The sequence below is a fragment of the Microbacterium lacusdiani genome (genome assembly GCF_054779895.1).
Map to the genome: position 1 here is coordinate 226,532 of NZ_BAAGXJ010000003.1, position 56,542 is coordinate 283,073.

Sequence of the window (56,542 nt, forward strand, 5' to 3'; positions counted from 1 at the left end):
TGACCGAGACCACGTTCGAGTGGATGGGCCTGGGCTACCAGCTGAGCGAGTACCTGAAGGCGCGCGACTTCGTCGCGGTGCAGGGGATCGTCGCCCTGCTCGCGGTGATCGTGGCGCTGACCAACTTCATCGTCGACATCATCGCGGCGTTCATCGACCCGAGGGTGAGGTACTGACATGGCACGCGCTTCGCTCTGGAAGAAGCTGCCGATCGTGCACCAGTACCGCCAGTCGGTCGGGCTGCAGCGCGGCATGCTGACCGCGGGTCTCGCGATCTGCGCGCTGTTCCTGCTGACGGCCGTGTTCGCCCCGCTGATCGCGCCGTACGAGTTCAACCAGCTCCGGGACGCCGCGGGCGACACGTTCACGCCGCGCCAGGCCCCCAGCGCCGAGCACATCTGGGGCACCACGATCGCGGGCTACGACGTGTTCTCGCGCGTGCTGTGGGGCGCCCGCACGGCGTTCCTGGTGATCGTCGTGTCGGTCGTGATGTCGATGTTCCTGGGCATCCTGCTGGGCCTGGTGTCCGGCTACATCGGCGGCTGGATCGACCGCGTGCTCGTGGTGATCTGCGACGCGGTCTACGCGTTCCCGTCCCTGCTGCTCGCGATCGTGAGCGCGATCATCATCTCGGGCGGCCAGTCGAGCATGTGGGGCGGCATCCTGGCCACCTCGATCTCGATCACGGTCGTGTTCATCCCGCAGTACTTCCGGGTGATCCGCGCCGAGACCGTGCGCGTCAAGTCCGAGGCCTTCGTGGAGGCGGCGCTCGTGATGGGCGCCTCGACGTGGCGCGTGATGTTCCGCCACGTGCTGCGCAACGCCACGCGCACGCTGCCGCTGATCTTCACGCTCAACGCCTCGGAGGCCATCCTGACGCTCGCGGGCCTGGGCTTCCTCGGCTTCGGCATCGAGCCGAGCGCCGCCGCGGAGTGGGGCTACGACCTCAACCGCGCGATCGAGGACGTCACGGCCGGCCGCTGGTGGACGGCGGTCTTCCCCGGCGTGGCCATCGTGCTCGTCGTGATGGGCATGACGCTCGTCGGCGAGAGCCTGAACGACCTCGCCGACCCGCGCCTGCGCACCCGCCGGCGCGCCGCGGACACCCCGGCCGACGCGGCCGCGGCGTCCACCCCCGTCGCCCGCACCGAGCTCGGAGAGGTCGAATGAGCACCGCAGCAGACCACGCGGTCAAGATCCGCGACCTGACCATCACGTTCGCGACGGACGGCGGCGACGTGCAGGCCGTGCGCGGCATCACGCTGGACGTCCTGCCGGGCGAGGTGCTCGCGATCGTGGGCGAGTCGGGATCCGGCAAGACCGTCACGGCCCGGACCATCCTGGGCCTGCTGCCCGAGACCGCCCGCCTGGGCGGCGCGGTCGTGCTGAACGGCACGGACGTCGTCGGGCTGTCGCACGACCGCATCCGGGCCCTGCGCGGGCCCGATGCGGCGATGATCTTCCAGGAGCCCATGACGGCGCTCAACCCCGTCTTCACGGTGGGCTGGCAGATCGCGGAGGGACTGCGCGCGCACGGGGAGGTGTCCGCCAAGGAGGCCCGCAGGCGCGCGATCGACATCCTCGGCAAGGTCGGGATCCCGGATCCCGAGGTGCGCGTGGACCACTACCCGCACCAGTTCTCGGGCGGCCAGAAGCAGCGCATCGTGATCGCGCAGGCGCTCGCGCTGAACCCGTCGGTGATCATCGCGGACGAGCCCACGACGGCGCTGGACGTCACGGTGCAGGCCGAGATCCTCGACCTGCTGCGGCGCGCCCGCAGCGAGTTCGGCACCGCGATCGTCCTGATCACGCACAACATGGGCGTGGTCGCCGACCTGGCCGACCGCGTCGCCGTGATGTACCAGGGCGAGATCGTGGAGACCGCCCCGGTGCGGGAGCTGTTCGCGCATCCGCGCCACGAGTACACGCAGCGACTGCTCGCCGCCGTGCCGCGGCTCGAGGTCGCCGACCGGCAGTACGGCGGGGATCCCGACGCGAGTCCGGTGGTCGAGGCCCGAGGCCTCGAGATCGAGTACCCCGGCCGGTTCGGCCGCAAGCCGTTCCGCGCCGTGAACGGCGTCGACCTCTCGATCCGGCCCGGCGAGATCCTCGGCCTGGTGGGCGAGTCGGGCTCGGGCAAGACCACGATCGGCCGCGCCATGGCCGGCCTCGCGCCCGTCACGGGCGGGTCGCTGCGCGTGCTCGGCACCGAGATGAACGGCATGCGGGAGCGCGACTTCCGCGCCTCCCGCCGCCGGCTCGGCTTCGTCTTCCAGGACCCGGCGTCGAGCTTCAACCCGCTGCTGACGATCGCCGAGTGCGTCGCCGAGCCGCTCATCGTGCATGGCGAGGCGTCGAGCCCCGCGGACGCGCGCGACCGCGTGGACGAGCTGCTGGATGCGGTGCAGCTGCCGGGGCACTTCGGCGACCGCTACCCGCATGAGCTCTCGGGCGGTCAGCGCCAGCGCGCCAGCCTCGCGCGGGCCCTGGCCCTGAACCCGGAGCTGCTGATCGCCGACGAGCCCACCAGCGCGCTGGACGTGTCGGTGCAGGCGCGCGTGCTGGAGCTGTTCGTCGAGCTGCAGGAGCGGTTCGGGTTCGCGGCGCTGTTCATCACGCACGACCTCGCGGTCGTGGACCTGCTCGCGCACCGCGTCGCCGTGCTCCACCGCGGCGAGATCGCCGAGCAGGGCCCGACGGCGCAGGTGCTCGGAGACCCCCAGGACGACTACACCCGTCGCCTGCTGGCCTCCCTGCCCGTGCCCGACCCGGTCGAGCAGGCCGCGCGCCGCGCCGCGCGCGGCTGAGCGGCGACCGCCGGATCGACGGGCGTGCGGGGCGATGCCTCGCCCGCCCGTCACCCGTGGGGCAGGATCGTGTCATGTCCTCGGATCCGCTCGTCGACGTCGCGTGGGAGCTCTACGACCTCCCGCCGTCGGAGTTCACGGCGGCCCGCAACGCCCGGGCGAAGGAGCTGAGGTCCGACGCGCCGGACGTCGCCAAGCGCGTGGCGGAGCTGCGGCGGGCCGCGCCCGCGGCGTGGATCGTCGGCCAGCTGGTGCGGCACCGGGCGGACCGTCTGGCCCAGGTGCTGGAGCTCGGCGCCGAGCTGCGCGAGGCGCAGCAGGACCTGGACGCGTCGGCGCTCTCCCAGCTGACGCGCGACCGGCGGGCGCTGACCGCCGCCCTGGCGAAGGAGGGCGCGGCGCTCGCGGCCGCCCACGGCGTGAACGCCCCCGCCGCGACGCTCGACGAGGTGTCGCAGACGCTGCAGGCCGCCATGGCCGACGCGGCGGCGGCGGATGCCGTGACCTCGGGGCGCCTGATCCGCGCGCTCGAGGTGGTGGGCTTCGATCCCGTCGACCTGGACGGCGCGGTGGCCGGTCCTGCTCCGGACGGATCCGCGCCCGCCCGCGCCTCCCCGCCGGACGAGCTCGCGGCGCGGCGTGCCCGCCGGGCGGCGGAGAAGGCCGCACGCGAGGCCGAGGAGGCCCTGGAGCGCTCCCGCCGCACGCTCGCGGACGCCCGCGCCGCCGTCGCGGAGAACACCCGCCGCGCCTCGGAGCTGACGCGCCGCCGCGACGAGCTGCGCGCCGAACTCGGGCGGGTGGAACGCGATCTGGAGCGGGCCACGGCCGAGTCCGCCGACCTCGAGGAGCGCGCCGCGGCGGCGGATCGACAGCACGTCGACGCCGAGCGCGCCCTGGCCGAGGCGCGGTCCGCGCTCGACACCTGAGCGACCGCGCCCGCGGACATGTGACGACGCGGATGTGACGCCGCGCGCGCGATCCGGGAGGATGGGCCTCATGACCACCCCCGCCTTCGGCCTGCTGCTCGACGTCGACGGACCGCTCGCGAGCACCGTCACGCGCTCCCTGCGCATCCCGTCCATCGCCGACGACCTGGTCGCGATCGCGAACGCAGGATGCCCCGTCGTGTTCAACACGGGACGGTCCGACGGGTTCCTCGCCGACCAGGTCATCCCGCCGCTCGTGGCCGCCGGTCTCGCCGCCGACGCGCCGGTCTGGGGCATCGGCGAGAAGGGCGCCACCTGGTTCGCCGTGGCGGACGGGCGCATCGGCGAGCTCCACACCGACGAGCGGCTCTCGGTCTCGGCCGAGCTGGCCGCGGCGTGCCGGGAGATCGCCGGCCGCCACGCCGACCTGATGTTCTGGGACGACACGAAGCGCACCATGGTGTCCCTCGAGCAGAACCTCGACGTCGACAACGCGACCTACCTGGCGCGCCAGCCGGAGGTGACGGCCGAGCTCGACCGCGCCATCGCCGACACGGGGGCGGCGGACCGCTTCCACACGGTGCCGACGATCATCTCGATCGACCTGGAGCACCGCGAGGCCGGCAAGGCGCTCGGCGCCGAGCGCGCCGTCGCCCTGGTCGGCGAGCGGACGACCGTGCCGCGCCGTTGGTTCACGGCCGGGGACTCGAACGGCGACTACGACATGGCCACGTGGCTGCACGACAACGGCTTCGAGGCCACCCACCTGGACGTGCGCCCGTCGGGAACGGCGTTCGAGACCGCGTACCGCGTGCTCCGGGAGATCCCGACCTTCGCGGAGGGCCACGCGGAGGACGACATCACGGCGGGCTACCTCTCCGCCTGGCGGGCCGAGCTGGCGGTCTGACGAAGGCGGCCGCGTGACCCCGCGCTTCAGGTTCTCCCTCCCCCGGTCGCTGCGCGGCCCCGGGGATCCGGAGCGCCTGGCGCTCGCGGCGCGCACGGCGGTCGCGGCGGCGGTCGCGTGGTGGCTCGCGCCCTACGTGCCGCTCGCCAACGCCGAGTACTCGTACTACGCGCCGCTCGGCGTCCTGGTCAGCATGTACCCGACCCTCGCGCGCTCGGCGAAGTCGGGCGCGCAGACCATCGCGGGTCTGGGGCTCGGCATCGCCCTCGGCTTCGCGGGCGTGGGGCTCGTGCTCCTGCTCGAGGTGCCGGGCGCGCTGATCGTCGCGCTCGTCGTCGGAGTCGGGGTCGTGCTGGGTGGGATCCGGGCGCTGGGCGTGGGGGCCGACTGGGTCGCGATGGCGGGGCTGTTCGTGCTCCTGCTCGGCGGCGCCTCGCCCGAGGAGTTCTCGATCTCGTACCTCGTGACCACCGCGTTCGGCGTGCTCGTCGGCCTGGTCGCGAACCTCGTGCTGTTCCCTCCCCTGTACCTGCGCAAGGCGGGGTCGCGGCTCACGGCCCTGCGCGACGCGGTCGCGGGGCACCTGCACGACATGGCCGATGCGGTCGCGTCGGGCGACGTCTCCCCCGATGACCTGGACCGCGCGGCGCGGGAGCTGAGCGAGACGTCGCGCGAGGTCTCCGAGGCGGTGCACGATGCCGACGAGAGCATGCGGGCGAACCCGCGCGCGCTGCGCCACCGCGAGGATGCGGAGCTCAACCGACGCCGGCTGCGCGCCCTGGAGCGCACGGTCTTCTCGACGCGCGACCTGGGCGATGTGCTCGCACGCGGGCAGGAGGAGCGCGACGAACGGCCCACGGAGGGCCCGCCCGATCTGCTCGCCGAGGCGATCCATCGCGTCGCGGACCTCGTCGCGCAGCCGCCGGTCGAGGCCGACGCGCAGGACGAGCTCGAGGCGGCCGTGGCGGCGCTCGACCGCTACATCGCGGCGGTCGACGAATCAACCGCGCCGGCTCCGTCGCACGTCGCGCCGGCTCTGACGGCGGCGGTGTGCCTGCGCCGCATCGTCGACGCGGCGCGCCCGTTCGTCTGAGCAGGCTCAGCCGGCGGCCGGCACCGGCACGATCACGCGCTCCGCTCCCGCGTACACGTTCATGTGGTCGCCCCGCAGGAAGCCCACGAGCGTCAGGCCCTGCTCGGTCGCGAGCTCGACGGCGAGCGACGACGGCGCGGACACCGCGGCGAGCACAGGGATCCCCGCCATCACCGCCTTCTGCGCGAGCTCGAAGCTGGCCCGTCCCGAGACCATGAGGACGTGCCGCCGCAGCGGCAGGCGGTCGTTCATGACCGCCCACCCCACGACCTTGTCGACGGCGTTGTGCCGGCCGACGTCCTCGCGCAGCACGACGAGCTCCCCCGTCTCGGCGTCGAACAGGCCGGCGGCGTGCAGTCCGCCGGTCTTGTCGAAGACGTCCTGGTGCGCGCGCAGCGCATCCGGCAGGCTCGCGAGCGTCTCGGCCGCGACCCGCACGTCGTCCTGCGCCAGGTCGTACGCCGACACCGTCGCGACTGCCTCGATGCTCGCCTTGCCGCACATGCCGCACGAGCTCGTCGTGTAGAAGTTGCGCGCCAGGTCGGTGCTCGGCGGCTCGACGCCCGGTGCGAGGGCGACGTCGAGCACGTTGTACGTGTTCTCCATGCCGCCCGTGCCCGGCCCGCCGCAGTGGATCGCGGAGCGGAAGTCCGCGCCGGAGCGCACCACTCCCTCCGAGACGAGGAACCCCGCGGCGAGCTCCACGTCGTGCCCGGGCGTGCGCATCGTGACGGCGAGCGGCTCGCCGGCGACGCGGATCTCGAGCGGCTCCTCGACGGCGAGCGTGTCGGGCCGTCGCGTCGTGGCGCCGGACAGGGAGATCCTCATGACCGGCCGGCGCTGCGTGATGCGTCCCATGGCGCTCCTAGGGGCGCTTCTCGAGCCGGACGACCACGGCCTTCGAGGTCGGCGTCCCGCTCACATCGGCCGTCGAGTCCAGCGGCACCAGCACGTTCGTCTCGGGGTAGTACGCGGCGGCGTTGCGGCGCGGCGTGTCGTACGGCACGAGCCGGAACTCCTCCGCGCGGCGCTCCTCGGGGCCGCCCGGCCCCGTCCACTCGGACACGAGGTCGACCAGCTCGCCCTCGGCGAACCCGAGCTCCCGGATGTCCTCGGGGTGGATGAGCACCACCCGGCGCCCGTCGTGGATGCCGCGGTAGCGGTCGTCCTTGCCGTAGATCGTGGTGTTGTACTGGTCGTGCGAGCGCAGCGTCTGCAGCAGCAGGCGGCCCTCGGGGATCACGGGGTACTCGAGCGGGTTCGCCGTGAAGTTCGCCTTGCCGTTGTGGGTCGGGAAGCGCCGTTCGTCGCGCGGGCCGTTCGGCAGGAAGAACGTGCGCCCCTTCTCGATCCGCTGGTCGTAGTCCTCGAACCCCGGGATGACGCGCGAGATGTGCCCGCGGATCGTCGCGTAGTCGGTCTCGAGTGCGCGCCAGTCGGCGTGCGGGGCGTCCGCGCGATCCGCGAACACGAGCTCGCACAGCCGGGCCAGGATGGCCACCTCGCTCAGCATGTCGTCGCTGGGCGGCGCGAGCCGGCCCCGCGAGCCGTGCACCGCGCCCATGGAGTCCTCGACGGTGACGCGCTGGTCCACGCCGCCGCGGCGGTCGCGATCCGTCCGGCCCAGCGTCGGCAGGATGATCGCGCGCCGTCCGTGCACGACGTGCGACCGGTTCAACTTGGTCGACACCTGCACGGTGAGGCCCACCCGCGACATGCCCTCCTCGACCACCCGCGTGTCGGGCGTCGCGCTGACGAAGTTCCCGCCCATGCCCATGAAGACCTTCACGCGGCCGTCGCGCATGGCGCGGATGGCTTCGACGGTGTCGTAGCCGTGCTCGCGCGGCGCCGTGAACGCGAACTCCCGGTCGAGCGCGGCGAGGAACGCCTCGGAGGGCTTCTCGTAGATGCCGACCGTGCGGTCGCCCTGGACGTTGGAGTGTCCGCGCACCGGGCAGACGCCCGCGCCGGGCCGGCCGATGTTGCCCTGCAGCAGCAGCACGTTGACGACGTCGCGCAGCGTCGCCACCGAGTGCTTGTGCTGCGTGAGGCCCATGGCCCAGCACACGATCGTCGAGGTCGACGCGCGCACGCGCTCGGCCACCTCGCGCAGCCGCTCCTCGCTCATGCCGGTCGCCTCGGTCAGGTGCTCCCACCCGACGGACGCCACGTGAGCGGCGTAGTCGTCGAAGCCGGCGGTGTGTTCGCGGATGAACGCGTGGTCGAGCACGCCGCCCTCGCGCCCCTCGACCTCGAGCAGGTGCTTGCCGATCGCCTGGAAGAGCGCCTGGTCGCCGCCGAGCCGGATCTGGACGAAGTCGTCGGCGAGCTTCGTGCCGCCCAGCAGCACGCCCTTGGGAGTCTGCGGGTTCTTGAAGTGGAACAGGCCCGCCTCGGGGAGCGGGTTGACCGCGATGATCGTCGCGCCCTTCTCCTTGGCCTTCTCGAGCGCGCTGAGCATGCGCGGGTGGTTGGTGCCCGGATTCTGACCGGCGACGATCAGCAGGTCGGCGTCGTGGATGTCGACGATCGAGACGGTTCCCTTGCCGATGCCGATCGTCTGGGTGAGCGCGGATCCGCTCGACTCGTGGCACATGTTCGAGCAGTCGGGCAGGTTGTTGGTGCCCAGGCCCCGCACGAGCAGCTGGTACAGGAACGCGGCCTCGTTGGACGTGCGGCCGGACGTGTAGAACACGGCGTCGTCCGGGTCGTCGAGGTCGCGCAGCGCGGTGGCGATCTCGCCGAGCGCCGCGTCCCATGAGATCGGGCGGTAGTGCGTGCCGCCCTCCTCGAGCAGCATCGGGTGCGTCAGGCGGCCCTGCTGACCGAGCCACCAGTCGTCGCGCTCGCGCAGCTCGGCCACGCTGTGGTGGGCGAAGAACGCGGGGCCGACCCGGCGCAGCGTGGCCTCCTCGGCGACGGCCTTGGCCCCGTTCTCGCAGAACTCCGCGGCGTGCCGGCGGTCCTCCTCGGGCCACGCGCAGCCGGGGCAGTCGAATCCGTCCTTCTGGTTGACGCGCAGCAGCGTCCGCGCGCTGCGCAGCACGCCCATCTGCTCGAACGAGATCTTGAGGGCGTGCAGCACGGCGGGGACGCCGACGGCGTACTCCTCGCGTTCCTCGACCGTCAGTCGGGACTCGTCGATGTCGTGCGTGGGGGGCTTCGTCGCCATGGTTTCTCCCTCGGTCTGCCGCCATGCTAACCCCGTCGCCGGGGGCCGGGGTCAGACCGCCTCGACCACCAGCGCGACGCCGAGCCCTCCGCCCACCGATGCGGCGGCGACGCCGAGCGCGCCGCGCGGGGCGCCCGCACGCACCAGCCTGCTGAAGAGCCGGACGACCGCGACGGCGCCGCTGGCACCCCACGGGTGGCCGAGCGCGAGCGCCCCGCCGTGGGCGCACACGCGCGGGTCGTCCTCCGCGATTCCGAGCCGGTCGAGCACCGCGAGACTCTGCGACGCGAACGCCTCCACGATCTCGAAGGCCGTGATGTCGCCCTCCGACAGGCCGGCGGACGCCAGGGCGGCCGACACGGCCGGAGCCGCGCCGATCCCCGGCAGGGCCGGGTCGCAGCCCACGATCCCGTGCGCGCGGACCGCGAGGCCCGGTGCGCCGACGCCGGCCGGAGCGATCACCACGGCGGCGGCGCCATCGCTCACGCGTGTGGAGTTGCCCGCCGTGACCGAGCCTCCGGGGAACAGCGGCGTCAGCCGGGCGAGCACCCGCTCCCCCGCGCCGATCCCGTCGTCGGCCCGCGCGGCACCCACCGCGGCGAGCTCGTCGGCGAACCGGCCCGAGTCGCGCGCGGCGCGCGCCCTCGCGTGGCTGCGGGCCGCATGCGCATCCTGCCGCTCCCGCGAGATGCCGTCGTGCCGCGCGAGATCCTCCGCCGCGGCGAGCATGTCGGGGTCGGGGAACCCGGAAGGGGCGAACGGCGCGCGGGCGTACGGCACCCCGTTCAGGGAGCGGACCGGCGCGGTCGAGGCGCTCTCGGCACCGCCCGCGATCCGGACCCGAGGGTCGACCCGCACGGCCACCGCCGCGTCCACGATCGCCGCGAGCCCGCTGCCGCACTGCCGGTCGATCGTGGCCCCGGGGACGTGCGCCCCGAGGCCGGCCGCGAGTGCGGCGTGCCGCGCGGGGTTGCCGCCCGGGCCCATGCAGTTCCCCAGCACCACGTCGGCCACGTCCACGGCGCCGAGCACGGCCTGCGCGTCGGCGTGCGCCGCGGCCACGGCCGTCGTGGCGAGGGCGGCCACGTCGACGGCCGCGAGCCCCCGGCCCCGCGTCGCGATCGGCGTGCGGCGCGCGGCGACGATCACCGGGTCAGCGCCCAAGCGGACGCACCTCCCCCGCGAGGATGCGCGCGACGAGGACCGACCGCGCGGGTTTGCCGGACGCCGTGCGCGGAGCCTCGCCCGCGAACCACCGGCGCGGGCGATGCGCGGGCGCGAGCTGCGCGGCGGCCGCGGCGCGCAGGCCGTCCGCATCGAGATCGCCGTCGGGCTCGATCAGGGCCGCGACCATGGCGCCGAGCGCCGGGTGCGGCAGACCCACGACCACGGCGTCGCGCACCCCCGGAAGGGCGCGCAGCTGCGCCTCGACCTCCTCCGGCACGACGGTTGCGGAGGCCGAGAGGATCGCGTCGTCCGACCGACCGAGGAGGCGCAGGCGTCCGTCGCGCAGCTCCGCGCGGTCCCCGGCGGTCACCCAGGCCCCGGCCGTGCGGAGCGGGCCGTCGGCGTACGACGCCGCGACATACGGCGACCGCGCCCACAGCTCGCCGGCGCGGATGTCGAGGTCGACGCCCGGCAGCGGGGCGAGCCCGTCGCCCGCGTCCGCCGCGACGAACGACAGCTCGGCCGCGCCGTAGTACGACACGACGCGGATGCCCTGATCTGCCGCGCGGGCGCGGAGCGCGGGGTCGAGGTGGGAGCCTCCGACGAGCGCGGCGCGCAGACCCCGCGGCGCCCCGGCGTCGAGCAGCGCCCGGAGCGCCTGCGGGGTGCCGTGGAAGCACGTGGCGTCGGCGAAGTCGCCGGGCACGGCCGCGTGCCTGCGCGGCAGGGCCGGGCGGGGTCCGCCCTCCGCGGCGTGGGCGAGCGAGAACAGCGTGAGGGACGACACGGGCGGCGCGGGCAGGGCCACGACATCCTCCGGGTCGGCCTGCAGCAGCTCCGACACCACGGGGAAGGACGCGGCCCAGGACTCGTGCGTGCGGAGCACGATGCGCGGCGTTCCGCTGCTGCCGCTCGTCACGGCCGCCCAGGCGATCCCCGGACGGGGCGCGACCGCCGCAGCCGCGGCCGTGACCCGCTCCCAGTGCTCGGGTGACCAGCGGTCGTCGCCGACGAGGGGCACGCCGCCGCCGGCGCGCGCCCGCGCGACGCGCGCTGCGACCTCGACGGGCGAACCGCCGCGGATCGGCACCAGCCTCATCCGTCCCCGCTCCCGTCGACCGCCACCCGAACAGCGTTCAGTCTACGGCGGCGGGGAGAAACCGTGCCGCGCCGACTAGGACGTCGGAGCCGCCGTGACGCCCTCCGACGGCTGCACGATCACGAAGCCGTATCCGGCGAAGGCGACCTGCACGGCCTCGCCCGACCCGCGGCCGATGAGCGCGCCGGCCTTGAACGACGACTTCAGGGTGGTCTGCAGGCTCGCCGACCAGGCGACCACCGCGTTGGTGTCGGCGTACGTGGGCGCCTCGGCGGCGTTCAGCACGACGGGCGGTCCGGCCGTGGTGATCGCGACCCACCCGGTGCCGCGCAGGGTCGTGTTGAACAGGCCGCCGGTCATCATGCCGGCGCCCTGGACGCGTTCGATGCTCCACTGCAGCGTCTCGGAGAACGCCAGCACGTTGCGCCCGTTGATCGAGATGCCCGAGTCGTCGAGGTGCAGGATGTGCACCTCCGCCTGCTCGTTCGCCAGGAACACGTCGCCGCGCCCCGACACCCGCATGAGGGACAGACCCTCGCCCGTCAGCTGCGATTTGAGGAACCGGCCGACGCCGCCGCCCTGATACGCGAAGTCGACCTCGCCCTGGTAGGCGACCATCGATCCCTGACGGGCCAGGAACGGCTCGCCGAGCCCGACCCGCAGCATCTTCTCGTTCTGGTTCGCGGGGCCGGTGCCCGACACCTCGGCATGGGTGCCCGAGATCAGCTCCCCCGTGATGCCCGCGTCCCCGCGGCCGACCGGCTGCCCGGCCTGAGCGCCGGGCGCGCCGGCGTCGGCCGGCGCCGTCTGGGCGGGCGTGAGCGGCGCGGTCGTGACGACGCCGCCGGTCGAGACGTGCTCGGTCCACGCCGTGCCGTCCCACCACCTCAGCTCCGCGTGCCCCGTCGGATCCGGAAACCAGCCAGCGTCCATGTCGCGCTCCTCTCGCGAGCGACACTACCGCCGCGCGACGCCCGCGCAGGAGCACAATCGAGTCATGGCCGAGCTCACCGCCGTGCAGGGGGACATCACCACGCAGCCCGTCGACGCGATCGTCAACGCCGCGAACAACGCCATGCGCGGCGGAGGCGGCGTCGACGGCGCGATCCACCGCGCGGGCGGCCCGGCCATCCTGCGCGACTGCATCGCTCGCTTCCCGCACGGCCTCGCCACGGGGGACGCAGGCTGGACCACGGCGGGCGACCTCCCGGCACGCTGGGTGATCCACACCGTCGGCCCGAACCACGCCGCGGGCCAGCGGGACCGCGCCCTCCTCGTGAGCTGCTACCGGCGCTCGCTCGAGGTCGCCGACGAGCTCGGAGTCCGCTCCATCGCGTTCCCGCTCATCAGCGCCGGCGTGTACGGGTGGCCGAAGGACGACGCGATCCGCGCGGCGGTCGATACGCTCCGCTCCGCCGACACCGGCGTCGAGGACATCCGCCTCGTGGCGTACGACGCCGCGACGTTCGCCCGCATCTCCGCGGTGCTCGACGCGGGCTGACCCGGCATCCTCGCGGAGGATCAGGTTCCGCGACGGTCGCGGATGCCGGCCCACGACGCGAGAGCGCCGGCCGCGAACAGCACGGCGGTCGCGACCGCGACCCGATGGAAGCCCGCCAGATCGAGGTCTCCCCCGGCGATCACCGCGATCACCGCGACCACCAGCAGCCCGGCCACCCGCGCGACCGCGTTGTTGACCGCCGAGGCGATGCCGGAGCGCTCCGCGTCGACCGAGCCGAGCACCGCGCTCGTCAGCGGGGCGACGGTCAGGGTCAGCCCGACCCCCAGCAGCACGATCCCGGGCAGCACCTGCAGCCAGTAGTCGAAGGGCCGGCCGACCGTCAGCAGCAGCGCCGCCCCGGCAGCCATGACGGCCGGGCCGACCGTCATGAAGATGCGCGCGCCCCAGCGCGCGGACCATCCGCCGACGTGGGAGCTGCCGAGCACCATGATCACGGTCACGGGCAGCGACGCGAGTCCCGCGAGCGTGGCGGACAGCCCCGCGCCCTCCTGGAGGTAGACGACGACCGCGAACCCGTTGAGCGCGAGCGCCGCGTAGATGAACGTCGTCGCGAGGTTGCCGGCCGAGAAGTTCCGGATGCGGAACAGCGCGAGCGGCATGATCGGATGCGCCGCCCGCGCCTGCCGCAACAGGAAGCCGGCGAACAGAACGACGCCCGCGGCGCCGCTGCGAGGACCGCCGGCTGGTGGCGGCCGTCCACGCGCCGATCGCGCGACCCCGGGCCGCCTCGTCGAACTGGGGGGTGATCAGCGCGAGCGAGCTCGGCACGAGCAGGGCGCCGGCGACGCCCTGCACGGCGCGCGCCACGACGAGGAACTCGATGGACGGCGCCGCCGCGATCGCGAGCGATGCCACGAGGAACCCGATCAGTCCGATGCGCAGGACCGGCAGGCGCCCGTACAGGTCGCTGAGCGAGCCGGCGACCAGGATGAGCGCGCCGAGCGTGACCAGGTAGGCGTTGACCACCCACTGCTGTCCCGCGAGCCCCCGCCCAGCTCCCCGCGGATCGCCGGCAGGGCGACGTTGACGATGCTCGAGTCGAGGAACGCGACGGACGAGGCCAGGATCGCGATCGCGAGCACCCGGCGGCGCACGCGCGTGCCGTCATCCGTGGTCGCAGCCCCCGTCGTCACCCCTGCAGGCTGCGCCCGGGAGCGGACACCGAGGGCGGGTCCTGCGCGCGGCCGCTCGCCGCCCAGGACGCGAGCCGCGGGCGGTTGGCGTGAGACGGGTGCCGCCGGCGCGCGGATCGCCTAGCGTCGGGGCATGAGCACCTCGCGACGAGCGCTCCTGGCGCTGATCGGCGTCGCCGCATCGCTCGCACTCGCCGGGTGCGGCCCCGACGCAGCCAAGACGCCGGCGCCGTCGGCGACCGCATCCGTCCCTCGCGGCTCGACGACGCCGGCGGAGCCCGCCTCGCCGCGGGTGATCGCCGAGGGTCTCGACGCCCCGTGGTCGATCGCGTTCCTCGGAGACACGGCGCTCATCAGCGCCCGCGACACCGGCGAGATCCTGGAGCTGACGGGCGCCGGCGCACGGGTCGTGGGCACGATCGATGACGTCACCGCGTTCGGCGAGTCCGGGCTGCTGGGGGTCGCGGTCGACGACCGCGACCGCCTCTACGTGTACTCCACCGCCGCCGACGGGAACCGGATCCAGCGGTACGCGATCGACGGCGACCCGGGATCGCTGCGCCTCGGCGGGGGCGAGACGATCGTCGACCGGCTGCCCTCCGCGAGCGTCCACTCGGGCGGCCGGATCGCGTTCGGGCCCGACGGCATGCTCTACGCCACGGCCGGAGACGCGGGCGACCGCGCGGCCGCGCAGGATCTCGAGAGCCTCGCGGGCAAGATCGTCCGCATGACGCCCGACGGCGACGTCCCGGACGACAATCCCTTCGGCGGCTCCCTCGTCTACAGCTTCGGGCACCGCAACCCGCAGGGCATCGCGTGGGCCGACGGCACGGTCTACATCGCGAACCTCCGCGGCGCGGTGCTGCGGACGGTGCCGGTCTCCGACCCGTCGACCTCCTCCGAGCTCTTCGCGGGCGAGTACGGCCGCCTGCGCGACGTCGCGGTCGCGCCGTCCGGCGAGCTCTGGATCCTGACGAACAACACGGACGGCCGCGGCACGCCGACAGGGGGCGACGACCGGATCCTCGCGATCGAACCCCGCTGATGCCGGGGCACGGGGCCGATGCCGACGCGATCGGAGCCCGTGGCCCGATGAGCGGCCTAACGTGGACCACATGCTCACCGTGAACGCCTATGCCGCCCCGTCCGCCACCGAGCCGCTCGTGCCGATCACGATCGAGCGGCGCGACGTCGGCGCGAACGACGTGCTGATCGCCATCCGCTACGCGGGCATCTGCCACAGCGACATCCACACGGTCCGCGGCGAGTGGGGGCCGATCGCCTACCCGCAGGTCGTCGGGCACGAGATCGTGGGCGAGGTCGTCGAGGTCGGCCCGGAGGTCACGCGGCACGCGGTCGGCGACCGGGTCGGCGTCGGCTGCATGGTCAACTCGTGCCGCGAGTGCGAGAACTGCCGGGCCGGCATGGAGAACTACTGCCTCAAGGGCAACATCCAGACCTACGCGGGGATGGACGTCGACGGCACGATCACGCAGGGCGGCTACGCGACGCACATCGTCGTCGACGCCGACTTCGTGCTGAAGGTGCCGGAGGCGATCCCGTACGAGGCCGCCGCTCCCCTGCTCTGCGCGGGGATCACCACGTACTCGCCGCTCGCGCACTGGAACGCGGGACCGGGCAAGCGCGTCGCGGTGGTCGGCTTGGGCGGCCTCGGCCACATGGCCGTCAAGATCGCCGCCGCGATGGGCGCCGAGGTCGCGGTGCTGTCCCGGTCGCTCGCCAAGCAGGACGACGCGATCGCGTTCGGCGCATCCGAATGCTTCGCGACCGAGGACCCCGAGACCTTCGAGCGGCTCGCCAACCGGTTCGACCTCATCGTGAACACGGTCAGCGCGCCCCTCGACGTCGACCGCTACCTGTCGCTGCTCGCGCTCGACGGCACCATGGTGAACGTGGGCGCCCCGCCGGAGCCGCTGCCCGTCACCCTCTTCACGCTGTTCGCGAACCGCCGCTCGTTCTCCGGCTCGACGATCGGGTCGATCGCCGAGACGCAGCAGATGCTCGACTTCTGCGCGGAGCACGGGATCGCGCCCGAGATCGAGCTCATCGAGGCGACGCAGATCAACGACGCGTATGAGCGCGTGCTTTCGAGCGACGTCCGCTACCGCTTCGTGATCGACGCCGCGACCCTGTAGGCCCTGAGCGCGGCGCGATCGACGGCCCCGTCGGCCGGCCGATCGCGCCGCCGCTCACGGCGTCAGGTCGCGGAGGATCTCCGCCGCAGGCGCTTCCCTGGCGTCCCGCCAGCCCTCGCCCGCCCACAGGTGCACCGCTCCGCTGTCGCCGCGCGCCGCGGCGTCCGCCCGCATCGCGCGGGTCAGGTGGTGGATCGCGGGATAGCCCGACGGCGCGTGCGCCGAGTGGGTTTCGACGAAGCGGTTCGCGAGCGCCCGCGCGGGCCGCCCCGTGAACGCGCGCGTGAGCTCCGTGCGCGTGAACGCGGGATCCGCGAGCGCCGCGCGGTGCACAGCCGACGTGCCGCTCTCGCGCGCCCGGAGCAGCATCGTGCCCACCGCCACGGCGTCAGCGCCCCCATCGAGCAGTTCGGCGACCTGATCGCGGCGCGACACCGCTCCTGTCGCGACGATGGGAGCGGCCACGGCCTCCCGGATGCCCCGCACGAGGTCGACAAGCGGGACCGCTGCCGGGAGCACCCCGGCCTCCCACACGCCGGAGTGGCCGCCGGCCCCGTATCCCTGGACGACGAGCACATCGATGCCGGCGTCGATCGCGCTCCGCGCCTCGGCGGCCGACGTGACGGTCTGCAGGACCAGCGTGCCGGCGTCGCGGAAGGCGTCGATCACCGTGCGCTCGGGAAGGCCGAATGTGAAGCTGACGGCGGGCACGGGGTCGGCCAGCAGCAGCTCGACCTTCGCGCCCCAGGCGTCGTCGTCCTCGGTCTTCGCGGGCATCGACGTCCCGCTCGGCGCGATGCGCTCCCAGTAGCGGGCGTACGCCGCGTCGTCGATGCGATGGATGTTCGGCACGAAGAGGTTCACGCCGAACAGGTCGACTCCCGCCTCGCGCACCGCCCCGATGTCCGTGCGCAGCGCGTCGACGGCCTTGTATCCGGCGGCGAGCTGCGCGAAGTGGCCGGCGCGCGCCGCCGCGATCACCAGCGCCGGCGTGCTCGGGCCGCCCGCCATCGGGGCGGCGAACACCGGCTTGCTGCGCGACAGCGGCTCGGGGAGGCTCATGCGTCCATCCTGCCCGCCGCGCTCCCCGCGATGTCCGATGTGCGCAGTAGCGTGCCGCCATGACGGAGATCGACGGCGAACCCGTTCTCGACCGCCCGTCGGTGGCCGACGTGGAGGCGTTCTTCGAGCAGGCCGGGCCCGAGACCCGGGTCGTGTGGCTCCGGCTGACGCGGAAGGGCGTCGTGCCCGCCTCGCTCAGCTCGGACGAGCTGGTGGACGTGGGGCTCTGCTTCGGATGGGTCTCCGCCGTCCGCCGCGGCGGCGACGAGGAGACCTACCTGCAGCGATACGCGCGGCGGCGCCCGGCGTCGAAGTGGTCCCGCCTCAACATCTCGAAGGTCGAGCGGCTGATCGCCGAGGGCCGGATGCGCCCCGGCGGGCTCGCCGAGGTCGCGACGGCGCAGGCGGACGGACGGTGGGACCACCCGTGGACGTGACGGCGACGGGTGGCGGTCAGGCGCCCGAGCGCCCGCCGGCACTGGGTGCTGACGCTCGGCACTCAGCCGCCCCGCACGTCAGAAGGGTGGTGCGCCGCCACCGGCGTATTCGATGCGGTACGGGGTGTCGAAGTACTCGTACCCGGCCGGGCTGCGGTATCGGAGGATGCCGCGGCCGACCTGGTCGACGTCCCAGGGCGAGTGGTGCTTCATCATGTGATGCGGCTCGCACAGGTGCGCCGTGTTCTCGACGCTGGTGGGCCCGTCCTTGGACCACGGGATGGTGTGGTCAATGTCGCAGTGCTTCGCCTTGGTGGCGCACCCCGGGACCCGGCACGTCCCATCCCGCGCCAGCAGGTACCGCCGCTGCGCCGCCGTCGGGGTGCGGTGGTCCACGGTGAGCAGGGCCCCGGTGTCGGGGTGGAGGAACAGCCGCTCCCACCCCACCGCACCCGCCGCCAGGCGGCGGGCGGTGTCCGCGTCGATCGGCCCGTACCCCGCCAACAGGGCCGCCTCGTCGTCGAGACCGGCGAGGGTGGTGACCGGGATGGTGACCTCGATGCTCGCGTTGATGTGCTGCTCGACCGGGTGACCCGACGGCATGGCCGACAGCAGCAGATCCAGTGCGAGGTCCGCCCGCAGCCGCCCCAGGTCGCGCTCGTCCGCGGCGACCGCCGGGTCCTCTGACCCGCCGCGGGCGCGTTTCACGACCCGGGCCTGCGCGGTCAGCCGGTCATGGGCCGCGTGGATCACGTACGCGGGGCCGCTGATGCACAGCACCGCCTGCCCGTCCGGTTGGTCCTCCACCCACGTGCCCCGCCGCTCCCGCGCCTCCTCATGCCGCACGGTCGCGGACACCGGCTGATGCTTCTCCGCCACCCGCGCAGCCAGCGCCTTGGTGCGATACGGGGTCGTCCTCTCCGCCAGCGGGAGGATCTCCGACTCGAACGCCGCCCGCACCGCATCCTCATCGAGGTCCGCACCAGCCTCCACGATCAGCTGCGCGTGCCGGGAGGTGATCCGCCCCTCCCCGAGCGCCGCGTGCGTCGCCGGGAACCGGGTCACCAGCGTGTGCGCGCGATCCATCCGGCCCTGCACCGCGCGGGGCGACTCCCTCGTCGCCAGCGCGAGCTCGGCGGCCATGGACCGGACCGGGAACTCGTACACGCTCGCATCCGGCATCCGCCCGATCTGGTCGATCGCGATGCCCATCGCCTCCGCCTGCAGCGCCGCCTCCTCGGCATCCAGCCCCGCCCGCTCGACCCGGATCGCCTTCAGCCGCTCCACGATCTCCCGCGTCCGCGCCAACTCACCGGGCGTGAACTCCCACCCCGAGGCATCCGCATCCGTGAACCGTGGCATGCCCCCATCATCCCAGGGGCCTCGGACATTCGTTCGAATGTCGCGCAGCCTGTGGGGAACGGCAATGAGCGACTGAGACGAGGACCGCCGATGTCCGGTCCGCTGCCAGAGGACGTCAGCGCCGGGCGCGGTCGCCGTGTCGACCCTCAGGACGAGCGAGGCGGCGCAGCCGGCGTCGATGCTCCCAGTGACCGTCGACACCATGATGCGCCTATGCGATTCCGGCGAGGCCGACGCCGACGTACGAATCCTTTCGGACCCACGTGAATTCGGGGGGGGGGCGGCTCACATACTGTCTTCCCAACTGCTTCGACCTTCGTGCCACAATGTGCGGGACGGCTTGCGCGATCGAGGAAATGGCGGAAATGGTCGAATTGATTCGCAACGCCTTGGACGCGCTGAGCCTGACCATCAATGCGATCGCGGGCGCATTTCCTCCCGAGGCTGAACAGCAGGTGCGACTGTCCCTGATCTTCGGGCCCCTCGTGCTCGCCTGCCTCTGCGCGGCCGATTGGGACCGGCAATGGGCGAAGTCGTTCCTCCGGCTCCGCCCCGACGCACGGTTGGCCTATCACGCGGAAATCGTGCTGCGGCTGACCGAGCGCCAGAATGAGCGTCGGGCCCGATCCGATTATTCGCACGCCGCCGCCCGGTCTGGTGTGAATATGCACCGCGGCGGCGTCTGGCCGTCCGAACCGAGATCAGCCATTCGTCTCTCGAAAGCGGGCTGGGTCGAACCGATCAAGCCCGCGCAGGGGCCGAGAGATTGGTCACCACCGAGCGCGTGACGCCTGTCAGCGCGATGCGTTCACATCTGTCAGCGCTGTGTCGGTCGCGCCGGAGCGTTCGAGCGGATGCGAGCCGTCCGAACCCGACCCGGCTAGGGTGTGTCTGACAATTGCCGGGTCCAGGCGATGACGGCGTTGAGGATGACAGCGGCCCGGTAGGTGATCGCGAGTTTGTCGTAGCGGGTGGCGAGTCCTCGCCATTGCTTGATGTGGCAGTAGCGGCGCTCGATGACGTTGCGGCCCTTGTAGTCGGCGGCGTCGAGGCCGACGGGGCGTCCGCCGCGTGAGCCGCGGCGCTTGCGGTGGCCTTGCTGGTCGGACGGCTCGGGGATCACGGCCTTGATCCCGCGGGCGCGTAGATGCCCGCGGATCGCGCGGGATGAGTACGCCTTGTCACCCCGGACCGCGTCCGGACGAGTGCGGGGCCGGCCGACGGGACGGGCGACACGCAGGTGTCCCATCAGCGGCAGGAACATCGGCGAGTCCCCGGCCTGGCCTGCTGTCAGCAGCGCGACCAGCGGGAGCCCGTTGCCGTCGACGAGCTGGTGGATCTTCGTCGACAGGCCGCCTCGGGAGCGGCCGACCGCGTGATCAGGCGGCTCGACGCCCGGATTCGTGTAATTCGATCCAGCCCCCTGTGAGGCGCTTCGTGTTCGTCGCGTGCTGATGCGCGCGGGCGATCGTGGAGTCCACCGACAGCGACCACTCCACCAGCCCCGCCTCGTCCGCGGCGGCGGTGAGTGTGGCGAGCACCTTGTCCCAGGTGCCTTCCGTGGCCATGCGGTGATGCCAGGTCCATACCGTCTGCCACGGCCCGAACACCTCCGGCAGATCCCGCCACGCGATCCCGCACCGATACCGGTAGACGATGCCCTCGACCATCAACCGCGCGTCCGCGAAGGGCCGTCCCCTGCGCCCGGTCGGGCGCGGCAGCATCTCCTCGAGCAACGACCACTGAGCATCCGAGAGCACCTGAAACCGCGTCACGACCTCAGACTCTCAGCGCGCCGCCGAACTATTTGTCAGACACGCCCTAGCACACACGCAGGCGACGTCGCCAGTGCTCGCGCCTGCACGCCACCGCGACGAGGATGGCGGGATGGCGTTGGATCCGGTGGGCCTGCTGTACCTCGCGGCGAGCATCGCGACCTTGGTGGCGGCGCTCCTGCCGCGCCTGCTGGGCAGGGTGCCCGTATCCATGCCCATGGTGTTCGTCGCGGCCGGCATGGGCGCCTTCGCGCTCTTCCCCGGCCTTCCGGACCCCGATCCGATCGCACACCCCGAGCTCGCGCTGCACATCACCGAGGTCTGCGTGATCGTGTCACTGATGGGCGCCGGGCTGGCGATCAACCGGAGGTTCGCGTGGCGCACGTGGTCGACGACGTGGCGGCTGCTGGGAATCACGTGCCCCTCTCGATCGTCGCTGTGGCCATCGTCGGCTGGTGGGGCCTCGGGCTGGGCGCGGCCGCCGCCCTGCTGCTGGCCGCGGCGCTCGCACCGACCGATCCGGTGCTGGCGAGCGAGGTGCAGGTCAGCGAGCCCCTCACCGAGGAGGGCAGCGACGACGACGAGGCGCGCTTCGCGGTCACGTCGGAGGCGGGGCTCAACGACGGCCTCGCGTTCCCCTTCACGTACGCCGCGATAGCGGTCAGCCTGGCGGGCATCGCGCCCTCCGGCTGGCTCGGTGAATGGCTGCTGGTCGACGTGCTCTGGCGGATCGGCATCGGCTCGCCGCGGGGCTGGCCGTCGGATGGGCGCTCCGACGGCTGTTCTTCTCGTCCATCGCCGAGCGCCTGGGCTTCGCCGAGCGCGCTGACGGCTTCGTGGCGCTCGGTGCCACGTTCCTCGCGTACGGCCTGGCGGAGGTGGCGGAGGGCTACGGATTCATCGCGGTGTTCGTGTGCGCGTGCACGATCCGCGCGGGCGAGCACACGCACGGGCTGCACTCGGTGCTCCACACGTTCGTGGAGCAGATCGAGCGTCTGCTCACGGTCGTCGTGCTCATCCTGCTGAGCGGAGCCGTGGCGCGCGGACTGCTCGAGTCGATCACCGTCCCCGACGTCCTCTTCGCCGCCGTCCTCCTCCTGGTGATCCGGCCCGTCACGGGGTGGCTCGGCCTCACCCCCGGCAAGACCGGTCCGCGCGAACGCGGCGTGATCGCCTTCTTCGGCGTGCGCGGCGTGGGGTCGCTGTTCTACATCGCCTATGCGCTGCAGAACGGCGAGTTCCCGGGAGCCGAGCGCCTGTGGGCCGTCGTGTCGCTCGTCATCCTGGGATCGGTCCTGATCCACGGGGTCGCGGCGACTCCCGCGATGGCCGTGCTGGACCGGACGCGGCGCCGTCGCGCGGCAGAGCGGGGCGACGGCGAGGTGGAGACGCCCGTCTGACCCGACGGTCAGCCCGAGATCAGCCGCTCAGCGCCGGGACCGCGCGAACGGCATCCGCCGCGGCACGACCACCGGAACCGGCGCGGTGAGCACGGCGTCGACGACCATGGACCCGTCCGTGGGGCCGATCACGGCGATCGGCGTCGTGGCCGTGGTCACCTCGGCGGTGATCGGCATGGCCGCCAGGCGGCGGTGCGCGCGCACGTAGGCCGGCACGAGGATGAACAGCGCCGCGAGCCACGCCAGCGGGTTGCTCGCCGCGACGCCGAAGAACCCGAGCACCGCGCCGAGAGCGATCGCGGCGAACATGCGCGCCACGAGCTCGATCACGCCGGTCACGGTGGGCACCATCGCCTGCCCCAGCCCCTGCAGGGCCCCGCGCAGTACGAACAGCACTCCGAGGAACGAGTACGTGACCCCGTTGATCACGAGCATCAGGTGCGCGAGCTCGACGACCTCGTCTGCGCCGTCGCCCACGAACACCCGGATGATCGAGGCGCCGAACGCGACGAGCACGACGCCGAGCAGCACGGATCCCACGAGCGCCATCCGCACGGCCTGCACGACGCCGCGGCGGATCCGGTCGGGCCGTCCGCCGCCGAGGTTCTGCGCCGTGTACATCGACACCGCGAGGCCGAGCGACTGCAGGAACGCGAGAGCGAGGCTGTCCACGCGCGATGCGGTCGTGTACGCGGCCACCGCCTCGGACCCGAGCGTGTTCAGCGCGACCTGCACGGTGAGGATGCCGATCGCGATGATCGACGCCTGGAAGCCCATCGGCAGTCCGAGCCGCAGGTGCTCGGCGAGGTCGGCACGCGAGACCCGCCACTGCGCTCGTCGCACGATCAGCACGGGCATGCGCCGCCACACGTACAGCAGGCACAGCGCGACCGACACGGCCTGCGACAGCACGGTCGCGAGCGCCGCTCCGGCGACGCCCCACCCGAGCGGGCCGACCATGAGGATCACGAGCACGACGTTGAGCCCGCACGCGAGAGCGAGGAACAGCAGCGGCGTGCGGCTGTCTCCGATCGCGCGGATGATGCCCGACAGCTGGTTGAAGAACATCGTCGCGCCCGCGCCGAGGAAGCTCACCTGGGTGAACACCGTCGCGGCCTCCAGCAGCTCGGGTGGCGTCTGCAGCAGCTCCAGCCCGGGCCGCGCCACGAGCGGGGCCACCACGGTGATCACGACGCTCGCGATGCCGGTGAGGATCGCACCGGATGCGACCGACCGTCGCACGGCGTCGTCGTCCCGCGCGCCATACGCCTGGGCGGTCGGGATCGCGAACCCCGACGTGAGGCCCCATGCGAAGCCGAGCAGGAGGAACAGCAGCGGTCCGGTCGCGCCGACGGCGGCCAGCGCGTCGACACCCAGCCAGCGCCCCACCACCACGGTGTCGACGAACTGATACAGCTGCTGCGCGACGTTTCCGAGCAGCAGGGGCACGGTGAACGACAGGATGACGCGCCACGGGCTGCCCGTGGTGAGAGTGGAGGCCATGCGGAGTCCGGGGAGGCGAGGGGGATGGACGGTCCCCGGGTCGGCCGGGGATGCGAAAAACCCCCGGAAGACCGGGGGTTCTTGGTGGACCTGAGGGGACTCGAACCCCTGACCCCCTGCATGCCATGCAGGTGCGCTACCAGCTGCGCCACAGGCCCAGATGCTGCCCGGTAGAAGCCCCGGGCAACTCATTCAGCTTACAACACGTCGACGCGCACGTGAAATCGGCTCACTCCGCCGGGCGCGTCGTGTCGACCTCGACCGGCAGCACCGGGCAGTCCTTCCACAGGCGCTCGAGCGCGTAGAAGGCGCGCTCCTCCTGGTGGAACACGTGAACGACGAGGTCGCCGAAGTCGAGGAGCACCCAGCGCGACTCGGCGCGGCCCTCGCGGCGCAGGCGGCGGACGCCGGCCTCGTGCAGCTTGTCCTCGATCTCGTCCGCGATGGCGGCGACGTTGCGCTCGCTGCGGCCGGTGACGAGGAGGAACACGTCCACCAGCGGCAGCGGCTCCGACACGTCGAGGGCGACGAGGTCCTCGCCGCCCTTCGACGACGCCGCGTCCGCGGCGATCTTCAGCATGTCGATCGATTCGGCAGAGGCCATCAGCCCAGAACTCCCGTCGTGAAGGCGGCGACCACCACGCCGATGAGTGCGATGCCCAGGACGCCCGCCGTGATGCCGAGCAGCAGAGTCAGGCGGTGGGTCTTCTCCGGTGCCGGCGGGCGGATCACCTCCGACGGGCTCTTCGATGTGCTCACCGCGTCACTCGCGGAGAGCGGCATCGGCGACGACGCGAGCGGGAGCTCGCCGTCGAGAAGCACGACATCCACTTCCTTGCCGTCCTGCGCGCCCTGCGCGTGACCGCGGGAGCCGAAGCCCTCGGGCAGCGTGTGCGAGCTCGTGACGATCAGCTCGCCGGTCGCCGTGATCGGCGCCGAGAGCGGGATCGTGCTCGGGTCGGCTGCCAGGATGAGGGTGCTGCCGGCCGTGGACGAGCCGCTCGAGTCGGCCGCGTGCGTGAGGATCTGCTCGAACGACTCCGGCTGGTCCTCACGGGGCTCGGGAGCGAACAGCCGCTGGCCGAACGTCGGCGCGGCCCCCTGCTGCTCCTCCTCGGCGGCGCGGACCTCCCCGGTCGGCGCGTCCTCGACGACGAACACGGTCTCGACCGCGCGGTCGGCGAACTCCTCGTCCGCCCGGTGCGCCGGCTCGGCCGCCTCGACGTCGCCGCCGTCCGGGTCCTCGGCGCGGTCCTGCTCGTCAGCCTCTTCCTCGTAGACCAGCTCGTGGACCTCGTCCGCGGCGACAGGCTCTTCGTCCTGCGCGCCCTCGGCGTCACCGCGCGGCTCGTCGGCGAACGGGACCTCGACGACCTCGTACACCACGGAGGTCTCGTTCTCGCCGACGACGACGGTCTCGATCGCGGCGAGCTGCGCCTCCTGCGGCACCTCCTCGCCCTCGGGCTCGGGGGTCGCGTCCTCGGCGGGCCGCTCCTCGGGTCCCTGCACGGGGATGGCCGGCACGCCCTCGACGGGCGGCAGGACGACCTGGAGCTGTGCGGTGCGGAGGCGCTCCTGCTCGCGGATCTCCCGGCGCGTGAGCGGCCGCCCGCCCGTGCCCGGCGCGGTCGACTCCTGCGCGGCGCGATCGAACGCGGCGGCCTCCTCGGCCTTGGCGGTCTCGGGCCGGTCCACGGGCTCGTCCGCCTGGGCGGCGAGCACCGGGTACTCGAAGGGCTTGTCTGCGTCCGCGGGCTCCGCCTCGGGCGTCTCCTCGGTCTCGGGGGCCTCAGCGGCGGGCGCGGTCTCGTCGACCGGAGCCTCGGGCTCCGGCTGCACCGCGGCGCGCGCGATGTCCTCGGGGGTGATCACCGGGGTCTGTCCGGTCATCTTCAACTCGCGCAGCCTGCGACGAGTGAGCGGCTGCGAAGGCTGGTCCGGTGTGCTCATGCCTTGCTCCGATACAGATGATGCTTCGCGATGTACTGCACGACGCCGTCGGGCACGAGGTACCAGACGGGGAATCCGCGGCGCACTCGGTCGCGGCAGTCGGTCGACGAGATCGCCAGCGCGGGAATCTCCAGCTGGCTCACGTCGGTGCTCGGCAGTCCCTCGATGTCCAGGATGTGCCCCGGACGCGAGACCGCGACGAAATGGGCGAGATCCCACAGCTCATCGTGGTCTCTCCAGCTGAGAATCTGCGCCACGGCGTCCGCGCCCGTGATGAAGAAGAGCTCGGCGTCCGGCCGCTGCGCCTTGAGGTCGCGCAGCGTGTCGACCGTGTAGGTGGGGCCGTCGCGGTCGACGTCCACGCGGCTGACGGTGAACCGGGGGTTCGAGGCGGTCGCGATCACGGTCATCTCGTACCGGCTCTCCGCCGACGAGACGTCCTCCTTCTGCCACGGGTGACCGGTCGGCACGAAGACGACCTCGTCGAGGTCGAAGGACTGCGCGACCTCGCTGGCGGCCACGAGGTGACCATGGTGGATGGGATCGAACGTCCCGCCCATCACCCCGATCCGCGGAGGCCTCGGCTGCACCGTCACCCGGACGACCTAGTGGCCGTGACCCGTCTCGTGCTCGACGTGCGCCTCGACCTTGTGGGCGTGACGGTTGGACACGTTGCGATACGACGCCGTCACGATCGCCAGGAGCGTGAACACGACCGCCGCGGTGATGCCGAAGGGCAGGGTCGTCAGCATCGGGTTGCCGTGATGTTCGGTCTCAGCGGCGGCGACCGCAAGCGCTGCGGCGAAGTCCATTCGTGCTCCGTTCGGGTTGTGACACGCGTCGTGGATCGTGTCGTTACAGCTTATCGCTCAGGCGCGCACCTGCCCGGCGCCACGGCCGAGCCACTTCGTGCTGGTGAGCTCGGGAAGGCCCATCGGACCGCGGGCGTGGAGCTTCTGCGTCGAGATGCCGACCTCGGCGCCGAAGCCGAACTCGCCGCCGTCTGTGAAGCGCGTCGACGCGTTCACGAGCACGACGGCCGAGTCGACCTCGGCCAGGAAGCGCTCGGCGTTGCGCATGTCGGTCGTGATGATCGACTCGGTGTGACCCGTCGAGTACCGGCGGATGTGCGCGATCGCGTCGTCGAGGCTGTCGACGACGCCGAAGGCGACGTCGAGCGTGCCGTACTCGGTCTCCCAATCCTCCTCGGTCGCCGCCACGGCGCCCGACGCCAGCCGCTGCACGTCAGCGTCGCCGTGCACGGTCACGCCGCGCTCCTGCAGCGCCGACGCGACCTGCGGCACGAGGCGCTCCGCCGCGCCGCGGACCACGAGGACCGTCTCGACCGCGTTGCACACGCTGGGACGCTGCACCTTGGCGTTCACCACGATGTCGCGCGCCCATTCGTCGGGGGCGCTCTCGTCCAGCACGATGTGGACGTTGCCCGCGCCCGTCTCGATCACCGGGACGGTCGACTCCGTCACGACCGCCTCGATGAGGCCGGCGCTGCCGCGCGGAACGAGCACGTCGATGAAGCCGCGACCGTGCATGAGCGCCTTGGCGCCGTCGCGCCCGAAGGGATCGACCGTCTGGATGGCGTCGGGCGCGATCCCCTGCTGCTCGAGCGCGTCCCGCATCACGGAGACGAGCACGGCGTTGGAGGACGCCGCGGCGCTGCCGCCGCGGAGCACGACCGCGTTCCCGGATCGCAGCGCGAGCGCGGCGATGTCGACCGTCACGTTGGGCCGGGCCTCGTAGATGGCGCCCACCACGCCGAACGGCACGCGCACCTGCTCGAGGTTCACGCCGTTGGGCATCCGGTGCCCGCGCACGACCTGGCCCACCGGATCCGGCAGCGCGGCGATGTCGCGCACCGCGGATGCGAGGCCCTCCACGCGCGCCGAGTCGAGGCGCAGCCGGTCCAGCAGCCCCGCGCCGATCCCGTCGCGCTCTCCGCGCGCGAGGTCGTCCGCGTTCGCGGCGATGATCTCGTCCGCGTGCGCGAGGAGGGCGTCGGCGATCGCGTGGAGCGCGTCGGCCTTCTGACCGCTCGTCAGGCGCGCGGTGACGCGGGCGGCGTCCTTCGCCAGACGCAGCCGGTCCTGGGGTGTGTCGATCGCGACCTCGGGGACGTCGACGGTGCTCATTTCGGGATCTCCAGGGTGGTCGGAAGACGCGGTGGGGCTATTCCGCGAGTGTACCGAGCGGCCGCACGGTCGGGGACGGCGAGGGCTCGAACCACGTGCCGACCGGGCCGCCCGACAGCGCCTCGGACACGAGGTCGGCGCTCGTGACAAGCACCCCGATCCCGGCGCTCGCGGCGAGGCGCGCGGCCGACACCTTGGTCGCCGCTCCCCCGGTGCCGACGCTGTTGACGACCGTGGATCCGAACTCGAGATCGCTGAGGTCCGCGTCGTGCGCGATCACGTCGAGCGGCTCGGCGCCGGGCTCGCTCGGCGGACGCGTGTACAGCGAGGCGATGTCGCTGAGCAGCACGAGCGCGTCGGCCTCCACGAGCTGCGCCACAAGGGCCGCGAGGCGGTCGTTGTCGCCGAAACGGATCTCGTGCGTCGCGACCGTGTCGTTCTCGTTCACGATGGGCAGGATGCGCAGCCCGAGCAGGCGCTCGATCGCGCGCTGCGCGTTGCTGCGGTGCGTGTGGTTGTCGAAGTCGCCCGCGGTCAGCAGCACCTGTCCCGCGACGATGCCGAACGGGCGCAGCGCCTCCTGGTAGCGGAACACGAGCACGTTCTGCCCCACGGCCGCGGCGGCCTGCTGCGTGGCGAGGTCGGTGGGGCGCGTCTCGAGGTTCAGGAACGGCATGCCCGTCGCGATGGCGCCGGACGAGACGAGCAGCACCTCGGCGCCGCGCCGGTGCGCGTCCGCGAGCGCCTTGACGAGCATCGGGATGCGCCACGAGGACTCGCCGCTGATCGACGACGAGCCGACCTTGACGACGATGCGCTGCGCGGTGGCGAGCTCGGATCGGTCGCGCGCGGTCACGGCAGCTCGTCCTCCTCGACGTCCTCCCGACGCGATCGACGCAGCTCCTCGGCCTCGGCCCGGGCGGCCGCGCGGGCGTCCATCCGCTCGCGGTACTTCGCGCGGCGCTCGACGTTCGTGCGGCGCGTGTCCTGCAGCAGGCGCGGGTCGGTGCCGCGCGGCGCCTGGATGAGCTCGCCGGCAGAGCTGATCGACGGCTCCCAGTCGAACACGATCGACTCGCCCTCGCCGATCACCACGGTCGATCCCGGAACGGCGCCGGCGCGGAACAGCTCGTCCTCGACGCCCAGCTTCTCCAGCCGGTCTGCCAGGAAGCCCACGGCCTCCTCGTTCTGGAAGTCGGTCTGCTGCACCCACCGGACGGGCTTCTCGCCCAGGATGCGGTACACCGGGCCGTACGTGCCGCCCTCGACGCGCACGCTGAACTCCTTCTCGGAGCCCTTGGGGCGGATGATGATGCGCTCCATGGGGGCGGCGACCGGCTGCGTCCTGCGGTGCTCCTCGATGATCTCGCCGAGCGCGAAGGTCAGCTCGCGGAGGCCGCGGCGGGCGACGGTCGAGATCTCGAACACGCGGTAGCCGAGCGCCTCGAGGTCGGGACGCACGAACGACGCGAGCTCCTCGGCCTCGGGCACGTCGATCTTGTTCAGCACGACGATCTGCGGGCGCTCGAGCAGCGGCACCTGGCCCTCGGGCACGGGGTAGGCGCCCAACTCGGCGCGGATGACCTCGAGGTCGCTGAGCGGGTCGCGGCCGGGCTCGAGCGTGGCGCAGTCGAGCACGTGCACGAGCGCGGTGCAGCGCTCCACGTGGCGGAGGAACTCGAGGCCGAGGCCCCGCCCCTCGCTGGCGCCCTCGATCAGGCCGGGCACGTCGGCCACCGTGAAGCGCACGTCGCCGGCCTGCACGACGCCCAGGTTGGGGTGCAGCGTCGTGAACGGGTAGTCCGCGATCTTGGGCCGCGCGGCCGAGATCGCCGCGATCAGGCTCGACTTGCCGGCCGAGGGGAAGCCCACCAGGGCCACGTCGGCGACCGTCTTGAGCTCGAGGACGACGTCGCCCTCCCAGCCGGGCGTGCCGAGCAGCGCGAAGCCGGGCGCCTTGCGCTTGGGCGATGCGAGGGCGGCGTTGCCGAGGCCGCCGCGTCCGCCCGGGGCGGCGACGAAGCGCATGCCGGGCTCGATCATGTCGGCGAGCACCTCGCCGGAGGGGTCCTTCACCACGGTGCCGACGGGGACGGGCAGCTCGAGGGTCTCGCCGACGGCGCCCGAGCGGTGGTCGCCCATGCCGAAGCCGCCGTTGCCGGCGGAGCGGTGGGGCGAGTGGTGGTAGCTCAGCAGCGTGGTGGTCTGCGGGTCGGCGACCAGCACGATGTCGCCGCCGTTGCCGCCGTTGCCGCCGTCCGGGCCCCCGAGCGGCTTGAACTTCTCGCGGTGCACCGAGACGCAGCCGTTGCCGCCCTTGCCGGCACGCAGATGAAGCGTCACCTCATCGACGAACGTGACCATGATCCCTACCGCTCTTCTGGATGTGGATGCCGGGCATCCGGGAAATGACAGGACGGGGCGGGCCGAAGCCCGCCCCGTCCGTGAAGCCCACCGGGAGTGTTACTCGCCGGCGACGATGTTGACGACCTTGCGGCCGCCCTTGTTGCCGAACTCGACCGCACCGGCGGCGAGGGCGAAGAGCGTGTCGTCGCCACCGCGGCCGACGTTCGCGCCGGGGTGGAAGTGCGTGCCGCGCTGACGGACGAGGATCTCGCCCGCGCTGACGACCTGGCCGCCGAAGCGCTTCACGCCCAGTCGCTGGGCGTTGGAGTCGCGACCGTTACGAGTGGAGCTTGCGCCCTTTTTGTGTGCCATTTCGGTGAACCCTCCGCGCTTACTTGATGCCGGTGATCTTGACGCGCGTGAGGTCCTGACGGTGGCCCTGGCGCTTCTTGTAGCCGGTCTTGTTCTTGAACTTCTGGATGACGATCTTCGGGCCGCGCAGGTTGCCGACGACCTCGGCGGTGACCTTGACCTTGGCGAGCTTCTCGGCGTCGGTCGTCACGGTGTCGCCGTCGACGTAGAGCACGGCGGGCAGCTCGATGGTCTCGCCCGCGGCAGCCTGCACACGGTCGAGCTGAACGATGGTGCCGACCTCGACCTTCTCCTGCCGGCCGCCGGCGCGCACAACTGCGTAAACCACTTCACACCTTGTTTTCATTGGGGAAGCCCCGGGGCTTCCGGATCTCACGGAAAGACTTCGCTTGCTGCCGCTGGCCGCGGGGGCGTCTGCAAGACTTTCGCCGCGCCGCCGCCGAGGGCGCGCGACACAGGGGACGCACCAAAGGTCTACTCTACCCGATTCCGGACGCATCCGGCAAAAGCACGCGACCGGCGCGTCGCCGCCGTTCCCGCGCCCTGCGCCGCAGCCGGTCATTAGGCTCGACCGCGTGGCCATTCTCGTCGACGACCCGATCTGGCCGGCGCACGGCCGGCTGTGGGCGCACCTCGTCAGCGACGCCGACCTCGAGGAGCTCCACGCCTTCGCGGCTGCGCACGACGTGCCCGCGCGGGCGTTCGACCGGGACCACTACGACGTGCCCGCCGACATGATCCCGCGGCTGGTCGCCGGCGGTGCCCGCCACGTCGACGGCAAGCACCTCGTGCGCGCGCTGATCGCCTCGGGCCTGCGCGTCACCGCCCGCGAGCGCCGCGGGCTCTAGCCCGGCGCGGCCCAGAACGCGGTTCGCCGCCCGCGGGCGGACCCACGGGCGGCGAACGGATGACCTGGAGTCAGTCCTCGGTGACCTGCACCGGCGTGACCGAGACGGCCGTGCCGGTGAGGGCGGCGGTCGTGACGCGACGGCTGCGGCTGCGGCCCTGGCCGGGCGCCTTCGGCTCGGGCAGCGCGTTCAGCACCGAGTCGAGCAGCTGCTCGGTCTCGGTCTTCGGCGCCGCGGGCGCCTCGCCGCCGCCGCTGCGCTTGCGGCGCGACTTCTTCGGGCGGTCGGTCTGGCCCTCCGGCGCGGCGGGAGTGCGCGGCCCCTCGGGCAGCTCGATCTGGATCTGCGGCTGCTGCGGCTCGGCCTTCTCGGGCGGGTGGGCGATCGTCGAGGCGGCGATCTGCGCGAGCGCGGACTTCACGCCCTCGGTGATCACGTGCGTGCCGCCGTTGCTCGTGGCCGGGCTGCCGCCGCCCTGGGAGGCCACAGGGGCACTGCCGGACGAGCCGCTGCCGCCGCGCGAGCGCCGACCCGAGCCGGATCCGCCCCCGCTGCCGCCGTTGCCGCCGGCCGGGCGGTGCTTGACGACCGGGTCGTGGTGCACGATGACACCGCGGCCCGCGCACACCTCGCAGGGCTCGCTGAACGTCTCGAGCAGGCCCAGGCCGAGCTTCTTGCGCGTCATCTGCACGAGGCCGAGCGACGTGACCTCGGCGACCTGGTGCTTCGTGCGGTCGCGGCTCAGGCACTCCACCAGGCGGCGCAGCACGAGGTCGCGGTTGGACTCGAGCACCATGTCGATGAAGTCGACCACGATGATGCCGCCGATGTCGCGCAGGCGCAGCTGGCGGACGATCTCCTCGGCGGCCTCGAGGTTGTTCTTGGTGACCGTCTCCTCGAGGTTGCCGCCCGATCCGACGAACTTGCCGGTGTTGACGTCGACCACGGTCATGGCCTCGGTGCGGTCGATCACGAGCGAGCCGCCGGAGGGCAGCCAGACCTTGCGGTCGAGGGCCTTCTCGATCTGCTCCGTGATGCGGAACGCGTCGAACGGGTCGCGGTCGCCCTCGTACTTCTCGATGCGGTCGAGCAGGTCGGGGGCCACGCCCTCGAGGTAGCTCGTGATGGTCTGCTGCGCGTCGTCGCCCTGGATCAGCATCTTCGAGAAGTCCTCGTTGAAGACGTCCCGGACGATCTTGACCAGCAGGTCGGGCTCGCTGTGAAGCAGGCTGGGCGCGTTGCCCTTCTCGACCATGGCGTTGATGTGGGCCCACTGCGACGTGAGGCGGTTCACGTCGCGCGTCAGCTGCTCCTCCGTGGCGCCCTCGGCGGCCGTGCGCACGATCACGCCGGACGACTCGGGAAGCACCTCCTTGAGGATCTTCTTCAGGCGCGCGCGCTCGGTGTCGGGCAGCTTGCGCGAGATGCCGTTCATGGCGCCGCCGGGCACGTAGACGAGGTAGCGGCCGGGCAGGGAGATCTGGCTGGTCAGACGCGCACCCTTGTGGCCCACGGGGTCCTTGGTGACCTGGACGAGCACCTTGTCGCCCGGCTTGAGCGCGAGCTCGATGCGGCGCGGCTGGTTGCCGGTCTCGACCGAGTCCCAGTCCACCTCGCCCGAGTACAGCACGGCGTTGCGACCGCGGCCGATGTCGACGAACGCGGCCTCCATGCTGGGCAGGACGTTCTGGACGCGACCGAGGTACACGTTGCCGATCAGCGACGCGTCCTGACTGCGGGCGACGTAGTGCTCGACGAGCACGTTGTCCTCGAGCACCGCGATCTGCACGCGGCCGTTCTTGGAGCGGACGATCATCTGGCGGTCGACGGCCTCGCGGCGGGCCAGGAACTCCGCCTCGGTCACGACGGGGCGACGGCGGCCCGCCTCGCGTCCGTCACGACGGCGCTGCTTCTTGGCCTCCAGGCGCGTGGAGCCCTTGATGCGCTGCGGCTCGGTGATGACCTCGACCACGCGCTGGCGACGACGCGGCTCCTCCGCGCGCGGCTCGGCCTGCTGCTGCTCCTCGCCGGCGTCCCCGCCGCCGCGACGGCGACGGCGACGCGAGGAGCGGCCGCTCAGGGCGGGCTCCTCCGGCTCCGGCAGCGCGGGAAGCGGCTGGACGTCGGGTGCGTAGAAGTGCAGCGCGGTCGACACCTGCGACACGAAGTTCTCGGGCAGGAGGCCCAGGCTGACGGCGGTCGGGAGCTCCGGCTCGGCCGGCTCCTCGGGCGCGGGCGCGGTCTCCTCGGGCGCGGGCGCGGTCTCCTCGGGCGCGGTGTCCTCAGCGCGGGCCGGCTCCGCCGCGGGCTCAGCGGCGGGGGCGTCCTCGGCTGCGGGCGCGGCCTGCTCGGCAGGCTGCTCGGCCGCCTCCGGCTCGGCGGGCGCCTCCGGATCGGCGGGCTGCTCAGCCGGCTGCTCCTGCTCGGCGGGCGTCTCCTCGGTGGGCGTCTGCTCGGCCGGCTCCGCCTCGGGGGCCTCCGCGGCCGTCTCGGGCGCTATCGCGCTCGAGGGCTCGTCGAAGGTGCTGTCGTCGCTGTGCTCATTGTTCTGTTCAGCCATCGCTGGCGTACTCCCTGCGGGCGGACATCCGCGCGTCGCCCGGAAATCTCTGGCGGCGCCGCCCCTGGGCGGCCCCGCGAACTCTCACTCGGCCTGCGACCGGCTCTCGGCTCTGGTCGCGCGGAGCATCCCTTGCCCCGAAGTCTTCATTCGACGCGGGTCGCGGCGCGGCCGCGGTGTGCGTCAGGAGTCATTATCGCACCACGGGCGCGGATCGCGCATTCGGCGGCGCCGGCGGGGACCCGTGTCGGCGGCCGCACAGCCCGGCGGGGTGAGAATGAGCCGGTGACCGCACCGCGAAACCGTCCCGTGGCCCTCGCCGTCTGGCTCGTGATCGCGGGCGCCGTCGGATGGTGGGCGGCCTTCTCGCTCACGTTGGAGCGCCTGCACCTCCTGGACAACCCGGGCGCGTCCGCGTCGTGCGACTTCAGCCCGCTCGTGCAGTGCGGGCGCAACCTGGAGTCCTGGCAGGGAGCGGTCTTCGGCTTCCCGAACCCGATCCTCGGCCTGGCCGGATGGATCGCCCCGGTCGTCGTCGGCGCGGCGATCCTGGCCGGGGCGCGTTTCGCCCGGTGGTTCTGGGCCGTGTTCCTGCTCGGGATGGCGTCCGCGTTCGGCTTCGTCGTGTGGCTGATCGGTCAGAGCGTGTACGTGCTCGGCACGCTGTGCCCGTGGTGCATGGTGACCTGGGTCGTGACCATCCCGTCCTTCTACGCGGTGCTGCTGCACGCGGTGCGGATCGGCGCCCTCCCGGCACCCGCGCGCATGCGCGCCGCGGCGGACCGGCTGATGGGCTGGCTACCGCTGATGGCCGTGCTCAGCTATGCGGCGATCGCGGTGCTGGCCGAGCTGCGGCTCGAGGTGCTGGACGCCCTGTTCTGAGACGCGGAACGGCCCCGGATCGCTCCGGGGCCGTTCCGATGCCGGGGCTCAGGGGAACCAGATGCCGAGCTCGCGCTGCGCGGACTCGGGCGAGTCCGAGCCGTGCACGAGGTTCTGCTGCACGGCGACCCCCCAGTCGCGGCCGAAGTCGCCGCGGATGGTGCCGGGCGCCGCGGTGGTGGGGTCGGTCGTGCCGGCGAGCGAGCGGAAGCCCTCGATCACGCGGTTGCCGGCGACGCGGATCGCGACGGCCGGGCCCGACATCATGAACTCGAGGAGCGGCTCGTAGAACGGCTTGCCCTCGTGCTCGGCGTAGTGCTGCGCGAGCAGGTCGCGGCTGGGCTCGACGAGGCGGATGTCGACGAGCGAGTAGCCCTTCGCCTCGATGCGGGCGAGGATCGCTCCGGTCAGTCCGCGCGCGACGCCGTCCGGCTTGATCAGGACGAGGGTCTCTTCGGTGGCCATGTCTTATCCCTTGCTGTCTCGTTCGCTCTGGACACGCTGCTCGATCACTCGCTGCTCGATCCGTGCCCCTCCGATCGTCGCATACGCCCACATGCCGCCGAAGACGAGCGCGACGACCAGGATGGCCGGCACGGCGAACGCGCCGAGAGCGACCACCGCCTGCAGGGCCCATCCGATGCCGAAGCCCCACGAGTGCCGCAGCAGCCCCGTCGTGAGCAGCATCGCCACGGCCACGACCGCGCCGGCGACGACGCCCCACCACGGGGCGACGCCCTCGGGCAGCGCGCGCAGGCCGTAGATCACCAGGCCGGCGAGGAACACGACGATCGCCTCGAAGCCCAGCACGACCTGGCCGAGCTTCTCGGGGAGCGACCGGTAGCGCGGCGCGCGGCGCGGCGCGCCCTCGGGGGTCAGCTCCGCCATCCGGACTTCCAGTCCTCGGCCTCGGACAGCGTGAGGGCCTCACCCGCCAGCACCACGGATCCGGCGATCGCGACCGCGCGGCGCTCCGCCGAGGCGGCCCATTCGCGCGCGGCGTCGGCCGCCTCGGGCAGGTTCGGGTGCACGGTCACGCGCAGGCCGGCGCTCTCCGCCAGGTCGGCGAGCCCGTCGGGGTCCGTCGCGCGGTCGGAGTCGGGCGCCGTGACGAACACGTGCGCGGCGATGGGCGCGAGCTCGCGCAGGATGCCGATCGCGTCCTTGTCGCCGAGCACGCCCAGCACGAGGCCCCATTCGTCGAAGTCGAACGCCTCGCGCAGCGCGGTCGCGAGCGCGGCGGCGCCGTGCGGGTTGTGCGCGGCGTCCACGACCACGGTCGGCTCGACGCCCACGAGCTGCAGGCGGCCGGGGGAGGTCGCCTCCGCGAGCCCCTCCGTGAGGACCTCGCCGGCGATCGGCTGCGACGCGTCGCCGATGAGCGACTCGACCGCGGCGATCGCGAGCGCCGCGTTGGCCCCCTGGTGGCGGCCGTACAGCGGCAGGTACTCCTCGGGGTACTCCCCCGCCAGGCCCTTCACCGTGATGAGCTGGCCGCCCACCGCGAGCCGGTCGTCCGTGAGGGCGAACTCCGCGCCCTCGAACGCGATCTCGGCGCCCTTCTCGGCCGCCACACGGCGCAGCACGCGCTCGGCATCGGGCGCCTGGCGGGCCGAGACGACGCGCGCGCCGTCCTTGATGATCCCCGCCTTGACGGTCGCGATCTCGGCGATCGTGTCGCCGAGGCGGTCGGCGTGATCCAGGTCGATCGGCGCGAAGACCGCGACGTCGCCGTCGGCCGTGTTGGTCGAGTCCCAGGCGCCGCCCATGCCGACCTCGAGCACGAGCACGTCGATCGGCGCGTCGGCGCAGGCGACGAATGCGAGGACGGTGAGCAGCTCGAAGAACGTCAGCGGCTCCTCGCCGCCCGCCTCGAGCTCCGCGTCGACGATGTCGACGAACGGCTCGATCTCGTCCCACGCGTCCGCGACCGCCGCATCCGCGATCGGGCGGCCGTCGATCAGGATCCGCTCCGTGAACCGCTCAAGGTGCGGGCTCGTGAACAGCCCCGTGCGCAGCCCGTGCGCGCGGACCAGGCTCTCGATGATCCGGCTCGTCGACGTCTTGCCGTTCGTGCCCGTGACGTGGATCACGCGGTACGTGCGCTGCGGGTCGTCCAGCAGCTCGAGCACGCGCCGCGTGCGCTCCACGCGCGGCTGCACCCAGCGCTCGCCGGCGCGCTGCAGCAGCGCCTCGTACACGGCGTCGGCGCGGCGCCGGTCCTCCGGCGTGCCCTCGACGATGTCGTCTGCGTCGCTCACTGTCCCGCTCCGATCCGGCTCACCGCGACGACGAAGTCGCCCGCGTTGGCGTAGGTGCCCTTGCCGATCACGGCCGAGTGCTCGGCCTCGCCCGCGTCCGAGCCTCTGACGAGGGCGTGCTCGACGGCCAGGGTCTCCCCGGCGATGTCGGCCACGTCGAACGCGCTCTCCACCGCCGCGGCGTCGTCCGCGTGCGCGAACGCGAGCGTCAGGCGGATGCGGTCGCTGACGTCGAAGCCGGCGGCCTTGCGCGTGTCCTGCACGGCGCGGATGACGTCGCGCGCCAGCCCCTCGGCCTCGAGCTCGGGGGTCGTGGTCGTGTCGAGGAGCACGAAGCCCCCGCCCGGCAGCAGCGCGAGCGCCTCGCCCTCCGGGCGGCCGGTCGTCTCGAGCACCAGCTCGTACTCCCCCGGCTCGAGCGCCAGGCCGTCGACCGTAACGACGCCGTCCTGCTCGGTCCAGAAGCCGTCCTTCGCGGCGCGGATCGCCTGCTGCACCTGCTTGCCCAGGCGCGGTCCGGCCACGCGCGCGTTGATCGTCAGGCGGTGGGAGATGCCGTACTCGGCGGCGGTGCCCTCGCCCAGCTCGACCAGCTCGACGGCCTTGACGTTCAGCTCGTCGCGCAGGATGTCCTCGAACTGCGACAGCGCGCCCGCGTGCGCCGTCACGACGGTGAGCTTCGCGAGCGGAAGGCGCACCCGCAGGCCCTCCTTCTTGCGCAGCGCGTTCGCGACGCTGGAGGCCTCGCGCACGGCGTCCATGGCCTCGCGGATGTCCGCCGCGTCGGCGAAGGCGGCGGCATCCGGCCAGTCGGTCAGGTGCACGCTGCGACCGCCCGTGAGGCCCTGCCACACCCGCTCCGCGATCAGCGGCACGAGGGGCGCCGCGACGCGCGTGACGGTCTCGAGCACCGTGTACAGCGTGTCGAATGCCTCGCGGGACCGCGGATCCTCGGTCACGCCCGTCCAGAACCGGTCGCGCGAGCGGCGGATGTACCAGTTGGTCAGCACCTCCGCGAAGTCGCGCAGGCGCGCGGCCGCGGTCGTGGAGTCCAGCTGCTCGAGGTCGGCGGCCACGTCCCGGATCAGGTCGCCCGTGAGCGCCAGGATGTACCGGTCGAGCACATCCGTCGAGTCCGTGCGCCACGTGGCCTCGTAGCCGGCGCCGTCGGGGCCGCCCGCCGCGTTGGCATAGGTCGAGAAGAAGTACCACGAGTTCCACAGCGGCAGCAGGAACTCGCGCACGCCCGAGCGGATGCCCTCCTCGGTCACGATGAGGTTGCCGCCGCGCAGCACGCTCGACGACATCAGGAACCAGCGCATGGCGTCGGAGCCGTCGCGTTCGAACACCTCGCTGACATCCGGGTAGTTGCGCAGCGACTTGGACATCTTCTGCCCGTCGTTGCCCAGCACGATGCCGTGGCACGAGACGCCCGTGAAGGCCGGGCGGTCGAACAGCGCGCCCGACAGCACGTGCATCACGTAGAACCAGCCGCGCGTCTGCCCGATGTACTCGACGATGAAGTCGGCGGGCGCGTGCGTGTCGAACCAGTCGCGGTTCTCGAACGGGTAGTGCACCTGCGCGAACGGCATGGAGCCCGAGTCGAACCAGACGTCGAAGACGTCCTCGATGCGGCGCATCGTGCTCTTGCCGGTCGGGTCGTCGGGGTTCGGGCGCGTCAGGTCGTCGATGTACGGACGGTGCAGGTCGACCTCGCCCTGCTCGTTGCGGGGCAGCGCGCCGAAGTCGCGCTCGAGCTCCTCGAGCGAGCCGTACACGTCGACGCGCGGGTGGTTCGGGTCGTCCGACTTCCACACCGGGATCGGCGATCCCCAGAACCGGTTGCGGCTGATCGACCAGTCGCGCGCGCCCTCGAGCCACTTGCCGAACTGGCCGTGCTTGACGTTCTCGGGCGCCCACGTGATCTGCTCGTTCAGCTCGAGCAGGCGGTCCTTGAACTCCGTGACGCGCACGAACCAGCTCGACACGGCCTTGTAGATCAGGGGGTTCCGGCAGCGCCAGCAGTGCGGGTACGAGTGCTCGTAGGACTGCAGGCGCAGCAGGCGACCGTGCTCGCGCAGCAGGCGCACGAGCTTCATGTTCGCGTCGAGCCACAGCTCGCCCGCCACGTCGGCCACCATGTCGAGGAACCGGCCGTCGTCGCCGAGCGACACGATGGTCGGGATGCCGGCGGCGTCGTTCAGGCGCTTGTCGTCCTCACCGTAGGCCGGGGCCTGGTGGACGATGCCGGTGCCGTCGCCGGTCGTGACGTAGTCGTCGACGAGGATGCGCCACGCGTTCTGCGTGCCCCACTTCTCGGTGTCGGCGAAGTAGTCGAACAGCCGCTCGAAGCGCACGTCGCGCAGGTCCTCGCCCGTGACGCGCACGCGGACGGCGGCCTTCGCGTCGTCCGCCGACTCGTAGCCGAGGTCCTTGGCGTAGCCGCCCAGGAGGTCCTCGGCGAGCAGGAACTCGTCCCCCTGCGCGCCCTCCTTCAGCCCGTTCGGGCCGACCGGGACGACCGCGTAGACGATCTGCGGGCCGACCGCGAGCGACATGTTCGTGGGCAGGGTCCAGGGCGTGGTCGTCCAGGCGAGCGCCCGCACGCCCTCGACGCCGAGCGCGGCGGCCTTCTCGCCGACCAGCGGGAAGCTCACCGTCACCGACGGATCCTGGCGGTTCTTGTAGACGTCGTCGTCCATGCGCAGCTCGTGGTTGGACAGCGGGGTCTGGTCGCGCCAGCAGTACGGGAGCACGCGGTAGCCCTCGTACGCGAGGCCGCGGTCGTGGAGCGTCTTGAACGCCCACAGCACGCTCTCCATGAACGTGGTGTCGAGCGTCTTGTACCCGTTCTCGAAGTCGACCCAGCGGGCCTGGCGCGTGACGTAGTCCTGCCACTCGCGCGTGTAGGCGAGCACCGACTCGCGGGCCTTGCCGTTGAACGCGGCGATGCCCATCTCCTCGATCTCGCTCTTCTCGGTGATCCCGAGCTGCTTCATCGCCTCGAGCTCGGCCGGGAGGCCGTGCGTGTCCCATCCGAACACGCGGTCGACCTTCTTGCCGCGCATGGTCTGGAAGCGCGGGAAGAGGTCCTTGGCATAGCCGGTCAGCAGGTGGCCGTAGTGCGGCAGGCCGTTGGCGAACGGCGGGCCGTCGTAGAACACCCACTCCTCGGAGCCGTCCCGCTGCGCGATCGACGCACGGAAGGTGTCGTCCTGCGCCCAGAAGTCGAGGATCTCGCGCTCGATGTCGGGGAAGCGCGGGCTCGGCGTGACGGCGTCGGCGGCGGGTCCGAACGAGGACTTGGGGTAGGTCATGTCTCTCCAGCAGCTCCGATATGGGACTGCGAGGACGACCATGCGGCCGCGGTACCACCCCGCGTTGCGGCGCCGACGGGACGCCACCACTCTCACTGCGGCTGTGACGGGCCTGCCCCGCGCGGTTCTACTGGGGCCGAGGCCTGTTCTTCCGCGAGCTCCCCGGTGATGGCCGGATCGATGCTGGTCCTCCGATTCTACGCGGACGCGGGCGTCCGGGGATACCGCGGCGGAGGTCCCCGGTAGACTGGCCGGGCAACCCACACTCAGGCACGCAGACACCGTGCCGCATATAGCTTCAGGAGATCCTCTATGGCCGCCATCCCCGACAAGCCCGCCCTCGAGGGTCTCGAAGACAAGTGGGGCGCCGCGTGGGAGCAGCAGGGCACGTACCTGTTCGACCGCGCCGCCGCGCAGAGCCAGGGCCGCGCGGGCGTCTTCTCGGTCGACACTCCCCCGCCGACCGCGTCGGGATCGCTGCACATCGGCCACGTGTTCTCCTACACGCACACGGACGTGAAGGCGCGCTTCGAGCGCATGCGCGGCAAGACCGTGTTCTACCCGATCGGGTGGGATGACAACGGCCTGCCGACCGAGCGCCGTGTGCAGAACTACTACGGCGTGCGCTGCGACCCGTCGCTTCCGTACGACCCGGACTTCACGCCGCCGTTCGAGGGCACGACCAAGAACCTCAAGGCCGCCGACCAGGTGCCGATCAGCCGCCGCAACTTCACCGAGCTGTGCGAGAAGCTCACGGTCGAGGACGAGAAGTCGTTCGAGGACCTGTGGCGCAAGCTCGGCCTGTCGGTGGACTGGACCCAGACCTACCGCACGATCTCGGACGAGACCATCCGCTCGAGCCAGCTGGCCTTCCTGCGCAACGTCGAGCGCGGCGAGGCGTTCCAGGCGCTCGCCCCGACCCTGTGGGACATCGACTTCCGCTCCGCGATCGCGCAGGCCGAGCTCGAGGACCGCGAGCAGCCCGCGGCGTTCCACCGTCTCGCGTTCCACAAGTCCGACGGATCGGGCGACATCGAGATCGAGACGACCCGTCCCGAGCTGCTCGCCGCGTGCGTGGCCCTGGTCGCCCACCCGGACGACGAGCGCTACCAGCCGATGTTCGGATCCACCGTGCGCACGCCGCTGTTCGACGTCGAGGTGCCCGTGCTGCCTCACCCGCTCGCGCAGCCGGACAAGGGATCGGGCATCGCCATGATCTGCACGTTCGGCGACGTGACCGACATCATCTGGTGGCGCGAGCTGGATCTGCCGAACCGCACGATCATCGGCCAGGACGGCCGCATCGTGGCCGACGCCCCCGACGTGATCGCGACCGAGCAGGCCAAGGCGCACTACGCCGAGCTGGCCGGCAAGACGGTGTTCAGCGCCAAGAAGCGCGTCGTCGAGCTGCTCGCCGAGTCCGGCGAGCTGATCGGCGAGCCTCGCCCGTTCACGCACCCCGTGAAGTTCTACGAGAAGGGCGACCGCCCGCTCGAGATCGTGTCGACCCGCCAGTGGTACATCCGCAACGGCGCCCGCAACGAGGAGCTCCGCGACCGCCTGCTCGAGCTGGGTCGCGAGATCGAGTGGCACCCCGAGTTCATGCGCGTGCGCTACGAGAACTGGGTGAACGGCCTCACCGGCGACTGGCTGGTCTCGCGCCAGCGCTTCTTCGGCGTGCCGATCCCCGTCTGGTACGCGCTCGACGAGAACGGCGAGCGTGACTACGACCGTGTGCTGGTGCCGGACGCCGCGCAGCTGCCGGTCGACCCGTCGACGGATGTGCCGCCGGGCTTCACCGAGGATCAGCGCGGCGTGCCGGGCGGGTTCGACGCCGAGACCGACGTGCTCGACACGTGGGCCACGTCGTCGCTCACCCCGCAGCTGGCCGGCGGCTGGCAGCGCGACGAGGAGCTGTGGCAGCTCGTCGCGCCGTTCGACGTGCGCCCGCAGGGCCAGGACATCATCCGCACGTGGCTGTTCTCGACGCTGCTGCGCAGCGCCCTCGAGGACGACCGCGCCCCGTGGGCCAACGCGGCCATCTCGGGCTTCATCGTCGACCCCGACCGGAAGAAGATGTCGAAGTCGAAGGGCAACGTCGTCACGCCCGCGGACATCCTCGACCAGCACGGCTCCGACGCCGTGCGGTACTGGGCGGCGTCGAGCCGCCTCGGCACCGACGCGGCGTTCGACCCGCAGAACCCGACGCAGATCAAGATCGGCCGCCGCCTCGCGATCAAGGTGCTCAACGCCGCGAAGTTCGTGCTGGGCTTCGAGGCCCCGGGTGCGCTGGGCGCGCCGGGCGCCGAGGTCACCGAGCCGCTCGACCTGTCGATGCTCGCGACGCTCGACGACGTGATCGCGAAGGCGACCGACGCGCTGGAGGCGTACGACCACGCCCGCGCGCTCGAGCTGTCGGAGTCGTTCTTCTGGACGTTCTGCGACGACTACCTCGAGCTGGTCAAGGAGCGCGCCTACGCGGGCGGCGACGCCGGCCGCTCGGCGGCCGTCGCGCTGCGCACCGCGCTGGAGGCGCTGCTGCGCCTGCTCGCGCCGGTCCTCACGTTCGCGACCGAGGAGTCGTGGAGCTGGTTCCAGGAGGGCTCGATCCACACCGCTCCCTGGCCGACCGCCACCGGCGCCGCGGGCGACCCGGCCGTGCTCGCGGCCGCGAGCGAGGCGCTGATCGGCGTCCGCCGCGCCAAGACCGAGGCCAAGGCATCCCAGAAGACGCCCGTCGCCTTCGCGGCCATCACCGCGCCGGCGGACAAGGCCTCCGCGCTGCGTCTCGCCGCCGACGACCTCAAGGCCGTGGGCCGCATCGCGGAGCTCGAGATCACGGAGGGCGAGGAGTTCGCGGTGACGCGGATCGACCTCGCGGAGACGGAGGCATGATGCAGCTGGGAACCCGTTGGACCGCAGGATCGACGCCGCCCGCCTCGGTGCCGGCCGACCTGCACGAGACGATCGCGCAGGTCGAGCAGCACCTGCCGGAGGGGCCGAAGCCCGGGTGGACGCTCACCTGGCTGGAGGGCCGCCCGATCGCCGAGCTCGACACCGGCGTCACCGTGACGCTGGACGCTCAGGGACTGCCGGTCGTGGGCCACATCGACGGCATGGACGACGAGGAGCGCTAGACCGCTCGTGACGAAGGCGCCGGGGATCATCGATCCGCGGCGCCTTCGTCGTCACTCCCTCAGAGCCGCGGCAGCGTGCGCGCCGACGCGTGCGCGGCGGCCATGCGCGCCTCGCCGAGCAGCCGCTCGCGCTCGAGGTCGGCCATCAGCCGCGCGTCGCGGCGCATCGCCTGCCGGTGGATGTGCGCCGCCAGCGCGTCGGCCGCACGCAGGGCGAGGCGCTCCGCCGTCGTGATCCGCAGCGAGGGCATCGCGGCGGTCGGCTTGGGGAAGGAGACGGCGGTCATGCGGTGCCTCCGATCTCGGGCAGGGGGAACAGGTCGGCACGGATGCTCACGGCCCGCACGTCGTCGCCCTGCTGGTCCCGATAGCGCGCCCCGGCCTCGCGCACGAGCTCCTCGATCTGCTTTCCCAGGGCCGCGAGCTGATCCGGGTTCATCCGGGTCGTGGTCGTGAACGACGCGCTGACCTCCCGCCAGGCCTCCGGCTCGCGATCGATGCGGCTCGTGAAGAACTCCTCCAGCTCCTGCGCGCGGCGGCGATGGAACTCGGCGGTCGCGGCCTGCAGCGCGGCGCGGCCGGCGGGCGAGCGGGTCTCCTCCGTGTCGCCGAATGCGAGCGACTCGTGCGGACGCTCCCACCAGCGCTCGCGCCCCGTGCTGCGCTCGGGGATCTCGCGGATGAGGTCCTGGCGCGCGAGGATCCGCAGGTGGTAGCTCGTCGAGCCGGACGACTCGCCCGTGAGCTCCGCGAGGGTGCTGGAGGTCTGGGGGCCGTTCTGACTCAGGATGTCGAGGATCCGCATCCGCAGCGGATGGGCCAGCGCACGCAGCGCGGCGACGCCGAGCACGCGATGCTCTCGCGCCTCGGTGGTCTCGCTCTTGTCGTCCATGGCATCGACCGTACAGTTGCAAAGAGGTCTTTGCAAGCATTTCTTTGCAGAGACTCGGCGGCACCGCGTCGTAGGGTGGGACGCATGACCGAGGCGCCCGAGTTCAACCCCCTGCTCGCCCCCTCGCCCCTGCCGTACGGGGTGCCCGACTACGCCGCGATCCGGCCGGAGCACTACCTCCCGGCAATCGAGGCAGCCTTCGCCGAGCATCGCGCCGAGATCGAGGCGATCGCCACCCGCGAGGACGAGCCGACGTTCGACAATACGATGGTCGCGCTGGAGCGGGCCGGCGCCCTGCTGGAGCGCGTGCTGCTCGCCTTCTACACGGTGAGCGCGGCCGACGCGACGCCCGCGATCCAGGACGTCGACGAGCGGCTCGCGCCCCTGATGTCGGCCCACACCGACGCCATCCAGCTCGATGCCCGCCTGTACGCGCGCATCCGCGCCCTGCACGACCGCATCGAGGAGCTCGGCCTGGAGCCCGAGGAGCGCCGCCTGGTCGAGCGGCACTTCCGCGAGATGACCCACGCGGGAGCCGCGCTCGATGACGACACGAAAGCGCGCCTCACCGAGCTGAACCGGCGCCTGTCGGAGCTCACCAACCAGTTCGAGAAGAACCTGCTCGCCGACACCAACGACCTCGCGGTCGTCTTCGACGACGCCGCGGCGCTCGACGGGCTGACGCCGGGCGAGCTGTCGGCCGCGAAGCAGGCGGCGCGCGACCGCGGTCTGGACGGCGGGCTGCTGGTCACCCTCACGCTCTTCTCCGGACACCCCTACCTGGCGCAGCTCACGGACCGCGCGGCGCGCGAGCGGATCATGGCCGCCTCGCTCGCCCGCGGCTCGCGCGGCGACGCGCACGACAACGGCTCCGTGCTCCTCGAGATCGTGCGTCTGCGCGCGCAGCGCGCGCGGCTGCTCGGCTACGCGTCGCACGCGGCCTACGTGACCGCCGATCAGACGGCCGGCACACCGGAGGCGGTCCGCGGCCTGCTGCTCGACCTCGCGGCGCCGGCGGCCCGCAACGCGCGGGCAGAGAAGGCCGCGCTGCAGCGGCTGGTCGACGAGACCGAGCCGGAGCCGTATGAGCTCGCCGCGCACGACTGGGCCTTCTGGACCGAGCGGGTCCGGGCCGCCGAGTACGACCTCGACACGACCGCGCTGCGCCCGTGGTTCGAGGCAGAGCGCGCGCTGCGCGACGGCGTGTTCCACGCCGCGACCCTGCTGTACGGCGTGACCTTCCGCGAGCGGGCGGACATCCCGGCCTACCACCCGGATGCGCGCACGTTCGAGGTCGTGAACGAGGACGGCTCGCCGCTCGGGCTCTACGTGCTCGACCTCTACACGCGCGACTCGAAGCGCGGCGGCGCCTGGATGAACTCGATCGTGAAGCAGTCCCGGCTGCGCGGCACCCAGCCCGTGGTGGTCAACAACCTCAACGTCCCCAAGCCCGCCCCCGGAGAGCCGACGCTGCTGACGCTGGACCAGGTCACCACGCTCTTCCACGAGTTCGGGCACGCGCTGCACGGCCTGTTCGCGACCGTGACCTACCCGCACTTCGCGGCCACGGCCGTGCATCGCGACTTCGTCGAGTTCCCCAGCCAGGTCAACGAGATGTGGATCCTCTGGCCGGAGGTGCTCGCGAACTACGCCGTGCACCACGAGACCGGGGAGCCGCTCCCTGGCGACGTGGTCGAGAGGCTGCGGGCCACGGAGTCGTTCAACCAGGGCTTCGCGACCAGCGAGTACCTCGCCGCCGCCTGGCTGGATCAGGCATGGCACTCGCTGTCGCCGGAGGAGGCCGAGTCCGTGACCGACGTCGCGGCGTTCGAGGCCGCGGCGCTGGCCGAGATCGGCCTGGACGACCCCGTGGTCCCCCCGCGCTACTCGTCGACGTACTTCGCCCACGTGTTCTCGGGCGGGTACAGCGCCGGCTACTACTCGTACATCTGGGCCGAGGTGCTTGACGCTGACACGGTCGAGTGGTTCCGCGAGAACGGCGGCCTCGCGCGCGGGAGCGGCGACCGGTTCCGCCGGCGCCTGCTCGGCGTCGGCGGTTCGAAGGATCCGCTCGAGGCCTACCGCGACTTCCGCGGGCGAGACGCCGAGATCGCGCCGCTGCTGAGGCGGCGGGGCCTCACGGGCTGAGGCCTGTCGGCGGCGCCCCCGCCGGGTCTACGCTTCGCGCAGGGGGGGCCGACGGGAGGCGCCATGTACCTGAGGACCGTGTCTGACGAGGAGGCTGACGGAGAGATCGCGGAGGTCTACGCGGCGGAGCGGGAGGCCATGGGATCCGTCATGAACGCGACCCGGAGCCTCTCGGCCAGACCGGACCTCATCGCTCCCGTGGAGCGCCTCCTCCACCAGATGCGCGACGGCTTCTCGCTGGGTCTGGAGGCCTTCCGCATGATCACGCTGGTGGTCGCCAAGCACGTGCCGTCCAGCTACTGCAGCCACGTGTACTTCCGCGGCCTCACGCGCTTCGTCGGCCGCGATCGCGCCCTGGCCATCCAGGCGGACCACCGCAGCGCGGGCCTCAGCGAGCGGGACGTCGCGATGCTGGACTACGCGGAGCAGATCGCGGTCGACGCCTCCCGGATCCGCGAGAGCGACATCACGCGGCTGCGTGAGGTGGGCTTCAGCGACCTCGAGATCGCCGACATCGCGTACGCGGCCGCGTTCCGATGCTTCCTGAGCCGCTACTTCGACGCGGTCGGCGCGGAGGCCGAGCCGGAGTTCCTCGACGAGGACGCCGAGGTGCGCTCGAGGCTCGCCGTCGGCAAGCCCTGACGCGTCAGGCGCTCTTCTTCTTCTGGGCCAGGACGAGGGTCGGCTCGGCGCCGTCCTCGACCGCGGCGCGCGTGATGACGACCTTGGCCACGTCGTCGCTCGAGGGGATCTCGAACATGATCGGGCCGAGCACGTCCTCCAGGATCGCACGCAGGCCGCGCGCGCCGGTCTTGCGCAGCACCGCGAGGTCGGCGATCGCACGGAGCGCCTCCTCCTCGAACTCGAGCTGCACGCCGTCGAGCTCGAACATGCGCTGGTACTGCTTGACCAGCGCGTTGCGCGGCGCGGTCAGGATCTCCATGAGCGCGTCCTGGTCGAGCGGCTGCACCGAGGCGATCACGGGCAGGCGTCCGATGAACTCGGGGATCAGGCCGAACTTGTGCAGGTCCTCCGGCAGCACCTCGCCGAACAGCGCGCTGTCGTCGCTCTTGTCGTGCAGCGGGGCGCCGAAGCCGACGCCGTGCTTGCCGACGCGCGACGAGATGATGTCCTCGAGTCCGGCGAACGCCCCCGCGACGATGAACAGGACGTTCGTCGTGTCGATCTGGATGAACTCCTGGTGCGGGTGCTTGCGGCCGCCCTGCGGCGGCACCGAGGCGACCGTGCCCTCGAGGATCTTCAGCAGCGCCTGCTGCACTCCCTCGCCCGAGACGTCGCGCGTGATCGACGGGTTCTCGGCCTTGCGGGCGATCTTGTCGACCTCGTCGATGTAGATGATGCCGGTCTCGGCGCGCTTGACGTCGAAGTCCGCGGCCTGGAGCAGCTTGAGCAGGATGTTCTCGACGTCCTCGCCCACGTACCCGGCCTCGGTGAGGGCCGTCGCGTCGGCCACGGCGAACGGCACGTTCAGGCGCTTCGCGAGGGTCTGGGCGAGATAGGTCTTGCCGCAGCCGGTCGGGCCGAGCATCAGGATGTTGCTCTTGGCGACCTCGACGTCCTCGGCCTTCTGGTCGGCGGGCTTCAGCTCGCCGCGCGCGCGGACGCGCTTGTAGTGGTTGTAGACCGCGACCGCGAGCGCGCGCTTGGCGGGCTCCTGGCCGACGACGTACTCCTCGAGGAACTGGAAGATCTCGCGCGGCTTGGGCAAGTCGAACTCCGCGACCTCTCCCCCGCCCTGGGACTCGGCCATCCGCTCTTCGATGATCTCGTTGCAGAGCTCGACGCACTCGTCGCAGATGTAGACGCCGGGGCCGGCGATCAGCTGCTGGACCTGCTTCTGGCTCTTCCCGCAGAAGGAGCACTTGAACAGGTCGGCGCTCTCACCGATGCGAGCCATGTGTCCTCCTCGGGCCTTTCCGTTCGAGCTTCCACGAGCCTAACCGCTGCCGCCGACACCGGGCCGCGACGCGCGACGTATTCGGTGACAGTCCTGTCACGGTCCGTCGCACGGACTCTGGTCAGCCCTTCGCCGAGCGCCCGCGGCGAGCGGCGATCTCCGCGATCAGGATCGCCTCGGTGTCGGGCCCGGCCTTGATGCCGCTCGGGAGCCGGAGCGCGAACACCACGCCGACGACCATCCAGACCGCGAAGATCAGGTACGACTGCCAGGCGAGCGTGATGCTGATGGGTGTGAGACCGGGGATGTAGAGCAGGAACAGCAGCACGCACAGCACGGTCGCCGCGACGCCCACGACCATCCCGGTCGTGCGCCCGCGCCCCACGCGGAACGGGCGCGACATCCCCGGGTCCTTGACGCGCAGCAGGCAGAACGACAGCGCGACGAGCGCGTACGCGAGCACGATCATCGGCGAGCCGCCGTCGACGGCCCAGCCCAGCACCGCGGTGCCGCCGAAGGGGGCGAGCACCGACAGCGCGCCGATGAAGAGCAGCGCGTTCGACGGCGTGCGGTACTTCGGGTGCACCTTCCCGAACCACTCCGGGATCATGCCCGAGACCGACATCGCCCACAGCAGGCGCGACGCTCCCAGCAGGAAGCCGATCCACGAGGTCAGGATGCCGGCCAGGCCCCCCGCGATCACGACCCGTCCCCAGAAGTCCGCGCCCAGCATGATGGCCAGCGCGTCGGCGGTCACGAGGTCGAACGAGGCCAGCTCGCTCGCCGGCATGGCCAGCGAGGTGACGTAGATCACCACGAGGTAGAACGCCACGGCCATCGCGACGGACAGGATGAGCACCCGTCCGATCCGTTTCGGCGGCAGGTCGATCTCCTCGGCCGCCTGCGGGATCACGTCGAAGCCGACGAACAGGAACGGCACGGCGCCGAGCACGATCGCGAACCCCGCGACGCCGCCGACGAAGTGCGGCTCGGTGTTGGCGACGTCGCCGCCCGCGAACCCTCCGAAGACCAGGAGCGCCGCGACCAGGAGGAGGAACGCCACCACGAAGGTCTGCACGAGCGACGTGATCTTCACGCCGCGGATGTTGATCCACGTCACGACGACCGCGGCCACGACGCCGACGAGCGCCCACGGCAGCCCGACCTCGAAGCCCGCGACGGTGTACATCGGCATGAGCGAGGCGAGGCCCGGGAACAGGTAGTCGAACGTGCGCGGCGTCGCGACGGCCTCGAACAGGATGACCGTGATGTAGCCGCCCGTGATGGCCCACGACCCGAGCATCGACCAGCGCGGTCCCATGCCCCGCATGAGGTAGTTGTGCTCGCCGCCCGCGTGCGGCATGGCCGACACGAGCTCCGAGTACACCAGGCCGACGAGGACCATGATGGCCCCGCCGACGATGAACGCGAGCATGGCTCCCCACGTGCCCGCGGAGGTGAGCCAGCCGCTGGTCAGCGTGATCCAGCCGAAGCCGATCATGGCGCCGAAGCCGACGAACAGCGCGTCGACCGATCCCATCGCCTTCACGAACACGCCGTCGCGGCGCCCGCCCCTGGTCTGAACGCTCGTCATGCTCCCCCTTCGATCCGCTCCGTCGCGGCCCATGGTCCCGGGCCGGGGTTTCGAGGACGTTACCGCGGAGATACGACGACGCCCCGGATCCCACGCGGGATCCGGGGCGTCGGGCCGACGGAGGTCGGCGACTACTTGGCGATCGCCTGGCGCTTGCGGGTCGTGAGCACCTGGTCGACGAGGCCGTACTCGACCGCGTCGACCGCGCCGAGGATCTTGTCGCGGTCGATGTCCTTGTTGACCTGCTCGACCGAGCGGTTGGAGTGCTTCGACAGCGTCTCCTCGAGCCACGTGCGCATGCGCAGGATCTCGGCCGCCTGGATCTCGATGTCCGACGCCTGGCCGTGGCCGGCCTCGCCCACGGCGGGCTGGTGGATCAGGATGCGCGCGTTCGGCAGCGCCAGGCGCTTGCCGGGCGCGCCGGCCGCGAGCAGCACGGCCGCCGCGGAGGCCGCCTGTCCCAGGACCACGGTCTGGATCTGGGGCGAGATGTACTGCATCGTGTCGTAGATCGCCGTCATGGCCGTGAACGAGCCGCCGGGCGAGTTGATGTACATGATGATGTCGCGGTCCGGATCCTGGCTCTCCAGGACGAGCAGCTGCGCCATCACGTCGTCGGCCGACGCGTCGTCGACCTGCACGCCGAGGAAGATCACGCGGTCCTCGAACAGCTTGTTGTACGGGTCCTGACGCTTGTAGCCGTAGGCCGTGCGCTCCTCGAACTGGGGCAGGATGTAGCGACTGCCGGGCATCTGCAGGCCCTGGGGCGACGTCTGGCCGGTGTAGGGGGTGTGCATCTTCGATACGTCCTTCTCTGTGGCTGCCGGCTCAGTTCGCCGCGCGGTCGGTGCCGCCGGCACCGGTCACGTCGACGGCGTGCTCGCGGATGTGGTCGACGAAGCCGTACGCGAGGGCCTCCTCGGCCGAGAACCAGCGGTCGCGGTCGCCGTCCTCGTTGATCTGCTCGACGGTCTTGCCGGTCTGTGCGGCCGTGATCTCGGCCAGGCGGCGCTTCATGTCGAGGATCAGCTGGGCCTGGGTCTGGATGTCGCTGGCCGTGCCGCCGAAGCCGCCGTGCGGCTGGTGCAGCAGCACGCGGGCGTTCGGGGTGATGTAGCGCTTGCCCTTGGTGCCGCTGGTGAGCAGGAGCTGACCCATCGAGGCGGCCATGCCGATGCCGACCGTGACGATGTCGTTCGGCACGAACTGCATGGTGTCGTAGATCGCCATGCCCGCAGTGATCGAGCCGCCGGGCGAGTTGATGTACAGGTAGATGTCCTTCTGCGAGTCCTCGGCGGCGAGCAGCAGGATCTTCGCGCAGATCTCGTTCGCGTTCTCGTCGCGCACCTCCGAGCCAAGCCAGATGATGCGGTCCTTCAGCAGCCGGTCGAAGACACTCTGTGCCATCAGCGGTTCGGGCATTCTCACTCCATTCAGTGGTGCGTCGATATGACCCTACCCGCGGGGTATCCGGGCCTCGCGCGTGTTCGCCGTGGGCATACGTTCGCGTCGCGGAGGCCCAGCGTGGGGCGCGGGATACCGGGTCTGCGCTCAACCGGCAAGCCCTTTTCCCGGCGTCCGGGACCCCGCTAGCGTCGAGCCGAGACCCTCCTCAGGACCACAACCAGAACGGCAGGTGCGCATGGAAACGTGGCCCGGACGTCCCTATCCCCTCGGCGCGACCTATGACGGCGACGGCACGAACTTCGCCCTCTTCAGCGAGGTCGCCGAGAAGGTCGAGCTGTGCCTGTTCGACGACGCGGGCACGGAGACGCGCGTGCCCCTCATCGAGGTCGACGCCAACGTGTGGCACGCGTACCTGCCCGACGTGGCCCCCGGCCAGGAGTACGGCTACCGCGTGCACGGGCCCTTCGACCCCGCGAACGGCCTGCGCTGCGACCCGAGCAAGCTGCTGGTCGACCCCTACGCCAAGGCGATGTCCGGCTCGATCGACTGGGATCCCGCCCTGTTCGACCACACGTTCGACGACCCCGACGTGCGCAACCAGGACGACTCGGCCCCGCACACCATGCGGTCGGTCGTGATCAATCCGTACTTCGACTGGCGCGGCGACCGCCGCCCCGGCACGCCGTACGGCCGCACTCTCATCTACGAGGCGCACGTGAAGGGCCTCACGGAGCTGCACCCCGAGATCCCCGAGGAGCAGCGCGGCACATACGCAGGCGTCGCGCATCCCGCGGTCATCGCGCACCTGCAGCGCCTGGGCATCACCGCGATCGAGCTGATGCCCGTGCACCAGTTCGTGCACGACTCGGTGCTGCTGGAGAGGGGGCTGCGCAACTACTGGGGCTACAACACGCTCGGGTTCCTCGCGCCCCACGGCGAGTACTCGTCCAGCGGGGACAAGGGCGAGCAGGTGCAGGAGTTCAAGGCCATGGTGCGCGCGCTGCACGCGGCCGGCATCGAGGTCATCCTGGACGTGGTCTACAACCACACCGCGGAGGGCAACCACCTGGGGCCGACCCTGTCGTTCAAGGGCATCGACAACGCCGCGTACTACCGCCTCGTGGAGGACGACAAGCAGTACTACATGGACTACACGGGCACGGGGAACACCCTCAACGTCCGCAACCCGCACTCGCTGCAGCTCATCATGGACTCGCTGCGCTACTGGGTGACCGAGATGCACGTCGACGGGTTCCGCTTCGACCTGGCCGCGACGCTCGCGCGGGAGTTCTACGAGGTCGACCGGCTCTCCAGCTTCTTCGACCTGGTGCAGCAGGATCCGGTGGTGTCGCAGGTCAAGCTGATCGCGGAGCCGTGGGACGTCGGCCCCGGCGGCTACCAGGTCGGCAACTTCCCGCCGCAGTGGACCGAGTGGAACGGCAAGTACCGCGACACGGTCCGGGACTTCTGGCGCGGCGAGCCGGCGACCCTGGGCGAGTTCGCGTCGCGCTTCACGGGCTCCGCGGACCTGTACGAGGCCAATGCGCGCCGCCCGATCGCGTCCATCAACTTCGTCACGGCGCACGACGGCTTCACGCTGCGCGACCTCGTGTCCTACAACGAGAAGCACAACGACGCGAACGGCGAGGGCGGCAAGGACGGCGAGTCGCACAACCGCTCGTACAACCTCGGCGTCGAGGGCCCGACGGACGATCCGGAGATCCTCGAGCTCCGCGCCCGCCAGCAGCGCAACATGATCGCGACCCTGCTGCTGTCGCAGGGCGTGCCGATGCTGCTCCACGGCGACGAGCTCGGCCGGACGCAGGAGGGCAACAACAACGGCTACGCGCAGGACACGCCGCTCAGCTGGATCCACTGGGACGAGGCCGACGAGCCGCTCATCGAGTTCACGGCCCACGTCGCCCGACTGCGCCGGGAGCACCCCGCATTCCGCCGCTGGGGCTACTTCGACGGGCGCGTCGTGTGGCGCGGCGAGGGCGGCCCGGTGCCGGACATCGCGTGGCTCCGCCCCGACGGCACGGCCATGGACGACAGCGACTGGCAGACGAGCTACGCGCGCTCGCTGGGCGTGTTCCTCAACGGCCAGGGCATCCACGAGCGCGGCTCGCGCGGCGAGCGGATCACGGACCGGCACTTCCTGATCTGCTTCAACGCGCACTCCGAGCCCGTGGACTTCACGCTGCCGGCCGCCGAGTACTGCGCGTCCTGGGAGATCGTGCTCAACACCGCGAACGGACCGGATCCGTCGCAGCGCGAGGCCGGCAGCGCCCTGCCGGTCGAGGCGCGCTCCGTGGTGGTGCTGCAGGAGTGGCGCGACCCCGAGGCGGCGACCGACTACTCCCCCGCCGCGTCGGTGCGCCACATGCGGGGCAAGGCATGAGCCGCCGCGTCCCCCGCGCCACCTACCGGCTCCAGATCCGCGAGGAGTTCCCGCTCGACGCCGCCGCGGAGATCGTCGGATACCTGGCGGATCTCGGGATCGACACCGTGTACCTCTCTCCGCTCCTGGCCAGCGAGCCGGGATCGAACCACGGCTACGACGTCGTCGACCACTCGAAGGTCGATCCGGCGCGCGGCGGCGCCGAGGGGCTGGCCCGCTTCGCGCAGGCGGCCCGCGACGCGGGCCTCGGCGTGCTCGCCGACGTCGTGCCGAACCACGTCGGCGTCGCGACGCCGCACCTCAATCCCTGGTGGTGGGACGTGCTGACGCACGGCCGCGGCTCGCGCTACGCCGACGCGTTCGACATCGACTGGGACGCGGGCGGCGGGCGCATCCGGATCCCGGTGCTGGGCGAGGACGACCCGCCCCTGCGGGTCGAGGACGGCACGCTGCGGTACTGGGATCACCGCTTCCCGCTCGCGCCGGGCACGGGCGACGACGGCGCCCCGCCCGCCGAGGTGCACGCGCGCCAGCACTACGAGCTCGTGCACTGGAGGCGCGGCGACTCCGAGCTGAACTACCGGCGCTTCTTCGCCGTCTCGACGCTCGCGGCGGTGCGGGTCGAGGTGCCGTGGGTGTTCGACGAGTCGCACGCCGAGATCCTGCGCTGGGTGCGCGAGGGGCTCGTGGACGGGCTGCGCATCGACCACCCGGACGGGCTCACGGATCCGGGCGGCTACCTCGAGCGGCTGGCCGAGGCGACGGACGGTGCGTACGTGCTGGTCGAGAAGATCCTCGAGCCCGGCGAGGAGCTGCCCGCCCACTGGGCGACGGCGGGCACCACGGGATACGACGCGCTCGGCGACGTCGACCGCGTGCTGGTCGACCCCGCCGGCCGGGGCGCGCTGGACGAGCTGGAGGTCGAATCGCGCGGCGGCGCCGTCGACTGGGCCGCCATGGTGCACGACGGCAAGCGCGCGATCGCCGACGGGCTGCTCCACGCCGAGGTGCGCCGGCTCGCCCGGCTGGTCCCGGATGGGCCGGATGCCGAGGACGCGCTCGCCGAGCTGCTCGCGTGCTTCCCGGTGTACCGCTCTTACCTGCCGGCCGGGATCGAGCACCTGCACGAGGCCGCGCACGCGGCGCGCGGGCGCCGCCCCGACCTCGCCGCCGCGATCGACCGCCTGCTGCCGGCGCTGTCGGATCCGGCGCACGCCGCGGCGATCCGGTTCCAGCAGACGTCCGGCGCCGTGATGGCCAAGGGCGTCGAGGACACCGCGTTCTACCGGTACGGGCGGCTCGCGTCGTTGAACGAGGTGGGCGGCGACCCGTCCGAGTTCGCGATCGACGTCGCGGAGTTCCACCGCCGCCAGCGCGTCCGGCAGGCCTCCTGGCCGCTGTCCATGACGACCCTGTCGACGCACGACACCAAGCGCGGCGAAGACACCCGCGCGCGGATCGACGCGCTGGCCGAGGTGCCCGGGCTCTGGGCCAGCACCCTGCGCACGCTGCGCGGCCGGGCGCCGCTCGGCGACGGGCCGTTGGAGGCGCTGCTGTGGGCCTCGATCCTCGGGGCGTGGCCGCTGTCCCGGGAGCGCGCGCACGCGTACGCCGAGAAGGCCGCCCGCGAGGCCGGCACGGGGACGACATGGACGGCTCCCGACGAGGAGTTCGAGACGCGGCTGCACGCGCTCGTCGACGCGGCGTTCGACGACGACGTCGCCCGCACCGCGCTCGAGGAGTGCGTCGCGTTCGTGCAGGCGGCGGGATGGTCGAACTCCGTCTCGGCGAAGCTCCTCCAGCTGACGGCGCCGGGCGTCCCGGACGTCTACCAGGGCTCGGAGCTGTGGAACCGGTCGCTCGTCGACCCCGACAACCGGCTGCCCGTCGACTACGACGCGCGGCGCGCCATCCTGGAGGGGATCGGCTCGGGCGAGCTGCCCGAGCTGGACGAGACCGGAGCCGCCAAGCTCCTGGTCACGACCCGCGCCCTCCACGCGCGTCGCGACCGACCCGAGCTGTTCACCCGTTACGCGGGGCTGGAGGTCGTCGGTGCGGCCACGGACCACGCGATCGCGTTCGACCGGGGCGGGGCGGTCACCGTCGCGACGCGGCTCCCGATCGGCCTGGAGCGCCGCGGGGGCTGGGGCGACACGGTCGTGCTCGTGCCGCCCGGCCGCTACACCGAGACGATCACCGGGGAGAGCGTGCAGGGCGGGGCCGTCGGCCTGGCGGGCCTGCTGGCGCGATACCCCGTGGCCCTGCTGCTGCGTGAGGAGGACGCGTCGTGAGCTTCGAGCTGTGGGCGCCGCGCCCGGCGTCCGTCCGCCTGCTCCTGGACGGCGCCGAGCACGCCATGCGCCGGGACCCCGACGGCTGGTGGCGCGCGGACGTCGAGCAGCGGCCGGGGCAGGACTACGGCTTCCTGCTCGACGACGATCCGACCCCGCTGCCCGATCCCCGCTCGCTGCGGCAGCCGCGGGGCGTGCACGACCTGAGCCGGGTGCACGACCTCGGCGGCTTCGCGTGGACGGACGACCGCTGGACCGGCCGGCAGCTGGCCGGTTCGCTCATCTACGAGATGCATCTCGGCACCTTCACCCCCGAGGGCACGCTCGACGCCGCCATCGGCCGCCTGCCGCACCTGGTCGACCTCGGGGTCGACTTCGTCGAGCTGCTGCCGGTGAACTCCTTCAACGGCGACTGGAACTGGGGCTACGACGGGGTGCTCTGGTACGCGGTCGACGAGACCTACGGCGGCCCCGACGCCTATCGGCGGTTCGTCGACGCGTGCCACGCGGCGGGCCTGGCGGTCATCCAGGACGTCGTCTACAACCA

General features: G+C 72.1%; 50 protein-coding genes, 1 tRNA gene and 1 pseudogene (2 of these 52 cut by a window edge). 21 read left to right on the forward strand and 31 right to left on the reverse strand.

The window, feature by feature from the left end:
* The 6 genes from ACYVGN_RS03190 to ACYVGN_RS03215 all read left to right on the forward strand — a co-directional run.
* On the forward strand, positions 1-176 hold the final stretch of the coding sequence (locus ACYVGN_RS03190; RefSeq protein WP_460788726.1) for an ABC transporter permease. Its footprint begins 910 nt before the window's first position; the window shows 176 of its 1,086 coding nt (coding positions 911-1,086); its start codon lies off the left edge, out of view; it ends in the stop codon at positions 174-176.
* A gap of 1 nt (position 177) precedes the next feature.
* A complete protein-coding gene (locus ACYVGN_RS03195) occupies positions 178-1,170 on the forward strand; it encodes an ABC transporter permease (protein WP_460788728.1) in 993 nt (330 codons plus the stop codon).
* Complete coding sequence (locus ACYVGN_RS03200; RefSeq protein ID WP_460788730.1) at positions 1,167-2,807, forward strand: ABC transporter ATP-binding protein; 1,641 nt, start codon at positions 1,167-1,169, stop codon at positions 2,805-2,807. Before ACYVGN_RS03195 ends, ACYVGN_RS03200 begins: the two co-directional genes overlap by 4 nt.
* 74 nt (positions 2,808-2,881) lie before the next feature.
* The gene (locus ACYVGN_RS03205; RefSeq protein ID WP_460788732.1) at positions 2,882-3,736 is read left to right on the forward strand and encodes a transposase; all 855 of its coding nucleotides are present in this window, start codon (positions 2,882-2,884) and stop codon (positions 3,734-3,736) included.
* 70 nt (positions 3,737-3,806) lie between these two features.
* The gene (locus ACYVGN_RS03210) at positions 3,807-4,643 is read left to right on the forward strand and encodes a hypothetical protein (protein ID WP_460788734.1); all 837 of its coding nucleotides are present in this window, start codon (positions 3,807-3,809) and stop codon (positions 4,641-4,643) included.
* A 13-nt stretch (positions 4,644-4,656) separates the two neighbouring features.
* Complete coding sequence (locus ACYVGN_RS03215; RefSeq protein WP_460788735.1) at positions 4,657-5,736, forward strand: FUSC family protein; 1,080 nt, start codon at positions 4,657-4,659, stop codon at positions 5,734-5,736.
* Positions 5,737-5,742: 6 nt separating this feature from the next.
* Here ACYVGN_RS03215 and fdhD read toward each other — a convergent pair whose 3' ends face one another.
* The 5 genes from fdhD to ACYVGN_RS03240 all read right to left on the reverse strand — a co-directional run bounded on the left by fdhD (position 5,743) and on the right by ACYVGN_RS03240 (position 12,107).
* Entirely contained in the window at positions 5,743-6,594 is an 852-nt protein-coding gene (fdhD, locus tag ACYVGN_RS03220) for a formate dehydrogenase accessory sulfurtransferase FdhD (protein WP_460788737.1), read from the reverse strand.
* A 7-nt stretch (positions 6,595-6,601) separates the two neighbouring features.
* The gene (locus tag ACYVGN_RS03225; protein ID WP_460788738.1) at positions 6,602-8,908 is read right to left on the reverse strand and encodes an FdhF/YdeP family oxidoreductase; all 2,307 of its coding nucleotides are present in this window, start codon (positions 8,906-8,908) and stop codon (positions 6,602-6,604) included.
* A 51-nt stretch (positions 8,909-8,959) separates the two neighbouring features.
* Positions 8,960-10,072 (reverse strand): acetyl-CoA C-acyltransferase, encoded by a 1,113-nt coding sequence (locus tag ACYVGN_RS03230; protein WP_460788740.1) that lies wholly within the window; start codon positions 10,070-10,072, stop codon positions 8,960-8,962.
* Positions 10,062-11,174, reverse strand: coding sequence for a class I adenylate-forming enzyme family protein (locus ACYVGN_RS03235; RefSeq protein WP_460788742.1), 1,113 nt, complete (start codon positions 11,172-11,174; stop codon positions 10,062-10,064). The genes ACYVGN_RS03230 and ACYVGN_RS03235 overlap by 11 nt, the downstream gene beginning before the upstream one ends.
* A gap of 75 nt (positions 11,175-11,249) precedes the next feature.
* Positions 11,250-12,107, reverse strand: coding sequence for an AIM24 family protein (locus tag ACYVGN_RS03240; RefSeq protein WP_460788744.1), 858 nt, complete (start codon positions 12,105-12,107; stop codon positions 11,250-11,252).
* Positions 12,108-12,171: 64 nt separating this feature from the next.
* On the opposite strand from ACYVGN_RS03240, the gene ACYVGN_RS03245 reads away from it, so the two are divergent.
* The gene (locus ACYVGN_RS03245) at positions 12,172-12,675 is read left to right on the forward strand and encodes an O-acetyl-ADP-ribose deacetylase (protein ID WP_134746217.1); all 504 of its coding nucleotides are present in this window, start codon (positions 12,172-12,174) and stop codon (positions 12,673-12,675) included.
* A 20-nt stretch (positions 12,676-12,695) separates the two neighbouring features.
* On the opposite strand, the pseudogene ACYVGN_RS03250 reads toward ACYVGN_RS03245, so the two are convergent.
* Positions 12,696-13,829, reverse strand: a pseudogene (locus ACYVGN_RS03250) (MFS transporter).
* A gap of 133 nt (positions 13,830-13,962) precedes the next feature.
* On the opposite strand from ACYVGN_RS03250, the gene ACYVGN_RS03255 reads away from it, so the two are divergent.
* The gene (locus ACYVGN_RS03255) at positions 13,963-14,874 is read left to right on the forward strand and encodes a PQQ-dependent sugar dehydrogenase (protein ID WP_460788746.1); all 912 of its coding nucleotides are present in this window, start codon (positions 13,963-13,965) and stop codon (positions 14,872-14,874) included.
* Between the two features lie 70 nt (positions 14,875-14,944).
* Complete coding sequence (locus tag ACYVGN_RS03260; protein WP_134746214.1) at positions 14,945-15,985, forward strand: NAD(P)-dependent alcohol dehydrogenase; 1,041 nt, start codon at positions 14,945-14,947, stop codon at positions 15,983-15,985.
* Between the two features lie 54 nt (positions 15,986-16,039).
* Here the strand turns inward: ACYVGN_RS03260 and ACYVGN_RS03265 are convergent, their stop codons facing one another.
* Complete coding sequence (locus ACYVGN_RS03265) at positions 16,040-17,047, reverse strand: nitronate monooxygenase (protein WP_460788748.1); 1,008 nt, start codon at positions 17,045-17,047, stop codon at positions 16,040-16,042.
* A 59-nt stretch (positions 17,048-17,106) separates the two neighbouring features.
* Here ACYVGN_RS03265 and ACYVGN_RS03270 point away from each other — a divergent pair, with 59 nt between their 5' ends.
* Positions 17,107-17,484, forward strand: coding sequence for a YdeI/OmpD-associated family protein (locus ACYVGN_RS03270; RefSeq protein ID WP_460788750.1), 378 nt, complete (start codon positions 17,107-17,109; stop codon positions 17,482-17,484).
* A 78-nt stretch (positions 17,485-17,562) separates the two neighbouring features.
* Here ACYVGN_RS03270 and ACYVGN_RS03275 read toward each other — a convergent pair whose 3' ends face one another.
* The gene (locus ACYVGN_RS03275) at positions 17,563-18,846 is read right to left on the reverse strand and encodes an HNH endonuclease signature motif containing protein (RefSeq protein WP_460788752.1); all 1,284 of its coding nucleotides are present in this window, start codon (positions 18,844-18,846) and stop codon (positions 17,563-17,565) included.
* Between the two features lie 365 nt (positions 18,847-19,211).
* Between ACYVGN_RS03275 and ACYVGN_RS03280 the strand changes: the two genes are divergently transcribed.
* The gene (locus ACYVGN_RS03280; RefSeq protein WP_460788754.1) at positions 19,212-19,634 is read left to right on the forward strand and encodes a hypothetical protein; all 423 of its coding nucleotides are present in this window, start codon (positions 19,212-19,214) and stop codon (positions 19,632-19,634) included.
* A gap of 92 nt (positions 19,635-19,726) precedes the next feature.
* On the opposite strand, the gene ACYVGN_RS03285 is transcribed toward ACYVGN_RS03280, so the two are convergent.
* Positions 19,727-20,621 (reverse strand): IS5 family transposase gene (locus tag ACYVGN_RS03285; protein ID WP_460788756.1). Its coding sequence is split into 2 segments (ribosomal slippage): positions 19,727-20,269 and positions 20,271-20,621, totalling 894 coding nucleotides; the frame shifts between segments, so codons are not numbered across the junction.
* A 701-nt stretch (positions 20,622-21,322) separates the two neighbouring features.
* Here ACYVGN_RS03285 and ACYVGN_RS03290 point away from each other — a divergent pair.
* On the forward strand, positions 21,323-22,021 hold the full coding sequence (locus tag ACYVGN_RS03290) for a cation:proton antiporter domain-containing protein (RefSeq protein ID WP_460788758.1): 699 nt from the start codon (positions 21,323-21,325) through the stop codon (positions 22,019-22,021).
* 27 nt (positions 22,022-22,048) lie between these two features.
* Here ACYVGN_RS03290 and ACYVGN_RS03295 read toward each other — a convergent pair whose 3' ends face one another.
* From ACYVGN_RS03295 to rplU, 11 genes are all read right to left on the reverse strand, one after another.
* The gene (locus ACYVGN_RS03295; RefSeq protein WP_460788760.1) at positions 22,049-23,524 is read right to left on the reverse strand and encodes an MATE family efflux transporter; all 1,476 of its coding nucleotides are present in this window, start codon (positions 23,522-23,524) and stop codon (positions 22,049-22,051) included.
* A gap of 82 nt (positions 23,525-23,606) precedes the next feature.
* Positions 23,607-23,682, reverse strand: a tRNA-Ala gene (locus ACYVGN_RS03300).
* A gap of 71 nt (positions 23,683-23,753) precedes the next feature.
* On the reverse strand, positions 23,754-24,128 hold the full coding sequence (gene rsfS / locus ACYVGN_RS03305; RefSeq protein ID WP_374198160.1) for a ribosome silencing factor: 375 nt from the start codon (positions 24,126-24,128) through the stop codon (positions 23,754-23,756).
* A complete protein-coding gene (locus ACYVGN_RS03310) occupies positions 24,128-25,474 on the reverse strand; it encodes a hypothetical protein (RefSeq protein ID WP_460788762.1) in 1,347 nt (448 codons plus the stop codon). Before ACYVGN_RS03310 ends, rsfS begins: the two co-directional genes overlap by 1 nt.
* The gene (gene nadD / locus ACYVGN_RS03315) at positions 25,471-26,070 is read right to left on the reverse strand and encodes a nicotinate-nucleotide adenylyltransferase (RefSeq protein ID WP_460788764.1); all 600 of its coding nucleotides are present in this window, start codon (positions 26,068-26,070) and stop codon (positions 25,471-25,473) included. Before nadD ends, ACYVGN_RS03310 begins: the two co-directional genes overlap by 4 nt.
* A 9-nt stretch (positions 26,071-26,079) precedes the next feature.
* Positions 26,080-26,286, reverse strand: a complete 207-nt coding sequence (locus ACYVGN_RS03320) for a hypothetical protein (RefSeq protein ID WP_460788766.1) — start codon at positions 26,284-26,286, stop codon at positions 26,080-26,082.
* Positions 26,287-26,343: 57 nt separating this feature from the next.
* Complete coding sequence (locus ACYVGN_RS03325) at positions 26,344-27,621, reverse strand: glutamate-5-semialdehyde dehydrogenase (protein ID WP_460788768.1); 1,278 nt, start codon at positions 27,619-27,621, stop codon at positions 26,344-26,346.
* 37 nt (positions 27,622-27,658) lie between these two features.
* On the reverse strand, positions 27,659-28,477 hold the full coding sequence (gene proB, locus ACYVGN_RS03330) for a glutamate 5-kinase (RefSeq protein ID WP_055991418.1): 819 nt from the start codon (positions 28,475-28,477) through the stop codon (positions 27,659-27,661).
* Positions 28,474-29,985 carry a GTPase ObgE gene (obgE, locus tag ACYVGN_RS03335; protein ID WP_460788770.1) on the reverse strand — a complete coding sequence of 504 codons (1,512 nt, stop codon included), beginning with the start codon at positions 29,983-29,985 and terminating at the stop codon, positions 28,474-28,476. The genes proB and obgE overlap by 4 nt, the downstream gene beginning before the upstream one ends.
* Positions 29,986-30,084: 99 nt before the next feature.
* Positions 30,085-30,339, reverse strand: coding sequence for a 50S ribosomal protein L27 (gene rpmA, locus ACYVGN_RS03340; protein WP_055991412.1), 255 nt, complete (start codon positions 30,337-30,339; stop codon positions 30,085-30,087).
* Between the two features lie 19 nt (positions 30,340-30,358).
* Positions 30,359-30,667: a 50S ribosomal protein L21 gene (gene rplU, locus ACYVGN_RS03345; protein ID WP_055991409.1), complete on the reverse strand. Its 309-nt coding sequence runs from the start codon at positions 30,665-30,667 to the stop codon at positions 30,359-30,361.
* Positions 30,668-30,914: 247 nt separating this feature from the next.
* Here rplU and ACYVGN_RS03350 point away from each other — a divergent pair, with 247 nt between their 5' ends.
* Positions 30,915-31,187 (forward strand): DUF4031 domain-containing protein, encoded by a 273-nt coding sequence (locus ACYVGN_RS03350; protein WP_055991406.1) that lies wholly within the window; start codon positions 30,915-30,917, stop codon positions 31,185-31,187.
* A 70-nt stretch (positions 31,188-31,257) separates the two neighbouring features.
* On the opposite strand, the gene ACYVGN_RS03355 is transcribed toward ACYVGN_RS03350, so the two are convergent.
* Positions 31,258-33,747 (reverse strand): Rne/Rng family ribonuclease, encoded by a 2,490-nt coding sequence (locus ACYVGN_RS03355; protein ID WP_460788773.1) that lies wholly within the window; start codon positions 33,745-33,747, stop codon positions 31,258-31,260.
* 285 nt (positions 33,748-34,032) lie between these two features.
* Here ACYVGN_RS03355 and ACYVGN_RS03360 point away from each other — a divergent pair, with 285 nt between their 5' ends.
* On the forward strand, positions 34,033-34,629 hold the full coding sequence (locus ACYVGN_RS03360; RefSeq protein WP_055991400.1) for a vitamin K epoxide reductase family protein: 597 nt from the start codon (positions 34,033-34,035) through the stop codon (positions 34,627-34,629).
* Between the two features lie 48 nt (positions 34,630-34,677).
* Here ACYVGN_RS03360 and ndk read toward each other — a convergent pair whose 3' ends face one another.
* From ndk to ileS, 4 genes are read right to left on the reverse strand one after another with little or no spacing between them, the layout of a single operon-like run.
* Complete coding sequence (ndk, locus tag ACYVGN_RS03365) at positions 34,678-35,094, reverse strand: nucleoside-diphosphate kinase (protein WP_055991397.1); 417 nt, start codon at positions 35,092-35,094, stop codon at positions 34,678-34,680.
* 3 nt (positions 35,095-35,097) lie between these two features.
* Entirely contained in the window at positions 35,098-35,517 is a 420-nt protein-coding gene (locus ACYVGN_RS03370; RefSeq protein ID WP_460788775.1) for a DUF4233 domain-containing protein, read from the reverse strand.
* A complete protein-coding gene (locus ACYVGN_RS03375) occupies positions 35,505-36,890 on the reverse strand; it encodes a bifunctional folylpolyglutamate synthase/dihydrofolate synthase (protein ID WP_230667802.1) in 1,386 nt (461 codons plus the stop codon). Before ACYVGN_RS03375 ends, ACYVGN_RS03370 begins: the two co-directional genes overlap by 13 nt.
* Entirely contained in the window at positions 36,887-40,207 is a 3,321-nt protein-coding gene (gene ileS, locus ACYVGN_RS03380) for an isoleucine--tRNA ligase (protein WP_460788777.1), read from the reverse strand. Before ileS ends, ACYVGN_RS03375 begins: the two co-directional genes overlap by 4 nt.
* A gap of 312 nt (positions 40,208-40,519) precedes the next feature.
* Here ileS and valS point away from each other — a divergent pair, with 312 nt between their 5' ends.
* A complete protein-coding gene (gene valS, locus ACYVGN_RS03385) occupies positions 40,520-43,102 on the forward strand; it encodes a valine--tRNA ligase (protein ID WP_055991388.1) in 2,583 nt (860 codons plus the stop codon).
* Entirely contained in the window at positions 43,099-43,344 is a 246-nt protein-coding gene (locus tag ACYVGN_RS03390; protein ID WP_308068132.1) for a hypothetical protein, read from the forward strand. The genes valS and ACYVGN_RS03390 overlap by 4 nt, the downstream gene beginning before the upstream one ends.
* A 59-nt stretch (positions 43,345-43,403) precedes the next feature.
* On the opposite strand, the gene ACYVGN_RS03395 is transcribed toward ACYVGN_RS03390, so the two are convergent.
* Together ACYVGN_RS03395 and ACYVGN_RS03400 are read right to left on the reverse strand one after the other, a co-directional pair.
* The gene (locus tag ACYVGN_RS03395; protein WP_460788779.1) at positions 43,404-43,631 is read right to left on the reverse strand and encodes a hypothetical protein; all 228 of its coding nucleotides are present in this window, start codon (positions 43,629-43,631) and stop codon (positions 43,404-43,406) included.
* Positions 43,628-44,236 (reverse strand): ArsR/SmtB family transcription factor, encoded by a 609-nt coding sequence (locus ACYVGN_RS03400; RefSeq protein WP_055991382.1) that lies wholly within the window; start codon positions 44,234-44,236, stop codon positions 43,628-43,630. Before ACYVGN_RS03400 ends, ACYVGN_RS03395 begins: the two co-directional genes overlap by 4 nt.
* Before the next feature lie 84 nt (positions 44,237-44,320).
* Here ACYVGN_RS03400 and ACYVGN_RS03405 point away from each other — a divergent pair, with 84 nt between their 5' ends.
* Together ACYVGN_RS03405 and ACYVGN_RS03410 are read left to right on the forward strand one after the other, a co-directional pair.
* Positions 44,321-46,384 (forward strand): M3 family metallopeptidase, encoded by a 2,064-nt coding sequence (locus tag ACYVGN_RS03405; RefSeq protein ID WP_460788781.1) that lies wholly within the window; start codon positions 44,321-44,323, stop codon positions 46,382-46,384.
* A 78-nt stretch (positions 46,385-46,462) separates the two neighbouring features.
* Complete coding sequence (locus tag ACYVGN_RS03410; RefSeq protein ID WP_200941094.1) at positions 46,463-47,026, forward strand: carboxymuconolactone decarboxylase family protein; 564 nt, start codon at positions 46,463-46,465, stop codon at positions 47,024-47,026.
* A 4-nt stretch (positions 47,027-47,030) separates the two neighbouring features.
* On the opposite strand, the gene clpX is transcribed toward ACYVGN_RS03410, so the two are convergent.
* From clpX to ACYVGN_RS03430, 4 genes are all read right to left on the reverse strand, one after another.
* On the reverse strand, positions 47,031-48,302 hold the full coding sequence (clpX, locus tag ACYVGN_RS03415) for an ATP-dependent Clp protease ATP-binding subunit ClpX (protein ID WP_055991373.1): 1,272 nt from the start codon (positions 48,300-48,302) through the stop codon (positions 47,031-47,033).
* A gap of 121 nt (positions 48,303-48,423) precedes the next feature.
* Positions 48,424-49,896: an APC family permease gene (locus ACYVGN_RS03420; protein ID WP_460788784.1), complete on the reverse strand. Its 1,473-nt coding sequence runs from the start codon at positions 49,894-49,896 to the stop codon at positions 48,424-48,426.
* 131 nt (positions 49,897-50,027) lie between these two features.
* On the reverse strand, positions 50,028-50,693 hold the full coding sequence (locus ACYVGN_RS03425; RefSeq protein WP_055991367.1) for an ATP-dependent Clp protease proteolytic subunit: 666 nt from the start codon (positions 50,691-50,693) through the stop codon (positions 50,028-50,030).
* A 31-nt stretch (positions 50,694-50,724) separates the two neighbouring features.
* Positions 50,725-51,318: an ATP-dependent Clp protease proteolytic subunit gene (locus ACYVGN_RS03430; protein WP_055991364.1), complete on the reverse strand. Its 594-nt coding sequence runs from the start codon at positions 51,316-51,318 to the stop codon at positions 50,725-50,727.
* A gap of 220 nt (positions 51,319-51,538) precedes the next feature.
* Between ACYVGN_RS03430 and glgX the strand changes: the two genes are divergently transcribed.
* The 3 genes in view from glgX to treZ are tightly spaced (each overlapping or abutting the next) and all read left to right on the forward strand, a layout consistent with a single transcriptional unit that may run on beyond the window.
* A complete protein-coding gene (gene glgX / locus ACYVGN_RS03435) occupies positions 51,539-53,704 on the forward strand; it encodes a glycogen debranching protein GlgX (RefSeq protein WP_055991362.1) in 2,166 nt (721 codons plus the stop codon).
* On the forward strand, positions 53,701-55,995 hold the full coding sequence (gene treY / locus ACYVGN_RS03440) for a malto-oligosyltrehalose synthase (RefSeq protein WP_460788786.1): 2,295 nt from the start codon (positions 53,701-53,703) through the stop codon (positions 55,993-55,995). The genes glgX and treY overlap by 4 nt, the downstream gene beginning before the upstream one ends.
* Positions 55,992-56,542: the start of a malto-oligosyltrehalose trehalohydrolase gene (gene treZ, locus ACYVGN_RS03445; RefSeq protein WP_460788788.1), read on the forward strand. 1,162 nt of this gene lie beyond the right edge of the window; the window shows 551 of its 1,713 coding nt (coding positions 1-551); its start codon is at positions 55,992-55,994; its stop codon lies off the right edge, out of view. Before treY ends, treZ begins: the two co-directional genes overlap by 4 nt.

Excerpts from the sequence above, each read along its gene's own strand:
- ACYVGN_RS03195 (WP_460788728.1), top strand. The coding sequence starts at position 178 with ATGGCACGCGCTTCGCTCTGGAAGAAGCTGCCGATCGTGCACCAGTAC.
- ACYVGN_RS03200 (WP_460788730.1), top strand. The coding sequence starts at position 1,167 with ATGAGCACCGCAGCAGACCACGCGGTCAAGATCCGCGACCTGACCATC.
- ACYVGN_RS03205 (WP_460788732.1), top strand. The coding sequence starts at position 2,882 with ATGTCCTCGGATCCGCTCGTCGACGTCGCGTGGGAGCTCTACGACCTC.
- ACYVGN_RS03210 (WP_460788734.1), top strand. The coding sequence starts at position 3,807 with ATGACCACCCCCGCCTTCGGCCTGCTGCTCGACGTCGACGGACCGCTC.
- fdhD (WP_460788737.1), bottom strand. The coding sequence starts at position 6,594 with ATGGGACGCATCACGCAGCGCCGGCCGGTCATGAGGATCTCCCTGTCC.
- ACYVGN_RS03225 (WP_460788738.1), bottom strand. The coding sequence starts at position 8,908 with ATGGCGACGAAGCCCCCCACGCACGACATCGACGAGTCCCGACTGACG.
- ACYVGN_RS03235 (WP_460788742.1), bottom strand. The coding sequence starts at position 11,174 with ATGAGGCTGGTGCCGATCCGCGGCGGTTCGCCCGTCGAGGTCGCAGCG.
- ACYVGN_RS03240 (WP_460788744.1), bottom strand. The coding sequence starts at position 12,107 with ATGGACGCTGGCTGGTTTCCGGATCCGACGGGGCACGCGGAGCTGAGG.
- ACYVGN_RS03245 (WP_134746217.1), top strand. The coding sequence starts at position 12,172 with ATGGCCGAGCTCACCGCCGTGCAGGGGGACATCACCACGCAGCCCGTC.
- ACYVGN_RS03255 (WP_460788746.1), top strand. The coding sequence starts at position 13,963 with ATGAGCACCTCGCGACGAGCGCTCCTGGCGCTGATCGGCGTCGCCGCA.
- ACYVGN_RS03260 (WP_134746214.1), top strand. The coding sequence starts at position 14,945 with ATGCTCACCGTGAACGCCTATGCCGCCCCGTCCGCCACCGAGCCGCTC.
- ACYVGN_RS03265 (WP_460788748.1), bottom strand. The coding sequence starts at position 17,047 with ATGAGCCTCCCCGAGCCGCTGTCGCGCAGCAAGCCGGTGTTCGCCGCC.
- ACYVGN_RS03270 (WP_460788750.1), top strand. The coding sequence starts at position 17,107 with ATGACGGAGATCGACGGCGAACCCGTTCTCGACCGCCCGTCGGTGGCC.
- ACYVGN_RS03275 (WP_460788752.1), bottom strand. The coding sequence starts at position 18,846 with ATGCCACGGTTCACGGATGCGGATGCCTCGGGGTGGGAGTTCACGCCC.
- ACYVGN_RS03280 (WP_460788754.1), top strand. The coding sequence starts at position 19,212 with ATGGTCGAATTGATTCGCAACGCCTTGGACGCGCTGAGCCTGACCATC.
- ACYVGN_RS03290 (WP_460788758.1), top strand. The coding sequence starts at position 21,323 with ATGGCTGCTGGTCGACGTGCTCTGGCGGATCGGCATCGGCTCGCCGCG.
- ACYVGN_RS03295 (WP_460788760.1), bottom strand. The coding sequence starts at position 23,524 with ATGGCCTCCACTCTCACCACGGGCAGCCCGTGGCGCGTCATCCTGTCG.
- rsfS (WP_374198160.1), bottom strand. The coding sequence starts at position 24,128 with ATGGCCTCTGCCGAATCGATCGACATGCTGAAGATCGCCGCGGACGCG.
- ACYVGN_RS03310 (WP_460788762.1), bottom strand. The coding sequence starts at position 25,474 with ATGAGCACACCGGACCAGCCTTCGCAGCCGCTCACTCGTCGCAGGCTG.
- ACYVGN_RS03320 (WP_460788766.1), bottom strand. The coding sequence starts at position 26,286 with ATGGACTTCGCCGCAGCGCTTGCGGTCGCCGCCGCTGAGACCGAACAT.
- ACYVGN_RS03325 (WP_460788768.1), bottom strand. The coding sequence starts at position 27,621 with ATGAGCACCGTCGACGTCCCCGAGGTCGCGATCGACACACCCCAGGAC.
- obgE (WP_460788770.1), bottom strand. The coding sequence starts at position 29,985 with ATGGTCACGTTCGTCGATGAGGTGACGCTTCATCTGCGTGCCGGCAAG.
- rpmA (WP_055991412.1), bottom strand. The coding sequence starts at position 30,339 with ATGGCACACAAAAAGGGCGCAAGCTCCACTCGTAACGGTCGCGACTCC.
- ACYVGN_RS03355 (WP_460788773.1), bottom strand. The coding sequence starts at position 33,747 with ATGGCTGAACAGAACAATGAGCACAGCGACGACAGCACCTTCGACGAG.
- ndk (WP_055991397.1), bottom strand. The coding sequence starts at position 35,094 with ATGGCCACCGAAGAGACCCTCGTCCTGATCAAGCCGGACGGCGTCGCG.
- ACYVGN_RS03370 (WP_460788775.1), bottom strand. The coding sequence starts at position 35,517 with ATGGCGGAGCTGACCCCCGAGGGCGCGCCGCGCCGCGCGCCGCGCTAC.
- ileS (WP_460788777.1), bottom strand. The coding sequence starts at position 40,207 with ATGACCTACCCCAAGTCCTCGTTCGGACCCGCCGCCGACGCCGTCACG.
- valS (WP_055991388.1), top strand. The coding sequence starts at position 40,520 with ATGGCCGCCATCCCCGACAAGCCCGCCCTCGAGGGTCTCGAAGACAAG.
- ACYVGN_RS03390 (WP_308068132.1), top strand. The coding sequence starts at position 43,099 with ATGATGCAGCTGGGAACCCGTTGGACCGCAGGATCGACGCCGCCCGCC.
- ACYVGN_RS03395 (WP_460788779.1), bottom strand. The coding sequence starts at position 43,631 with ATGACCGCCGTCTCCTTCCCCAAGCCGACCGCCGCGATGCCCTCGCTG.
- ACYVGN_RS03400 (WP_055991382.1), bottom strand. The coding sequence starts at position 44,236 with ATGGACGACAAGAGCGAGACCACCGAGGCGCGAGAGCATCGCGTGCTC.
- ACYVGN_RS03405 (WP_460788781.1), top strand. The coding sequence starts at position 44,321 with ATGACCGAGGCGCCCGAGTTCAACCCCCTGCTCGCCCCCTCGCCCCTG.
- clpX (WP_055991373.1), bottom strand. The coding sequence starts at position 48,302 with ATGGCTCGCATCGGTGAGAGCGCCGACCTGTTCAAGTGCTCCTTCTGC.
- ACYVGN_RS03420 (WP_460788784.1), bottom strand. The coding sequence starts at position 49,896 with ATGACGAGCGTTCAGACCAGGGGCGGGCGCCGCGACGGCGTGTTCGTG.
- ACYVGN_RS03425 (WP_055991367.1), bottom strand. The coding sequence starts at position 50,693 with ATGCACACCCCCTACACCGGCCAGACGTCGCCCCAGGGCCTGCAGATG.
- ACYVGN_RS03430 (WP_055991364.1), bottom strand. The coding sequence starts at position 51,318 with ATGCCCGAACCGCTGATGGCACAGAGTGTCTTCGACCGGCTGCTGAAG.
- glgX (WP_055991362.1), top strand. The coding sequence starts at position 51,539 with ATGGAAACGTGGCCCGGACGTCCCTATCCCCTCGGCGCGACCTATGAC.
- treY (WP_460788786.1), top strand. The coding sequence starts at position 53,701 with ATGAGCCGCCGCGTCCCCCGCGCCACCTACCGGCTCCAGATCCGCGAG.